Genomic DNA, 54,993 nt, shown 5'->3' with positions numbered 1-54,993 from the left:
TTCGACAAGGCCGGCATCAAGACGACGACGGTCACGGTTCCCGCCGGCGAAAGCAGCAAGGAATTTTCGAGCTTTGGCCGGCTGATGAACGAGCTGCTCGACCAGCGACCGGACCGCAAGACGACGCTGGTCGCGCTGGGCGGTGGCGTGGTCGGCGACCTCACGGGCTTTGCCGCCTCGGTGCTGCTGCGCGGCGTCGACTTCATCCAGGTACCGACCACCCTGCTTGCGCAGGTCGACTCCTCGGTCGGCGGCAAGACCGGCATCAACACACGTCATGGCAAGAATCTGGTCGGTTCCTTCTATCAGCCGCGCCTCGTCCTGGCAGACACGACCGCGCTCGACAGCCTGCCGCGTCGCGAGCTGCTGGCAGGGTATGCCGAAGTGGCGAAATACGGACTGATCGACGATCCGGCGTTCTGGGACTGGTGCGAGACCAATGGCGCGGCCGTACTTTCCGGCGACGCCGCGGCACGCACCTACGCCATCGAACAGAGCTGCCTCTCCAAGGCACGCATCGTCGCCGCGGACGAACGCGAGACGACCGATCTACGCGCTCTTCTCAATCTCGGTCACACCTTTGGTCATGCGCTGGAAGCGGAAACCGGCTTCGGATCGGAGCTGCTGCATGGCGAAGCGGTCGGCGCCGGCATGGCGATGGCCTTCGACCTTTCCGCGCGGCTGGGCCTCTGCCCCGCGGCCGATGCCGACCGGGTGCGCCACCATCTCGGCGCCGTCGGACTGCCGGTGCGTTTACGCTCGATCGGGGGCGACAACCGGCGTCGCTGGGATGCCGCGCGGCTGGTCGAGCATATGCGCGGGGACAAGAAGGCTGAAGGCGGCAAGCTCACCTTCGTGCTGGCTCGCGGAATCGGCAAAGCCTTCGTGACGCGCGAGGTCGACGAGGCAGGATTGCGCGGCCTGCTCGACGACGCCATCGCGGCCTAGGGCCCGGCGATGGACGCGGAGCTTCATTTCGATCTGCCGCTGTCGATCGCGGTGCCGCTGGTCGTTTTCTGTCTGCTCCTGGCTGCCTATCTCTCGGCGGCGGAGACGGCAATCACCGGCGCTTCGCGGCCACGCATGCATCGCCTCGCCCAGCAGGGCAACAAGCGGGCGACCATGGTCAATCAACTGCTCGACCGCAAAGACGAGACCGTGAGTGCCGTTCTGCTCGGCAACAATGTAGTCAATATCTTCTCGGCCTCGCTCACGACGGCAGTACTGACCGCTCTCTTCGGGGCGGCCGGCATCGTCTACGCGACCCTGGCGATCGGCGTAATGGTCGTGATCTTTGCCGAAGTTATGCCCAAGACCTGGGCGCTGATGCGGGCCGACAGGGTGGCGCTGACTCTCGCACCGTCCATTCTGTTCACCGTTGCAATCCTGGGGCCGCTGGCGCGCGGCGTGGCGTGGATCTCGCGCTTCTTCCTTGGCCTGATGAACGTGCGCACCGATCGCTCGCACGACGCCGCGGAACATAGCGACCTGTTGCGCGGCGCCATCGAGCTGCATGGCGCCGACCTCACCGATGACGCAGCGCCTGCCGAGAAAGCGATGCTGCGCTCCGTGCTCGACCTCGGTGACCGAACCGTAGGCGACGTCATGACCCACCGCGGCAACGTCGCTCTGATCGATGCCGACCAGCCGGTCGAAGCGATCGTGACACAAATCCTGGCGGCGCCTTATACGCGCATTCCGCTCTATCGCGGCGAGGCGGACAATGTCGTAGGTGTGATGCATGCCAAGGACCTGTTCCGCGCCATCAAGGCAGCACAGGGCGCCACCGACTCGGTCAAGATCGATACGGTAATGACGCCTCCCTGGTTCATTCCGGAATCGACGATATTGTTCGACCAGCTCGAGGCGTTTCGCGCACGCCACGAGCATTTCGCCATCGTCGTCGACGAGTACGGCGCCCTCCGGGGCATCGTCACCCTCGAGGACATCATCGAGGAGATCGTCGGCGACATCGAGGACGAGCATGACGCCATCCGCCGCGGCGTCCTGCGGCGCGACGACGGCAGCCTGCTCTGCCAGGGCGACGTGCCGATCCGCGATCTCAATCGCGAGTTCGGCTGGGGCCTGCCGGAGGGCGTGGCCACGACCATTGCCGGCCTGGTGCTGCACGAGGCGCGCCGCATCCCGGAAGTGGGCCAAACCTATGCCTTTTACGGATTTCGCTTCGAGATATTGAAGCGCGAGGGCACCCGCATCGCCGAGTTGCGCATCGTGCCGCCCGCCGCCATACAAGCGGCCAACTGACCCCATTTACCAAGGGAACGACCATGCCGCTTCCGCCGCCGGTCGGCCGACAGCACCTTCATACGCGTCGCGTCACCTGCCAGGGCTTCTTCCGCGAGGACGGGCTTTGGGATATCGAAGGCCGTATCACCGACGAGAAGACCTACGAGCACGCCAACGAATGGCGCGGCCCGCTCCAGCCCGGCGACTTCGTGCACGATATGTCGATCCGTCTGACGCTCGACCATAAGTTCACGATCGTCGATGTCGAGACCGTGACCGACAAGTCGCCCTACAGCATGTGCGGCGACATCACGCCCGACTTCAAGAAGCTGATCGGGCTGCGCATCGGCGGCGGCTTCCATCGCGAAGTACGCGCGCGGTTGGGCGGCACCCACGGCTGCACGCATATCGTCGAGCTGCTGGGGCCGGTCGCGACGACGGCCTTCCAGACCGTATCATCGAAGAAGGCCGCCGAACTCAACCGCGCCCATCGAGAGAAGGCAGGTACGCTTCCCGCCGCCGATCCGGATGCGCCCAAGAAGCCGCGGCGCAAGCCGTACATGCTCGACACGTGCCACACTTGGGCATCGGACAGCGAAGTCACCAAGCGATGGGTGCCTGACTTCTACACTGGTCCCGATGCCGAGGCCGTGCGCGCGGCGAACGCTGGCAAAGTCGTGGAAATGGAAGGCTAGCCCCGCTTCGCATCCTCGGCCGGTGTCAGTGTCGTCAACGCGAGCGCGTGCAAGCCGGCGTCGAGTTCCTGCTTGAGCGCCGCATAGACCAAACGCTGCCGCGCCACGCGGCTCTGGCCTTCGAAGGCCGCTGACACGATCTCGACCCGGAAATGCGTCTCGCCACCTTCGCGCCAACCAGCATGGCCGTGGTGCTGCGACGATTCATCTTCGATGGCAAGACGCGCCGGCGCCAGTGCCGTTCGGAGCTTGCTGTCAATCGCCATCGCAACCTTGCCCATCACTCGCCTCTCTTGCCCGCTGCAATCCCGGAACACATATTAGCCTAATGTCTCGACGGCGAGCCAAACCACTGACTGCGACCGACGGCCCGCTCCCGCATCAACGGGTCTGCGAAGCGCCGGGCTGCCAGCTGCAGGGCGAGTACCGAGCGCCGCGTGCGCGCGACCGTCTCGACGAGTATCGCTGGTTCTGCCTCCAGCACGTCCGCGACTACAACAAGAAGTGGGATTATTTCGCGGGCCTTGGCGCTGACCAGATCGAGGCGCATATCCGCGCGGATACGACCTGGCGCCGGCCAGTATGGCCACTCGGCGCCCGGCGCAACGGCAATTCCTACGCCAATCTGAAGGACCCGCTGGGCCTCGCAGACGATGCCGGCCTCGGCGAGCGGCCGCCACCAAAACTCGATGGCAGTGAGCAACTGACACCAGCCGAGCGTAACGCCCTGGATGTCCTTGAACTTTCATGGCCCCTTACTCGGGCCGTCGTGAAATCTCGTTACAAGGAGCTGGTCAAATTGCACCACCCGGATGCCAATGGCGGGGCCCGGGACGCAGAAGAAAAGCTCAAGGAAATCAACGCCGCCTATTCCACTCTGCGGGCCTCAGAGCACCTTCCCGTGGAGTGATTAGCCCTGCTCAGGGCAGACCCGTTAATTGGCCGCTTGCGGCGCACAATTTGGCCTGCGACTATTGTTTGCCCGCAATTTGGCGGGCTTTGTTTTGTAGGAATCCGTGTGATGGCTTCGACGACGACCGCGGCCCGCCAGAATGTGTCGGGCATGCCGGATATCAAGGTTTCCGCCCGCCAGCTATTCGGCATCGACACCGACATGGAGGTGCCTGCTTTCAGTGCGGCGACCGAGCATGTCCCCGAGGTCGATGACGCCTACCTGTTCGACCAAGACACGACGATGGCGATCCTCGCGGGCTTCGCTCACAACCGCCGCGTCATGGTCCAGGGCTATCACGGCACCGGCAAGTCGACCCATATCGAGCAGGTCGCGGCGCGCCTCAACTGGCCTTGCGTCCGCGTCAACCTCGACAGCCATATCAGCCGTATCGACCTGATCGGCAAGGACGCGATCGTGCTGCGCGATGGCAAGCAGATCACCGAGTTCCGCGAAGGCATCCTGCCCTGGGCGCTGCAGAATCCGACAGCATTGGTGTTCGACGAGTACGACGCCGGCCGCGCCGACGTGATGTTCGTGATCCAGCGCGTGCTCGAAGTCGAAGGCAAGCTCACTCTGCTCGACCAGAACAAGGTAATCCGCCCTCACCCGGCCTTCCGCCTGTTCTCGACCGCCAACACAGTCGGCCTCGGCGACACGACCGGCCTCTATCACGGCACGCAGCAGATCAACCAGGGCCAGATGGACCGTTGGTCGATCGTGACGACGCTGAACTACCTGCCGCATGACCAGGAAGTGAACATCGTCTCGGCCAAGACGCCGTTCTACGACAACGACGAAGGTCGCAAGACGATCTCCGCCATGGTGGCGCTCGCCGACCTGACGCGCGCCGGCTTCATCGCCGGCGATATCTCGACCGTGATGTCGCCGCGTACGGTGATCACCTGGGCCGAGAACGCGCGCATCTTCGGCGGTGACGTCGGCTTCGCGTTCCGTCTCACCTTCCTCAACAAGTGCGACGAAGTCGAGCGCAGCACGCTCGCCGAATACTATCAGCGCTGCTTCGGCAAGGAATTGCCGGCCGGCAGCGGCAAGGGCGGCAAGCTGCACTAGTAAGAGAGCGCCTCCATGGCCAAGGACACGACTCCCCTCGAGGAGTTCCGCCGCGTCACCGCCACCACCATGCGGGCGGTTTCGCGCAAGGAAGTGAACGTCTCGTTCGTTCCCGATGGTGGCTCGCTGCTCGGCAGCGAAGCCCGCATCACCGTGCCGGCGCGCGATCTGCCGGTCGAGGATGTCAGCCGTGTCCGCGGCGAGGCCGATTCGATGGCGCTGAAACTGCGCCATCACGACCGCAAGACTCATCTACGCCGCGTACCGCGCGGTGAGACCGCCCGAGCGATCTTCGAGGCCGTCGAGCAGGTGCGCGTCGAAGCGCTGGGCGCCCGCAAGATGGCCGGCGTCGCCGACAATCTCTCGGCCCTCTGGCGCCAGCGCTCCGATCAGCGCGGCCATGCCCGCATCAAGACCAAGGAAGACGCACCACTCGCCGACGTGATCGGGCTGATCGCGCGTGAACAATTGCTCGGTGCCGCACCGCCGGAGTCGGCAAAGGCGATGGTCGACATGTGGCGCGCCGACGTGGAGAGCGCGGCCGGCCGCGACTTCCAGAAGCTGCGCGATTCACTCGGCAACCAGGAAACCTTCGCGCGCGCCGCGCGCCAGCTCATCCGCGACCTCAAGCTCGGCGATGAATCAGCCGACCTGCAGGACGACGACACCGAGGAGAGCCAGGACCAGGAGAACGCCGACGGTCAGTCCAACGAGACCGGCGACGATCAGAGCGATTCGAGCGAGACCCAGGGCTACGGCGCCCAAGGCGAAGAGACCGAGGATGCTTCCGAGCAGGACGATGCTTCGGAGACTGTCGCCGACCAGGCCCAGACCGAGATGCAGATGGGTTCGGGCGACGAAGAAGAGCCGGGCCGCGCCGAGCGTCCCTGGCTGCCGCCAGGCGCGCTCAGCAACGAGCCGCTGGGCCAGCAGTATCACGCCTATACGGTGAAGTTCGACGAGATCGTCGAGGCCGATCAGCTGTGCGACGCCGAGGAGCTCGGCCGCCTGCGCAATCACCTGGACCAGCAGCTCTCTCATCTGCAGGGCGTGATCGGCAAGCTCGCCAACCGCCTGCAGCGCCGCCTCATGGCGCAGCAGAACCGTTCCTGGGACTTCGACCTCGACGAAGGCACGCTCGACGCAGCGCGTCTGGCGCGCATCGTCGCCAATCCCATGCACGCCCTCTCCTTCAAGAAGGAGAAGGACACCAACTTCCGCGACACCGTGGTGTCGCTGCTGATCGACAATTCCGGTTCCATGCGCGGCCGGCCGATCACGGTCGCGGCCATGAGCGCCGACATCCTCGCACGCACGCTCGAGCGCTGTGGCGTGAAGGTCGAGATCCTGGGCTTCACGACACGCGCCTGGAAGGGTGGCCAGAGCCGCGAGCAGTGGCTTGCCGCCGGCAAGCCGGCCAATCCAGGCCGCCTCAACGATCTGCGCCACATCATCTACAAGCCGGCCGATGCCCCGTGGCGCCGCGCCCGCAAGAATCTCGGCCTGATGCTGCGCGAGGGCATCCTCAAGGAGAACATCGACGGCGAGGCGCTGCTCTGGGCGCACAACCGCCTGCTGCCGCGTCCTGAAGAGCGCAAGATCATGATGGTGATCTCGGACGGCGCGCCGGTCGACGATTCGACCCTGTCGGTCAACCCGGGCAACTACCTCGAGCGTCATCTGCGCGATGTCATCGACTGGATCGAGACGCGCTCGCCGGTCGAGCTGATCGCCATCGGCATCGGCCACGACGTCACGCGCTACTATCGCCGCGCCGTCACCATCGTCGACGCCGACCAGCTCGGCGGCACGATGATGGAGCAGCTCGCCTCGCTATTCGACGAGGAAGATGCCAAGGACGTTCGCGCGGCGCGCGGCGGCGGCCAGCGTGGCCGTGGCGGCGCCAAGGCGACGCCCGGCAAGACCAGCGGCAAATCTGGCAAGCGCGCCGCCTAACTCCGGTGGCGAGCCGCTTCTTTCTGACGCTCTGCCTGCTGGTAGCGGCGTGTACCAGCGTCTCGCCGCCCCCGGCCGAGGCGCAGGCAAAGCCGTTCGCGATCCAGAGCTCCCAGCTCACCTTCAAGCTCGACGACCCGGCAGCAACGCGCATTGGCCGCCTGGTCTGGCGTGGCGGCATCGAGATGAAGGCCAGCTCGCCCAACTTCGGCGGCTGGTCCGACTTGCACGTCACGCCCGACGGCCGCGCGCTCACCTCGATCTCCGATGAAGGCGCCTGGCTCACCGCCACGATCGACTATGACGCCAAGGGTAATCTCGTGGGCCTCGGCAGCGCGAAAATCGGCCAACTGCGCGGCCTCGAGGGCAAGTCGATCCAGAAGAAGGCGGAAGCCGATGCCGAGGCAATGGCGCGCCTGCCTGATGGGTCGTGGCTGGTAGCGTTCGAACGCCGGCACCGGCTGTGGCACTACCGCACGCTCGACGCGACACCACTACCGATCGAAGGGCCGGCTGATATTGGCCGCCAGCCGGGTAACGGTGGCATCGAAGCCCTGACGGCGCTGGCCGATGGCACCGTGATCGCCATCAGCGAGGAATACAGCCTCAAGCCGGACACGGTGGTGGGCTGGATCGGACGGCCTGCAGGCAGCGGCCGTTACACCTGGAGCGCCTTCAGCTACGCCACCGTCCCCGACTTCCGGCCGACCGCCATTACCCTCCTGCCAGACGGATCGTTCGTGACCCTCGAACGGGCTTTCGACGTGATACGCGGCGTGCGCGTGCGCGTGATGCACGTCGAGGCCGCGCAGCTCAAGGCAGGCGCGACGGTGAAGGCGGAAGAACTCGCGTTCCTCGCCTCGCCCTATCCTGTCGACAATCTCGAAGGTCTGTCATCGAGCCGCGGCGCACGCGGCGAGACGTTGCTGTGGCTGATCTCGGATGACAATTTCAATCCGCTTCAGCGCAATATCTTGATGCTGTTCGAGCTGGCGCCGTAGCACCGTCCTCCCCATTCGAATGGGGAGGAGAGAAGAGGAAGGCCTTAGGCCGCTGCTGCGACCTTGGCGTCCTTCTTGGTCTTGGCCGACACGACGCGACGCTTCAGCACCTTCATCTCCGGGCTGAGCTTGCTGTCGTTGGTGCCGAGCAGGTAGGCGTCGATGCCGCCATTGTGCTCGATCGTCTTGATGCCGCGCGGCGTCAGGCGCAGGCGCACAGAGTGGCCCAGCGCATCGGACAGGACCGAAGCGACCTGCAGGTTGGACATGAAGCGACGCCGCGACTTGTTGTTCGCGTGGCTCACATTGTTGCCGTACTGAACGGCCTTGCCCGAAAGGGCGCAACGACGAGGCATGGCGATATCCGCTAAAAAACGATCCCGCCGAAGGGCGGGAAGGCGGGCTTTTTACGGGCCGAAGCGGGTCCCGTCAAGCAAACCAGTCCACTACTCTTTCGCTGATATCCTCGACCTGATCCTCGGGAATCACCCGGCCACGGGCCGAGATTCCCGCCTCGTGCACAGTGTTCGGGTCGCCTGAGATCAAGGGGTGCCACCAGTAGAGGTCCTGGCCAAGGTGGACCAACCGATACCCACAGGTCTTGGGGAGCCAATCCATCTTGGCCACAACCTTTGGGGTGAGCTGGATGCAGTCCGGCACAATCTTCTTGCGGTTCTTGTAGTCCCGGCAGCGGGCTGTCTTGGGGTCCAGGAGCTTGCAGCAGGTATCGGTTTGGGCGAGTTCGCCGGTCCCCTCGTATTCCAGCTTGTTGACGCAGCACATGCCGCAGCCGTCGCAGAGAGATTCCCACTCCTGCTTGGTCATCTGCGCCAGGGTCTTGCGCTTCCAGAAGGGTTCCTTCTGGGCCTCGGCGGCGCGTCGAGCGCGCTTCAGGAACGACTTAGCGGCCATGGAAGGCAGCTAGCATACGCCGGGCGGCCGCTGCAGGGGTAGCCCGGCCAGCTTCAACTTCGCGTTCCAGGCCGCCCACCAGCTTGCGGACCTCGGGATGCCGGCGCAGCTCGGCCAGGAGCGTCTCCCCGACCTCGTTCCACATCCAGGCGCGGGCCTGCTCGGCCCGGCGTCGGGCGATGCCCTTCTCCCCCACGGCCTTGTTGAAACGCTCGACGACCTGCCAGATCTCGGCCACGCCCTCGCCAGTCTGGGCCGAGGAGGTCATGACTTCCGGCGTCCAGCCGACCGTCGGCGAACGCAACATGCGCAGCGCATGCTGATAATCGGAAGCCGACCGCTTTGCCGTGGCCTTCAGGTCACCGTCGGCCTTGTTGACCACAATCAGGTCGGCGAGCTCGATCACGCCGCGCTTGATGCCCTGCAGATCGTCGCCACCCGCCGGCAACAGCAGGACAATGAACATATCGACCATGTCGGCGACGGCCGTCTCGGACTGGCCGACGCCCACCGTCTCGACGATCACGGTATCGAAGCCCGCTGCCTCGACGAGCAGCATGGCCTCGCGCGTGCGCCGGGCCACACCGCCCAGGGTGATGCCCGCCGGCGACGGTCGGATGAAAGCCGCATGCTTGCGCGAAAGCTCTTCCATGCGCGTCTTGTCGCCCAAGATCGAACCGCCACCGCGCTTCGACGAAGGATCGATCGCCAGTACCGCGAGTGAGCGCCCCTGCTCCAGCAGCGACAGACCAAAGCGTTCGATCAGCGTCGATTTGCCGACACCGGGCACACCTGTGATGCCGAGCCGCACCGACTTGCCGCTGTGCGGCAGTACCGCTGCGAGCAGCGCATCCGCGCGTTCGCGATGATCGATGCGCGTCGATTCGATCAGAGTGATGGCTTGCGCCAGCGCTCGCCGGTCGCCCGCGAGCAGCGGCGCAAGCAGCGGATCGGCGGAACTATCCGATGTGGCGACAGACGCGCTCATGCGGCGGCAGGTTTATCAGCCGCGACGGCGCATTGCCAGCAAGGCAGCCACGCCTGCCAGCGCGTAGAAGAACATCACCGTGAAGGTCATGCCGGAGCGGCCCATCACGTCCATGGCGCCGCCAGCAATCGGCCGGCCGACCAGCCCTGCCACTGTGTACATGATCGTGAAAGCAGCATTGGCACGGGCAATATCACCGCCGCTGAAATGCTGTCCCAGCAGCGCCAGGCCGACGGTGTAGATGCCAAAGGAAATGCCGCCCCACAGGACCAGCACGCCCAGGATGCCGTACGACTGCGGATCGATGAAACCGATCGACGCCACCAGCACGGCACTCGCCAATGCGCAGGCAGCCAGCACGGAACGGCGATCGAGCTCGTCGGCGGCCCAGCCGATCGGCCACTGCAGCGCGATGTTTCCGATGACGAACGCCGACAACCACAGCGCACCGGTTTCGGCCGACACATTCGCCTCGACAGCGAAGATCGGGAGGAAGCTGAAGGCGACCTGCTCGCCCAGCCCGCAGGCGAAGGCCGCTAGCATGGCAACCGGCGCGGCCCGTATGACCCGCCACATGCCACTATTCTCGTCCAGGTGCACGGGTGGCGCGGACTTCCACGCCGGCAGCAGCGGCAGAATGACGACGAGCATGATGCCGGCAGCCACGAGGAAGGGCCGCGGTCCGTAAAGTCCGACGAACTGCAGGATCAGCGGGCCGAGCGCCATACCGACGGCGATCAGGGTCGCGTAGACCGCCATGGCGCGACCACGGCGTTTCTCGTCGACCACGAGATTGATCCAGATCTCGCTCACGACCCAGGGAACGCCACCGACCACACCCTGCAGGAGGGTGAGTGTGAACCATAACGGCACACCCTCGGTGAACGCGAAAGCCACCGACAGCGTGGCGCTGATGACCGCCGATCCGCAGATCAGTGGCACTGCCCCTAGCCTTGCAACAAGGGACGGCACGAACGGCGTGGTAGCAATCATGCCGACGCCCCAGGCGGCGCCGACGACGCCAATCACCCACTTGTCGACACCCTGCTGGTCCAGCGCCAGCGGCACCAGTGGCATGGATGTGCCAACCTGGATACCGAAGGCGAGGCAAGCCAGATAGATCGGCAGCAGCGGCCGCCAAGGGCTGGCTGCGCTCGTGGTCGCTACGTTACTCCGCGACACGCAAATGACCTTCCGAACGGAGCGATGGCGGTTCCTCGACCTGACGTTCGGCCTCGGCCGCGGCTTCCTGCTGACGGCGCCACATCTCGGCATAGGCGCCGTTCAAGGCCAGCAGATCGGCATGATGTCCACGTTCGACGACCCGGCCGCGATCGAGCACGATGATCTCGTCGGCATTGATGATGGTCGAGAGCCGGTGTGCGATGACCACCGTCGTACGGCCGCGGCTCACCTCCTCCAGCGAGCGCTGGATTTCCTGCTCGGTGCGCGTATCAAGGGCGCTGGTCGCCTCGTCGAACAGCAGGATCGCCGGGTTCTTCAGAATCGTGCGGGCAATCGCCACGCGCTGCTTTTCACCGCCCGAAAGCTTCAGGCCGCGCTCGCCGACCGTTGCCTCATAGCCCTGGGGCAACGCCATGATGAAATCGTGAATGCGGGCCAGGCGCGCGGCCTGTTCAACCTCCTCGCGCGTCGCACCGGGCCGACCGTAGGCGATGTTGTAGTAGATCGTGTCGTTGAACAGGACGGTATCCTGCGGCACCACGCCGATGGCCGCGCGCAGGCTCGACTGGGTCACCGCACGAATATCCTGGCCGTCGATGCGCACGCTGCCTGAGGCCACATCGTAGAAGCGGAACAGGATACGCGACACGGTCGACTTGCCGGCGCCACTCGAGCCCACGATCGCCACCGTATTGCCTGCCGGCACGCGGAAGCTGACGTCGTGCAGGATCGGCCGCGCTGGCTCGTAATGGAAATCGACGTGATCGAACACGATTTCGCCGCCACCCACCTTGAGTGCCGGTGCGCCCGGCCGGTCGGCGATCTCGGCCGGCACCTCAAGCAGGCCGAACATCTTCTCCATGTTGACCAGCGCATTTCGGATTTCGCGGTAGGCGAAACCCAGCATGTTGAGCGGCATATAGAGCTGGATGAGGAACGTGTTCACGGCAACGAAGTCACCGATCGTCATCGTTCCCTGCACGACGCCTGAGCCTGCCATCACCATGACGGCGACCAGACCAATCGAGATGATGGTGCCCTGGCCGATGTTGAGCAGCGACAGGGTTCGGCTGGAGTGGATGGCCGCGACCTCGTAGCGGCGACGGCCGACATCGAAACGGCGCGCCTCATGCGCTTCGTTGCCGAAATACTTCACCGTCTCGTAGTTCAGCAAGCTGTCGATCGCCTTGGCGTTGGCCTCGGTATCGGCATCGTTCATGCGCCGCACGAACTTGATGCGCCATTCCGAGAGCATGATCGAGAACACGATGTAGCCGCCGATGACTACAAGCGTGATGACCGAGAAGCGCCAGTCGTAGAGGCTCCACAGAATGCCGCCGACCAGCGCAATCTCGAGCAGCGTCGGCAGGATGTTGAAGGTCGTGAAGCGGATCAGGAATTCCATGCCCTGGGTGCCGCGCTCGATGACGCGACTCAACCCGCCGGTCTGTCGCTCCAGGTGATAGCGCAGCGACAGGGCATGCAGATGGTCGAAGACCTCCAGCGCGAGATTGCGGATCGCGCGCTGCGAGACGGGCGCAAACACCGCGTCGCGGATTTCGCCGAAGGCCTGCGAGAGCACGCGCGCCCCGCCATAGGCCAGGATAAGCACAACCGGCACAGCGACAGCCTGCGCCGCCGTCGACCCCAGCGCGTCGACCGCCTGCTTGTAGAGAAGCGGGACGTAGACCGCGACGACCTTGGCGAGGACCAGCATCGCCAGGGCGATGACCACACGCAGTCGCAGGGTCTTTTCACCCTTCGGCCACAAATGGCGACCAAGAATGGCCATGACCCCCCAGGTATGCGAGGCGCTCACCTTGGGAACACTTTCGTTATCGGACGGCGACATGACCAAATTTGCCTTATTGGACGTACAGTCTTTGTGGCGCAGGGGTCGCCGGCCTTCTATCGTGCTGGGACACCTGAAGTAAGCCCCCTTTGGAAAGGGATTTCATGAGATTTCGTAAGGCCTTGCTGACGGTTGCTTTGAGCATGGGTGTCACGGGCGGTCTCACCCTAGGCACACCGGGAGCGGCACAGGAAGCCCGCCAGGTCGATATCTCCTATGAAATCACCTTTGCCGGCCTCTCCGGGTTTCGCATCGATCTGACGGCGCGCTTCAACGGCGCGAACTACGATGTCGAGACCCGCACCTTCAAGGAAGGGCTGCTGCGGGCAGTCACCATCCATTATGACGGCCGCAACCGCGCCTGGGGTGGCTTCACGGCCGCCGGAGCCCGACCCAGTGCCGGCTCACTCTCGATCATCGTCGGCGACAAGCCGCGAACCTGGATTGCGCAGTATGCCGGCAACACAATGTCGGAGTCCCACAATCCGGAGTGGAAGCCCACACCGCAGCAATCGATCTCCGACGAGCAGAAGCGCGGCTCGCTCGATCCCCTGTCAGCAGCGCTGAGCGTCGGCTTCGCCGGCGACGGCGCCTGCGACCGCACGATACCGAGCAACGACGGCAAGCGGCGCATCGACGTCATTCTCAAGAAGGTCGGCACCGAGTCCGGCGCCACCTCGGACGTTCCGGGCGTGCAGGGTGACCTGCTGGTCTGCGAGATCTACACGAAGCGCGTTGCCGGCGAATTCTACGACGCCCCGAAGGAAGCGGAGACTGAGCGCGAGCGGCCGATCAAGATCTGGCTGGCGCGTATGGACCAGACCCAGATTCGCTACCCGGTCAAAATGGAGGCCCACACTGGCTTCGGCACCCTGCGCGGCAGGACGCTCTCCTTCCGCGAACGGCCGCTGACACCCGAAGAAAGCCAGGCGATGCGGCGCTAGGATGACGCAGTCAGCCAACTTGGTCACAAAAACGGTGTCACCCCTCGCTTCGCTTGGGATGACACCTTCAATTTACGACGATCAGATACTCACCAAGAAAAGTGCACCTTAGGCCGCGCGCCTCTGGTCGCGTTTGCGGAGGATCGACAGGATTTCGGCGGCAGCGGCGGGAATGTTGGTACCCGGCCCGTAGATCGCCGCGACACCCGCCTTCTTCAGGAAGTCGTAGTCCTGCGCAGGAATGACGCCGCCCACCACAACCATCACGTCCTGGCCGCCCTGCTTGGCGAGCTCCTCGATGAGCTGCGGTACCAGGGTCTTGTGGCCGGCCGCCTGGCTCGACACGCCGATCACATGCACGTCGTTCTCGATGGCGGCCCGCGCCGCTTCTTCCGGCGTCTGGAACAGCGGGCCGATATCGACGTCGAAACCGAGATCGGCAAAAGCCGTGGCGATCACCTTGGCGCCGCGATCGTGGCCGTCCTGGCCCATCTTCACGACCATCAGGCGGGGACGCCGGCCCTCCTCCTCGGCGAAGGCAGAGATATCCGTGCGGATGCGCTCCAGGCCCACATCGCCTTCCCACTCGCCGGCATAGACGCCGGAAATGGAGCGGATGGTGGCCTGATAGCGGCCATAGACACCTTCGAGCGCGGACGAAATCTCGCCCACCGTAGCGCGTGCCCGCGTCGCCTCGATCGAAAGCGTCAGCAGGTTGCCCGTGCCATTGCGTGCGGCATCACCCAGCGCCTTCAACGCGGCGACGCACTTCGCTTCGTCGCGGGTTTCGCGAATCTTGTTCAGGCGGCTCACCTGCGACTCACGCACGACGTCATTGTCGACGTCGAGGATCTCGATGGCCGGCTCTTCCTTGAGCTGGAACTTGTTGACGCCGACCACGATCTCCTCGCCGCGGTCGATGCGCGCCTGCTTGCGGGCAGCTGCTTCCTCGATGCGCATCTTGGGCATACCGGCTTCGACCGCCTTGGTCATGCCGCCCAGCGCCTCGACTTCGGCAATCAGCTTGCGCGCCTCGGCGATCAGGCTGGCGGTCAGGGACTCGACGTAATAGCTGCCAGCCAGCGGATCGACGACCTTGGTGACGCCAGTCTCGTGCTGGAGGATGAGCTGGGTGTTGCGCGCGATGCGCGCCGAGGTCGGAGTCGGCAGCGCGATCGCTTCATCGAAGGAATTGGTGTGCAGCGACTGCGTGCCACCGAAGACTGCAGCCATCGCCTCGTAGGCAGTGCGGATCACGTTGTTGTACGGATCCTTCTCGGTCAGCGACACGCCCGAGGTCTGGCAGTGGGTGCGCAGCGACAGCGAATCGGCCTTCTTGGGCTCGAACGGCTTGACCAGTTCGGCCCACAGGAAGCGCGCGGCGCGCAGCTTCGCCACTTCCATGAAGAAGTTCATGCCGATGCAGAAGAAGAAAGACAGGCGAGGCGCGAAGGCGTCGATGTCGAGCCCCTTGGCCTTGGCGGCACGCACATACTCGAGGCCGTCGGCCAGAGTGAAGGCGAGTTCCTGGACCAGCGTCGAGCCCGCTTCCTGCATGTGATAGCCGGAGATCGAGATCGAGTTGAACTTGGGCATGTGCTTCGCGGTGTGCTCGATGATATCGGCCACGATGCGCATGGAGGGTCCGGGCGGATAGATATAGGTGTTCCGGACCATGAACTCTTTGAGGATGTCGTTCTGGATCGTGCCCGCGAGCTTGTCCTGCGGCACACCCTGCTCCTCGGCCGCCACGATGTAGCCTGCCAGCACCGGCAGGACGGCGCCGTTCATGGTCATCGATACACTCATCTTGTCGAGCGGGATGCCGTCGAACAGGATCTTCATGTCCTCGACGGAGTCGATCGCGACGCCAGCCTTGCCGACATCACCCACGACCCTCGGATGATCCGAATCATAGCCACGGTGGGTGGCGAGATCGAAGGCCACCGACAGGCCCATCTGACCTGCTGCCAGGTTGGCGCGGTAGAACTTGTTGCTCTCCTCGGCCGTCGAGAAACCGGCGTACTGGCGGACCGTCCACGGACGACCGGCATACATCGTCGCCTTGGGCCCGCGGGTGAAGGGCGGGAAACCCGGCAGCGTGCCTAGAGTCTCAAGCTGCTCCAGGTCGGCCGCCGTGTAGAGCGGCTTTACCGCGATACCTTCGGGAGTCATCCAGGTCAGGTCGTCGAGCGGGCGGTCGCGCAGCTCCTTGGCGGCGAGCTTTTCCCAGTCGGCGGTAGTCTTCTTCGGAAAGTCGGTCATACCCCCAATGTACTGCGGATTTCTGGCCAGAAAAGACCGCTATTCGTTAGCCAAAATCGTGTTTCGCACCAAGGGGTAGATCTGACCGGCCCAGCGGCGGCCGCTGAACACGCCATAGTGGCCCACGCCGGCCTGCATGTAGTGCTTCTTGCGGTAGGGCCGCAGACTGGAACAGAGGTCGTGTGCCGCGACCGTCTGGCCGATGGCACAGATATCGTCGCGCTCGCCCTCGACCGTAAAGAGCGCGGTGCGACGGATCGCCTTGGGATCGACCCGGCGGCCGTTCCACTCCAGCAGGCCGCGTGCAAGCAGATGCTCCTGAAACACACGCTGTACAGTTTCGAGATAAAACTCGGCCGTCAGATCGAGCACCGCGAAATACTCGTCGTAGAATGCCTTGATGGTGGCGGCCTGCTCATGCTCGCCGTTCGCCATCGCCTTGTAGAGATCGACCTGAGCTTTGACGTGCCGCTCGGGGTTCATGCTCATGAAGGCGGTGAGTTGCACGAACCCGGGGTAAACGCGCCGCGCTGCGCCGGGATAACGCAACGGCACCCTGGCAATTAGGTTCTGCTCGAACCAGGCAATCGACCGTCCTGTGGCCAGCTCGTTGACCTTGGTGGGATTCACCCGCGTATCCACCGGCCCTGCCATCAGGGTCAGGCTGGCCGGCTGCGCAGGATTGTCGTCCTCCGCCATGATCGCGGCGGCGGCCAGCGCCTGCACACAGGGCTGGCAGACGGCAACGACATGTGCCCCAGGCCCCATCGCCTCCAGGAAGGTGATCAGATGCTCGATATATTCATCGAAGCCGAAAGGGCCATGCCAGATGCCGACATCGCGGGCATTTGCCCAATCGGTGATGTGCACGTCGTGTTCCGGCAAGAGCACGCGCACCGTGTCGCGCAGCAGGGTCGCGAAATGGCCGGACAGCGGCGCGACGACCAGCACCTTAGGCTGCGGCGGCACGCCTTCCTTGGCGAAACGCAGCAGAGTCCCGAAGGGTGTCGCCAGAACTTCTTCCTCGCAGACCGGGACCATCTGCTGGCCGACCTTGACCTCCGGTATGCCGAATGACGGCCGGCGATGGCTGAGGCCGGCCCGGCTCAGCATCTCGTAGAATGCTCCGGTCGAGCGCCAGGTTACCGGATTGATATTACCCGCCGCGGCTGACCAGGCTCGGAGCGGCATCATCATATCGGCAGCGGTCTGATACATCGCATAGAGCATGAGGGGGCGACCGGCTCGGAATTTGCATCTTTGCTAGGCACCTAAGACACAGACGACCCATCGAATGGGAGGGATAGCGTCCATGGCAGAGGCCTCGCTCACCGTCAGTAGCAAGAACTATTCCTCTTGGTCGCTGCGCGGCTTTCTTCTTTGCCGCATGGCCGGCTTGGATTTCGACGAGCGCGTGGCGCCCCTCGACGACCCTGCGACCCGAGCCGAGTTGCTGTTGCTCTCCCCTTCCTTCCTCGTGCCTTGCCTCGATCACGGGCCGGTCAAGGTCTGGGACACGCTGGCGATCGGCGAGTATCTGGCCGAGATCAAGCCGCAGGCTGGCCTACTGCCGAAGGATCCCGTGGCGCGGGCACATTGCCGGGCCATTTGCGGCGAGATGCATTCGGGCTTCGCCAACCTGCGCTCGGCACTGCCGATGAACCTCAAGGTTCGCCATCAGGGCTTCAAGGTCTGGGCCGGCGCCCAGGCCGATATCGAGCGCGTGACGACGATCTGGCGCGACTGCCTGCAGCGCTATGGCGGGCCCTATCTCTTCGGCAAGACGCCGACCATGGCCGATGCCATGTACGCACCGGTGTGCACGCGGTTCGCCACCTACGACGTGAAGCTTGACCCTGCGTCGGCAGGATATCGCGACCTGATGCTGAAATTTCCGGCGATGCTCGAATGGACGGCGGCCGCGAAGGCCGAGCCCGAGGAGGTCGAGGAACTCGACGTCGAGTTCTAGGATGCCAGTCCTCCGCGCGCCGTAAAGGCATTGCAGAATCTGCAAGGCTAGGCGCAGACTTCGGTCAACGAAGGTGGAGGAAACGATGACCATCACCCGCCGCGGCATTGTCGCGGGGCTTGCGGCGTTTCCGGCGTTGGGGGCGGCCGCGCAACAGCCCTTTCCCAGCAAACCACTCACTCTCGTCGTGCCCTTTCCGGCCGGCGGACCCGCCGACACGTTCGGCCGGCCTCTGGCACAGGGTATGAGCCAGCGCTTGGGCCAATCGGTCGTGGTCGAGAACAAGAGCGGCGCGGCAGGTGTCACCGGCATCGATTTCGTGGCCAAGGCCGTCACCGATCCGCACGTGCTCGGCCTGATGAGCGCGAGCGCCGGTGCCATCATGCAGAGCCTGATGCCCAAGATGCCCTACGACCCGATGAAGGACATCGCGCCGGTCACCCTGGTGGTGCGCGTGCAGGAAGTGCTGGTGGTGAGCACCAAGCTCGGCATCACTGATTTCAAAGGCTTCGTCGCCCGCGCCAAGGCCAATCCCGGCAAGCTGACCTATGGATCTGCCGGCACCGGCGGCATCACCCATCTCGCCACCGAGCTTCTGAAACGCGAGGCCGGCATCGACCTGTTGCACGTGCCCTATCGTGGGGCGGCACCCGCCACCAATGACCTGATCGCCGGCACCGTCGACTGCGCCCTGCTCGACGTGCCGGTGCTGCTGCCGCATATCCGTTCCGGCGCGGTGAAGCCGTTGGCCGTCAGCTCCGATACCCGTGCTGCCCTGCTGCCCGACGTACCGACCATGCGCGAACTCGGCCTGCCGAGGGTCAACTCCGACAACTGGTACGCTCTGGTTGCTCCGGGCGAATCGAGCCTGGCCGCGCGACAGAAGATCCATGATGCGGCGGTCGCCACCTTGCGCAGCAAGGAAGTGGCCGATGCGTATGCCGCGGTCGGCGGCGTTGCTGTCGGCGGGACGCCCGCCGAGCTTGCTGCCTATCTCAGGGCCGAGACGGCCAAATGGGCCGAGGTGATCAAGCTCGCCAACGTGAAACTCGAGTAGAGCGCGACCATTCTTCCATGACATTGCCAATTGAACGCGGCCTGGCGAAGACCTTCGCCGGCCATATCCATTGGCGGGCCTGCGGCAGCGGTCCCGTCGTCATGGTGAGCCACATCAATCAGCAAAGCTCGGCGCTGATGATCGAGCTGTTGCAGGCGCTGGGCCAACACTTCCGTGCGGTGGCCATCGACTATCCCAGCCACGGCCACTCCGACCATATCGACTGGCAACCGCGCATCGAGGACTATGCGCGTGCCGTCATCGAAACGATGGACTCGCTCGGCATCGAGCGTGCCTTTGCTCTGGGCGAGGCCGTGGGGGCCGCCGTCTCGATTGCGCTGGGCGCCGGCTGGCCGCGGCGCATCGACAAGGTCGCGCTGGTGAACACACCCTATTTCACGGATGCCGACACCGCGACACGGGACATCGCCGACATCGCCAAGGTCCGGCCCACCGATGCCACTGGCTTCCCAGCACCGCGCAGCATCGAGTTCCTGCTGCAGAACGACCCCGAGCATGCACCGATGCAGCCCTCGCAATCCTGGATGGACCGCATCAACACCGCCCAGTTCGAGATCGGGCGCGACCGCTGGCAGGCGATGCAGGCCCTGGCGAAGTTCGACACGCTCAACGGGATGGCGGCCCTCCGCTGTCCGACCCTGATGCTCTACGGCGAGCACTTCATCTATGGCCGTCATCGCGCCCTCCTGCAGGCGAAATGCCCGCATGCACGGATCGAGATCGTTTCCGCTGGTCGCTTCTGCATGAGCTGGGAGCGCGCTAAAGAGGTCGCCGGACACGCGCATGCTTTCTTCCATTGAACGCCTGACTAACCGGCTGGCCTGCTTTCCGCGGCTCGGCCTCGCGCATCTGCCGACGCCGCTCGAGCCGATGAAGCAGCTCACGGCGCATCTCGCAAAGGATGGATCGTGCCCGCGGCTCTGGGTGAAGCGCGAGGATTGCACCGGCGTTGGGCTCGGCGGCAACAAGCTGCGCAAGCTCGACTATGTCCTGAGCGAAGCGATCGAAGCCGGCGCCGATACGCTAGTGTCAGGTGGCGTCGTGCAATCGAACAGCCAGCGGCAGGTCGCGGCGGCCGCGGCACGTCTCGGTCTCGACTGCCATCTCACGGTCTATCACGGCCGGCTCGCGCCGCCCTCGTCCGACTACGGCAAGACCGGCAATGCGCTGCTCAACAAACTGTTCGGCGCCACTTTGCACGACGTGCCCTGGAACGGCGATCGCAACGGCGCGATTGGCGATCTCGCGGAAAGGCTCCGCGCTCAGGGCCGCAAGCCCTATGTCGTGCCCTACGGAGTCTCCAGCCCGCTGGGTGCTGTCGCCTACGCCTCGACGGTAGCGGAGATCGCTGCCCAAGCCGCCGCACTTGGCTTCACGCCGCATGCCATCGTTCATTGCTCGGGCAGCGCTGCGACCCAGGCCGGACTGGTCGTTGGCGCGCGCGCCTGTCTGCCCGACACGAAGGTGGTCGGCATCGACATCGACGCGGAGCCCGAGCGCGTTCGCGCTGACGTGTTGCGCTTCGGCCAAGGGGCCGCTGACCTGTTGGAGCAACCCTTCATCGCCGAGGATGTCGAATTGGTCGCCGGCCTGGCCGGGCCCGCCTATGGCGTGCCGCACGCCGCGACGATCGAGGCGATCCGCCTCGGTGCCCGCCTCGAAGCGCTGGTCCTCGACCCCGTTTATTCAGGCAAGGGACTCGCCGGTTTGATCTCACTGATCCAGGCCAGCCGCTGGACTGCAGATAAGGATATCGTGTTCGTCCATACCGGCGGCGCTCCCGCCTTGTTCGCCTACCATCATCTGTTCGACTGACTTCGGAGATTCATATGCTCGACCAAGAAGCCCGCGCCCTGCTCGACCTGATGGATCAGGCCAACAAGGCTGGACGACCCAAGCTGGAGAGCTTGCCGCATGCCATCGGCCGCGCGGCCGTCGACAAAATGTCGGAGGACAGTGAAGCCGATCCGCCGGAAGTCGCTGCCACGATCGACGGCACCTTGCCGAGCCCCGGCGGCGAGATCCGGTTCCGCCGCTACCGTCCGCTCGGCGCCATGCCCGGCCCGCTGCCTACCCTGATCTACTATCACGGCGGTGGCTTCGTGATTGGCAACATCGAGACGCACGACTCGACCTGCCGGAGGCTCGCCAACAAGAGTCGCTGTCAGGTGATCTCGATCGACTACCGCCTGTCGCCCGAACACCCCTTCCCTGCACCGCTGGATGACGGTCTCGCGGCCTTCCGCCATATCAGAGACAAGGCCGCAGCCTTCGAAGCCGATCCCGCGCGCCTCGCCGTTGGCGGCGATTCGGCGGGCGGCGCGGTCGCGGCTGTGGTCTGCCAGGCGTGCCGCGACGCCGGTGAGCAAATGCCTGCCTTTCAGATGCTCATCTATCCCGCGACCGACTCCAGCAAGCAGAGTGCGTCGCGCACGGCCTTCGCCGAAGGCTACTTCCTGTCCGGCTCGCTGATGGACTGGTTCTGGAAGGCCTATGTGCCGAATGGCACCGATCTCTCCGACCTGCGGCTCTCGCCCCTCCTGGCCAAAGACTTCAAGGGCTTGCCACCGGCCTTCGTTCTGACCGCAGGCTTTGACCCGTTGCGCGACGAGGGCCGCGCCTATGCCGACCGTTTGATCGATGCCGGCGTGAAGACGACCTACGTTAACTATCCCGGCACCATCCACGGCTTCTTCTCGCTCACCCGCTTCCTGAAGCAGGGCCTGAAGGCCAACGACGAGGCGGCCGCCGTGATGGCAGCCCACTTCGGCGCGTAAGCTAGGAAGAAGGCTGCAACCGCAGGAAGCCGACGGGCTGGTCGAAGCCCTTCAGCTTCACCTCTTCGGCCTGCGTCGACACGTCGGCCAACACAGCCTGCACGGCTGGATCGTCAGCGACGGTCCGGCTCAGGACGATATCGCCGCCTCGGCTTTGGCCCTGCAGACGGGCGGCCATGTTCACGGTCGAGCCGAAGTAGTCCAGCCGGTCGTTCAAGGTCACCACGACGCTCGGACCGACATGGACGCCGACCTTGAGAATGAACTCAGTGTCGGCCGAAAGCTTTACCTGCATGGCGAGCGCTGCCCTCACCGCATCGGCAGGATCACCGAACGAGGCCATGACCGCATCACCAATGGTCTTCACCACCGCCCCGTCGTGATCGCGTACGATGGCGGCCAGCAGCGCGAAGTGCTCGCGCACCATATTGTAAGCCTGCGCATCGCCGACTCGCTCGTAGAGCGCAGTCGATCCCTGCAGATCGGTGAACAGCAGCGCCACCTGGCTGACACCTGCCTCGTCGCCGGGGCGAAGTGTTGCGGCGGCAAAGAGATCACGGAAGGCCTGCAGCGAAATCACCTCGGGTGCCGTCAACACCTCGCGTGTCCAGGTACGATCTTCGATCAACGCTGCCAGCTCGAAGCCGGCATCGTTCACGAACTCGATCTTGCCCACGTCCGGTGAGGGTAGCGCTTCCACACCCGAAGCCGTGACGCGCAGACCGGGGAAGGCTGCACCGCCTTCGTGGTCGATGTCGACACCACCACCAGGATGGAGCGTGCGCAAGCGATAGCGGCCGGCCGGCAGTGTCGCTTCGATGGTGCGTCGCTCCCCGGGCGCCAGCAGCACCTGCGCCACGACATGCGGTGTCGACATCGGGCCGCTCAGGCAGAAATCGCCGGCCATCAGCGGTCGTACTGCCGCGGCTGGCGCGAAGGAGAGCTCGACGTTCTTTTCGAAGTCGCGGTCGTAGTCGATGTTGCAGGATGGACAATGCGCGCCGCGCGGCAGCTCGGAAAGCGCCGACGCGCTGAGCTTGGGGCCGCGGCAATTGGTGCAGAGTAGATCCCACTTCATCGTCAGCAGCCCGGCACGTACCGCAGCAAGGCAAGCCTCGATCGCAACGCGTGGCGACACACCGAGTTGGCGCGCCAGCCGCTTGGGCTTGAGATGCGAGAGGTCGCTCGCCATGCCGCCCAACACCGTGGCGGCCAGCACGCGACCGAGGTTGTTGCCGTAAGGGTTGCGGTCGATCTCGACGGCCAGTGCCTCGGCCCGCTCTTGGGCGCCATGCGGCAACGAAGGCGGCGGCAGTTCGAAGGGCGTCAGCCGCTCGCCGCGCAGAAACCCGACAGCCTCGACGATACGTCTGCCCACTGCGCCGCCCGCCTGCTCGGCCAGCCGCGAACCGAACAAGCGGCCGGTCAGACTGAGCGGTTCCCATTCGAGGGAATAGCTGACCTTACTGCCGCCCTTGCCGTCCGCCTCGAGATCGAACACCGGCCCGAAGCGGCGGAACGGTCCCTTGGAGAAGATGCGCGACTGACGGAAATGCTGGTCGGCGATCCACTCATAGGGCTTCTCCTCCCATTCCAGGGTGAAGCCTGCCGCCTTGCCGCGGCCACGACGCAGGACGGTGCCGTTGGGCTGTGGCGTCTCTTCTAACGTGTAAGGCGGCAACCCCATCGCCTCGTTGAACCGGCTGGTGTCGGCCAGCACCGGCCACAGTTCGTGGGGTGGCAGGTCGAAACTCCAGGTCCAGGTGCGGCGCATGACCGTTGTACTGTAGCAGGCCCGCTCCCGGATGCCTCGCGCGGGATCACAAGCGGGTGAATTCAAGTGGTTCCGCCTTGCTCATGACGCGGTACACTTGCGTCTGAAAAAGCGCAATGATGACGGTCATGCCAGACAAACACGAACCACACGACGATCACCATCACGATCACAGCTCGGAGCTTTCCGAGATGCAGCTGCGCGTACGAGCGCTGGAGACGGTGCTGACCGAGAAGGGCTATGTCGATCCCGAAGCCCTCGACCGGATCGTCGAGGCGTACGAGACGCGGATCGGCCCGCATATCGGCGCGCGGGTCGTCGCCCGCGCCTGGGCGGATCCAGCCTTCAAGCAGGCACTGCTCGCCGACGCGAGCCGGGCGATCGAAATGCTGGGGCTGGAACAGAAGGTGGGCGATCACCTGATCGCGGTGGAGAACACATCCTCGACGCACAACATGATCGTCTGCACGCTCTGCTCCTGTTACCCGTGGGACGTGCTGGGGCTGCCACCCGCCTGGTACAAGTCGACGCCCTATCGGGCGCGCACCGTGAAAGAGCCGCGCGCCGTGCTTGCCGATTTCGGCGTGACCCTGCCCGCCGACAAGACGATCCGAGTCTGGGATTCGACGGCGGAGACGCGCTTCATCGTGCTGCCGATGCGCCCTGAGGGCACTGAGGGCTGGAGCGAGGAACGGCTCGCCTCGTTAGTCACGCGGGATTCGATGATCGGCACTGGATTGGCAAAGCCGGCGAGCGAGGTTGGCGCATGAACGGCATTCACGACCTGGGCGGCATGGATGGGTTCGGCAAGGTTAAAGCCCCGCCCTCGGAACCACCGTTTCATAATGCGTGGGAGGGCCGGGCATTGGCACTGAACCGCATCATGGGCGCGACCGGCGAATGGAATATCGATGTCGGCCGCTACTGGATCGAGACCTTGCCACCCGCGGTCTATCTTACCTCTTCCTACTATAGGAAATGGATGCTGCGGCTGGAGAGGCTCTGCCTCGCGAGGGGCCTCGTCACGGAGGACGAGCTCGCTTCAGGGCATGCGTCGGGAGCGGGACGGCCGCTCAAGAAGAAGAGCGCCACAGCCGCCGAAGTGGACGGACTGCTCGTGCGCCGGAGCTACAGCCGTCCGGCAACGGCGGCGGCTCGATTCCAGGTCGGCGCGCGCGTGCGGACGAAGAACATCCATCCGGTCTCGCACACGCGCCTGCCGCGCTTCGCGCGTGGTCACACAGGTACGATCGAGCGCATCCAGGGCTGCCATGTATTTCCCGACGCCACTGTTGCCGAAGGAGTCGAAAGGCCGGAATGGCTCTACACGGTGACGTTCGAGGGAGCGGAACTGTGGGGACCCGATGCCGATCCGACGGTGCGCGTCTCGATCGAAGCCTTCGAGCCCTATCTGGAGGCGGCGTGACGGAAGACGCGAAGGCCGACGCTATCCGCGCCGCGCTGGATATTGTTCCAGGAGTCCCTTGCGAGGGCGAGGCGCCAGTGTTCGAAGAGCCATGGCAGGCACAGGCCTTCGCGATGGCGCTCACCCTGCATCAACGTGGCGTCTTCACCTGGTCGGATTGGGCGACCTTGCTGGGCGAGGAAATCCAGAAGGCTCGCGCAGTGGGCGATCCGGACGATGGCAGCACCTATTACAGGCACTGGCTCGCGACCCTCGAGCGCGTGGTTGCGCTCAAAGGTATTGCGTCTTCCGATACGCTCGACCGGTATATCCATGCTTGGGATCACGCAGCCGATCGCACGCCGCACGGGCAGGCGATCGAACTGCGGCCCGAGGATTTTCGCTGAGGCGACCGCCTTCTAGAGTCCCTGCCCGCCAGCAACGGCAATCGTCTGGCCGGTCACCCACGAGGCATGCGGCGAAGCCAGGAACAAGGCGACGTTCGCCACCTCCTCCGGCGTGCCGAAGCGGCCGAAGGGAATCGACGCCAGGGTGCCATTGTAGAGTTTCGGATTGTCCGTCTTGCGGCGATCCCACACGCCGCCCGGAAAGTCGATCGAGCCAGGCGCGATGCAGTTCACACGGACACGGTCGGCCGCATACATCGCCGCCTGGGTGACGGTGTAGTGGATGACCGCCGCCTTGATGGCGCCGTAGGGCGGCTGGCGTCCCGCGGGATGGTGTGCGGCGATGGATGAGATGTTCAGCACGCTGCCCTGCCCCTTCTTGAGAGAGGGCAGCGCTTCCTGCGTCGCATGGACGATCGACAGCATGTCCACCGCCAGATTGCTCGTCCAGCCGTGGTCATCATCCGACGAGCCGAAGGCCGAGGCGTTGTTGACCAGGAAGTCGACGCCACCCAGAGCGGCAACGGCGTCGCGCACGTAGCCGCGTACCACATCGCCTTTCGAGAGGTCGGCGCTCGCGGCATGGGCCTTGTGGCCGTGCTTGGCGATCTCGGCGCGGGTCTCCTCCAGGGCCTTGGGATCGCGGGCGCAAATCGATACCTCGCCACCGCAAGCAGCAAAGCCCAGCGCGATCGCGCGGCCGATGCCCCGGCTGCCGCCGCAGATGATGGCCTTCTTGCCCGTAAAATCGATCTTCATTGATATCACTTCCTTCAGATGGATGCGTCGTTTCGCTAGCTAACCCGAACTCGCGGCGAGACTCACGCCATCCGTCGACGATCGCATCGCCTGGCGATGGCCGCTATGGGGCGGGAGAGGACGCTCGAACTGCCGTCGCCTATTCTTTCGTCACCTCCTTCTCCCCGAGAGCAGGAACGTTCGTGTTGGAGTGATGCGTCATGGAAAAGGGATTGGGCCTGCCGGACGGCGCCTGCGATTGTCATGTCCACGTCTACGGCCCTTTCGATCGCTTTCCGCCGGTGCGCGAGGGCAAGTTCGCGCCGGCGCGCGAAACGCCTGTCGAGACGCTCCTGGCTCTCTGGGATTCGATGGGCATCGCGAAGGGCGTCATCGTCCATGCGCTGGCGGCAGGCGCCGATAATGACGTGACGCTCGATGCGCTGAAGCGCCATCCGGATCGGCTGCGCGGCGTGGCGCTGCTGAAGCCCGACGTGACCGACCGGCGGCTCGACGAGCTGACCGATGCCGGGTTTCGCGGCGTGCGGATCAATCTTCTACGACAGGACGGCAAGGCCGTGTCGTCCGGCGGGATGAGCCTGGACGATCTGCAGCCGCTGGCGCCGCGGTTGGCAGAGCGCGGCTGGCATGTCCAGCTCTGGATCGAGACCGGCGACCTTCAAGCGCTGGCGCCGGATCTGGAGAAGTTGCCCTTCGACTTCGTGATCGACCACATGGGTCGCACGATGGCCGACAAGGGTGTCGACTATCCGGGTTTCCGCGACTTCTGCGAAAAGCTGAAGACGGGACGTTACTGGTGCAAGCTCTCGGGCGCCGATCGCAACACGCGCCAGGGCTCAGGCAAGGGAGCGTCGTTCGACGATACGGCCTCCTTCATGCAGGCGCTGGTGGCGGCCAATCCCGACCGTCTGGTCTGGGGCAGTGACTGGCCTCATGTCGGCCATTCACCGGCTGAGATCCCGCAGGAAGACGACTTGCTGCGGCTGTTCTTCCGGTGTGTGCCGGACGAAGCGGTGCGCAAGAAGATCCTGGTCGACAATCCGGCGCGACTGTACGGCTTCTGACATAGCGCAACCCATCGCTGCGTCGTGTCGTTGGTTCGGCATGCACCGGCCCTCTTCCACGACCGCTCGCCTTCTTTTCGTGAGCCTCGCTTTGCTCGTGCTGTGGCCCGACGCGGCGGCGGCCGAGAGCTGCTTAGACCAGGTGCGCCAGCTCGCCGAACGCCATGGCATCGCGACCGACCCGCCGGTCGCAACGCCAGACCGCGGTGTCCCGAACCGAGGCCCCGGCACGACCACGCAGGAACTCGGGCGTTCAGGCGGCGTGATCACGCCGCCGCAGACGGAGGATCGGTCGGTCATCGCGCCGCCACCGAGCACGGACACTCGCATGCCGACGATGCCTGATGTCACACCATCGCCTGCGCCAGGGACGTCCCCCGGCACGAAGGACGGGAACAGGGAGGGCGCGTCCGACCGGACAACCTTGCAGGCACTACTGTTCGCCGCCCGAGCCGAAGCCGAGCGCGGCCGTGAAGACAGTTGCCTCGACCGATTGGCGAAAGCGCGGGAGCTGGTGCAACGGAAGTAGACGGCAAGTCGAGGCTCTTGAAACGCCCGCGCCGGCCGCCAATCATCCGGCATGCGTCCGTCGATTGTCATCGGGGTTGCGATGGTTTTGGTTGGCACGGTGGCTGAGGCGCAGGTCCAGACACAGGAGCCGCCACCACCCTCGCAGCCAGCACCGTCACCACCACCGCCTCAGGGAGCGTGGATCGCCGACTCGGGGACGCGTTGCCGCGTGTGGAATCCCACTCCCGAGGGCAAGGAAGCGATCCGCTGGGAAGGCGCCTGCCCGGGTGGCACGGCACAGGGGCCGGGCGTGCTGCAGTGGTTCAAGGACGGCCAACCGACAGATCGCTACGAAGGCGAGTTGAAGAACGGCCGGATGGAAGGGCATGGCATTTGGATCACCGCCGACGACGATCGCTACGAAGGTATGTTCCGCAACGGCTGGGCCGAAGGCCAAGGAAGCTGGCGCTATGCGACCGGCGATACCTATACCGGCGAGATGAGGAACGGTGACTACAACGGCCGTGGCGTTGCCACCTATGCCAACGGCGATCGTTACGAGGGTACCTTCAAGGACGGCGAGTACGACGGGCCTGGCGTGATGACCTACAATAACGGCCAATTGCGCGTCGACGGTGTCTACCGCCAAGGCCAGCTCATCGCCCTCACCGTCGCCACACTCGGCGACGGCAGCCGCTACCAGGGTCAATTTCCGTTCGGCCGCGGCGTACTCACCCGACCCGACGGCACGCGCTTCGAAGGATGGTTTAACGATCTCAAATTGAACCGCAGGGGCATCGCGACCTATGCCAACGGCGAACGCTACGAGGGCGACTTCCGCGACGGCGAGGAACATGGCCGCGGCACGCTGAAACTGCCGAACGGCGCGGTCTATGACGGCGAATTTTACCGTGGCAAGCCCGAAGGCATGGGCACGCTGAAGGAATCCGACGGCAAGAGCCTCACGGGCGCATGGCACGACGGCTGTTGGAGCGACGGCACGACATGGCGGGTAGTGCGCACCAGCGCAGAGGCGTGCGGCTACAAGTGATTGATCGCGCCATCGCGGAGCGAGCCGATCGGCGTTCTCGACCGCTCAGCTACTTGGCTTGGCATTCACGATGGGTGTTACGGTCGCACCATTTGCGATGGCGACGAAGCCTTCATCGGCTAGCAGCCCCCGCACCGCTCTTGCAAAGGCCTCGCGCCACAGCTCATTGACTGGGCCGGCCATGCTACTACTGATGATCGCATAGCCCTTTTGCACGCTGGTATAGACGACGCTCTTCGTTGCGTTGGAATAGACTTGCCATTCGACCGTCAGGCTCGCCTCCCCCTTGCCGGTGGTAAAGTTGCCGAACCCGGCCATGGGGAAACAGACGTTCATCTTCAGCTTGGTTACGACACCGGCGATACGGAAATCGGCCGCAATATCCTTCTTGTCCGTGAACAGATCACCGCCGCCGACCGTCCTGGCAATCCGGTAGCCGGCTCGCGCAAACTCCTCCTGAAAGGCGTTTTCAAAAGCCTGATTCGTTGCAGCATACTGTTCCGACTGCGCGTGTCCTTGGGCGTGCGGCACACAGGCTAGGCCTCCCTGCACCGTCACCACCCCTTCACCACGCTCGCCGCGCACGATGGCTCGCTCATATACAAACGACTTTGTTTGTGCGAACGACTCGGCCATCTTCGGGTCTACTTCGGGAACCCGCTCTATCTGTTGCATTGGCGCGCAGGCGCCCATCAGTATCAATGATACTGCTACAAGTAGAACTTTCATTAGATCTCCCCCCACTTGGTTGAAGATCACCTCTTTCAAGCAACTACGTCAAGATCCTTGTGTGAAATGACGCAGTTTGCCCCGAAGAACTCATCGTTCATAAACTGCTTCTGCATTTGCGAGCGACACATACCCCCTTTGGAGGAAACGAGATCATGAGTACGTCGGACATCGCCTACGCGTCGATCCTGCCGGAAGGCTGGCCGCGGCCGCGCGGCTTCTCGCATGCTGTCGTCGCTGCTGGAACGAAGAGCGTGCGCATCGCGGGACAGATCGGCAAAGAGCCGGGACAGGCGCATATTCCGCAGGGAACCGATGCCGGCACGCAGTGGCGACTGGCGCTCGGCAATGTCGTCACCGTATTGAAGGCCGCAGGCGGTGAGCCGCGTCATCTGGTGGCGTTACGCGCTTACGTCACCGACATTGCGGAGTTCAACGCCGCCGGCAAGGCGGTTGGCGAAGCCTGGGCTGCAACGCTCGGCAAACACTTCCCGGCGATGACCCTCGTGCAGATATCGGCACTGATCGATCCGAACGCCAAGGTCGAGATCGAAGCCGACGCGATCCTGCCGTAGGAGTGGCCGAGGTCAGCGCAAGGCCGCACGCACGGCCTTGCGTAGAGGCGGCAGCACTTCCGCTTCGAACCAGGGATTGCGCGTCATCCAGATGCCGCTGCGCCATGAAGGATGCGGCAATGGAAAGACCGATGGCCCGTGCGATCTGAAATCCCTCACCGCCTCGGTGAGGTTTTGCCTGCCCTTGATCTTGGTGAGATAGCGCGCCTGGGCGTAGCTGCCGACCAACAGGACGAGCCGCTTCTCGACCAGAAGATCAAGGACGCGGTCGTGCCATTGCGGTGCGCATTCAGGGCGCGGCGGAAGATCACCGCTCTTGCCCTTGCCGGGATAGCAAAAGCCCATCGGCACGAGTGCAACCTTCTGCGGATCGTAGAATTCGGCGGCGCTGAGGCCCGTCCAGTCGCGCAACCGATCGCCGCTCGCATCCTGCCAGGGCACTCCGCTTTCGTGCACTTTTGCCCCTGGTGCCTGCCCGACAATGATCAGGCGCGAATTTTTGGCGAACTGGACGACGGGATTCGGACCATTCTCCAAAGCCTGCGCACAGATCGTGCAGGCGCGAATACTGCGCAACAAAGACGGGACAGTATCGACCATTTCAACCAGAATAGCCGATGTGGGGTACGAATGTTTCGGCGAAGGGTGACGTGGACGATCCCGCCCGGAAGTTCAAGGGTTTGATGTTGCCACGCAGGTAGCGTAGCACCAGATAAGGATCAGCCGGCAGGGTGACAGCGTTGCCCTTCCGAGCAGGAGGATAGACCATGGACACAGTGTCGGAGCGGGTCAGCCGCGTCATGGCGGCGAAATTCCAGATCGACGCCGAAAAGATCACCGAGGCCGCCCGGATGGATGAACTGGGAGTCACCAGCATCGACGTCGTCGAGACGATCATGTCGCTGGAAGATGAGTTCGACGTCGAAATTCCCGATGCGGCTGCAGAGAAGTTCGAGACCGTCGGCGATGTCGTCGCCTTTCTCGCGACTCACAATCGAGCCGACAAGCCTAGCGGCGTGCAAAAATAACTGCTCTTACGGCGTCATCAGGGCCAGCGATCTCGCCCTGGCGCAACACGATGTTCGAGCGTCGTTCGGACGGCGACCGCCAAGCGTAGGCCGTCATCGCCTCGGGATGTCCGGAGAGATCGAACACATGGACGATCCGCTCCTCGACGATCTCTCCCTTCAGCAATTCCCAGACGACAACCGACTCGACGAATCGAGCCGCACAACCCTGTCGGGCTTCGACGGCATGCTGCAGGCTATTGATCGTAAGCGCTTCGGTGGCGAAGGCGGGTTCAGGTAGCGCACCGTGCGGACCATCTGGAGGCATGGGCTACTCTCCTAGCTGCGCAGGTCTTCGACGGAGGACGATACGACTCGGCAACGCTTCGGTCTCCTCAGATCAATCATAGGACACAATACCGTAGAGATAAATGCGGACGGCCCTCTTTGTGAATGCAGACCTGCCGGTCGCTGACGAAGACCAGATCCTTCTCCCTCACACATCCCCCATCTGGGGGATGTGCGCGCAGACCTCACAAGCAATGCATATATGCTTGCGATGCATTCTAAAAAGATAGGTGGCGACTCGATCCTCGTCAGATGATTTTCCGGGCTCGCAGATCAGCGAGTTCGGCTGCGCTGTAACCCAGCTCGCCCAGCACCGCATCGTTGTGCTCGCCCAATTCCGGCGCAATGCCAGGCTTGGCCGGCGTCTCGGAGAACTGCCACGGCGTGCCATGCACCTTGAGGCGGCCATGCTTGGGATGCACGACATGGGTGACATAACCATTGGCGACGGCGTCGGGATCGTTCGACGCCTCGAGCAGCGTGTTGATCGGTGCGGAAACGATGTCGGCACCGCGCAGCCTCGCCACCCAATCCTCACGCGTGCCAGTGGCAAAGAGATCATCGAGCAACGCAAGCAATTCGGCACGCTTGCCGACATCTTCAATGATGATGCCGAGCTTCTCGAAACCTGCGGCCTTCAGCCGATCATAGAAGCCGAGCGATGTCATTGCATCCTGCCAGTCTTCCGGACCGACGAGCTGAAAAACCAGCGGCTTGCCGTCGCGATCATTGAAGCTGGCGCTGATGCCGGGCCGCTCCACTGTCCCCGTGATACGCGCCTGGCCGGTGATGGGATCCTGATTGCGCCACATCGCGGTCGTGAGTGTCCAGCCCATCAACCGAATCTGGCCACCCAACAGCGACAGATCGATCTTCTGGCCGATGCCCGTGGTGCGCGCATAGGTGAGCGCCGCCAGCGCCCCGCCAAAGGCCAGGAAAGCACAGGTCTCGTCCGCGACCGAAACCACACCAGTGAGCATCTTCTGTCCGGGCATGGAGTAGGCCTCGGCGATGCCGCCCAGAGCCTGTGCCATCGAATCGGTGCCTGGCAGATGGGCATGCGGTCCCTTGGGGCCGTAACCCGAAATCGAGACATACACGAGCTTCGGATTGACCTTGCGCAGCTCTTCCCAGTCGAAACCGTTCTTCTCGGCGGCGCCGGGTCGGAAGTTCTGGCTGAAAATATCGGCCCGCGCGGCAAGCTTGTGCAGGATTGCGCGGCCCTCGGCGGACTTGAGATTCAACGTCACGCTCTTCACGCCGCGATTGTTGGTTTCGAAGAAGGTGCTGCCCATGCCCGGCAGCACGGTCATACGCCGCGAGGAATCACCACCGCTGGGTGTCTCGATCTTGATTACGTCGGCACCAAGATCGGCCATCAGCATCCACGGCACAGTGCCGGCCTGCGCGGTCGAACAGGAGACGACCCGGACACCCTGCAGCGGGCCGTGCGGCGATTGAGACATGAACGAAACTCCCTTGCTCTCTTCCCCGTATGGCCGGGGTTGAGAGAAGGAACCACTGGAATTTTCCATGGGAGGTGATTGTCGGGAACGCGTCTCTCTCGCGCGTGCCGCAATTCGATTGAACGTTTCATTTAATGCAACGGGCGGCCCTGCCACCTTCGGACAGGTCCTCAACCGACAGGTTTTCCATGCCCGCGCCCGCTTCCGCTTTTACTCGCCGCCGCTTCGCCACGCTGCTTTCGGGCGTTGCAGCGATGTCTCCGTTCGTGGTTCGCGCCCAGGACGCGGGGCGGCCGCTGCGAATCATCGTGCCCTGGCCGGCGGGCGGTGGCGTCGACACGTTCGCGCGCGTCATCCAGGCGCCACTCAGCGCGCAGCTCGGCCAGACCATCCTGATCGACAATATCGGCGGCGGCTCAGGCCGGGTCGGCACGCAGACAGCATCTCGCGCCCAGCCAGACGGCAATACGGTTCTTCTGGCCAACGACACGCTCGCCGCCACCGAGGCATTGCCGATTCCTGGTACGGCCTCGGTGCGTTCGGCCTTTACGCCGGTCACGTTGGCAGCCTCCGCCCCTCAGGGCGTGTTCACTCATCCGCGTTCCGGCCTCAAGACGCTCGCGGACTATGTGGCGGCAGCCAAAGCGCGGCCAGGAGCGCTCAATGTCGGCATCCCGGGCATCGCGAGCTCTCAGCATCTTACAAGTGAGTTGCTGCTGCGCGCCGCAGGCAACGCCACGGTGGCGCATGTGCCCTATCGCGGTGGTGGACCGCTGATCCAGGACCTGATTGCCGGCAACATCGATGCCGGTGTCGTCACCTTCGCCGCGGCGGCCCAACAGGCGGCAGCCGGACAGTTGATCGCACTCGGCGTCACGACGGCTGCGCGAGCGGTTGCGTTTCCTACGGTGCCGACAGCCGCGGAGACGGTCGCGCCGGGTTTCGTGCAGACAACTTGGATGGGTGTGCTGGCGCCCAAAGGCACACCGGACACCACGCGTGCTCGTTTCCATACGGCTCTACTGGCCGTCCTGAAGGATCCCGCCGTGATCAATCGCCTTCAGACTCTGGGTTTCGATGCGGTCGGTCTCGATGGACCTGATTTTGCGAAGCTTTTCGAGCAAACAATTACGACCTTCGCCGGCATCGCGGCCGAACGTGGAATCAACGCTGAGAGCTGATGTTCAGCCCTCAGCGTTCTCCCAGATCAGCTAGTAGCCTCGATAATAGTAGTCATTGCGCGGGGTCGTCGCCGCGCCGATCGCAGCACCGCCCAAGCCGCCGACCACGGCACCGGCAATCGGCGCGCCCATCGTGGAGCCCACCACCGCACCCGTACCGGCGCCGATTGCGCCGCCCGTTAGAGCGCGATCCGTTGGATTGTTACCGCACGCAGCCAAGGTTCCCGCAAACGCAGCAAGAACAGCAAATTTCGCAACATGCACCATTGAAGCCTCCGTTCGTCGGTTAAAGAACGGCCTACTAGGTGCCGGGTTGCTATCGTTCTGCGCCGGATCGTGACCATATGGAGGCGCCTTCTCGGGACATCTCTCGTTACAGGACGGCCAACTCGAGTTCTGCCAGCCGCAGCGGATCGGCAATGGCTTCGACTTCGACGATAAGTCCGTCGACGATTCTGGCGCGCAGCACGAGCAGGAGCTTGCCGTTCGGGGCGACAACGACCCCCGGCGCACCATCGACCAGCGCCACTTGCGCGTTGCGGGCACGGCCCTTGAAGGAGCGGGCGACGGCATCCGCACCGCGCATCTCCGGCGCCGTGCCGAGCTTCACGGCAGCGCCATCGGCACGCACCACCACATCGGGATCCAGCACCGCGAGCAACCCTTCGAGATCGCCGCCGCGCGATGCTGCGAGGAAGGCCTCAACGACGCTGCGCTGACGGCCAAGATCGTCCTCGGGCAAACTGGGTTGGCCTTGCACACGGCGGCGGGCGCGGCTCGCGAGCTGGCGCGTGGCAACCGGCGTGCGGCCGACCACTTCTGCGATCTCATCGAAGGAGAGGTCGAACATGTCGTGCAGCACGAAGGCGACACGCTCGGCGGGTGCGAGGGTCTGCAGGACGACCAACAATGCCAGCCCGACCGAGTCGGCAAGCAGTGCTTCCTGTTCAGGGTCGATCGCGCCATGGACGGCGGCTGCCGCCACAGGCTTCTCTTCACCACCTTTTTCGTCGGGCACTTCCAGCGGCTCTTCGCGCCGCGCTTTCCGGGAGCGCAGCATGTCCAGGCAGACGCGGGCCACCACCGTGGTTAGCCAGCCCGAGAGGTTGTCGACATCATCGGCACCGGCACGGCTCAGCCGAAGCCAGGCTTCCTGCACAGCATCCTCGGCCTCGGCCGGCGAACCCAGCATGCGGTAGGCAACACGGTAGAGATGCTTGCGATTGGCTTCGAAGCGGTCGCCGAGAATTTTCTGCTCGTCCATGGTCACACTTTCCTCTGCCGGTCCGTCAAAGCCCTGACGAACGAAACCCGGCCGATGTGACACGTGATGTGTCGACGGCCGGGCGACGGAAACGTTGAGACCGCATCAGGAGATTCATCATGCAAGCACGAATGAAGCACCCCGCCATGGTCGTTCCCGGCGCCATGCAGGCGCTGATGGCGTTGAACGAGAGCTCGATCAAGGCCGGCCTGCCCAAGCAGATCATCGACATGGTCCATTTGCGGGCCAGCCAGATCAACGGCTGCAGCCTGTGCGTGGCCATGCACGCCAACGACCTGAAGAAGGGCGGCGAAACGGACGAACGGCTGTACACCGTGGCGGCCTGGCGGGAGGCGCCATGGTTCAGCGGACCGGAGCGGGCGGCGCTGGCGCTCACCGAGTCGGTAACGCGGCTCAGCGATCGGACCGACGCGGTGCCGGACGATGTCTGGAGGGAAGCGACCCGGCACTATGATGAACGAGCTCTGTCGGCCCTCTTGCTTGCTATTTCCACTATAAATATGTGGAATAGGCTAAATGCGGCAACCCACCAGGTGGCCGGCTCGATCAAGGCTTAACTCCTTCGGCCCTCTTGCCTGGCACGCTTCCTGCTGTCTTAACTTGTATAGACAAGCAGAAGGGGGATGCGTGGGCGGGGAGCGAGCATTTTCTGAGCAGGGCGGCGCCACGGCTGCCTACCAGGCCGATGGCGCCATTGTGCTGCGCGGGGTCTTCAAGGATTGGGTCGAGCCCCTACGGGCCGGTATCGACGCCCTCATGGCCAATCCCAGCCCGCTGGAACGGACGGTCCGGCCGGCAGACGGCTCCGCCCCCTTCTTCCAGGACCTGTGCAACTGGCAGCGCATCCGTGAATTCGAAGCCTTCGTAATGAAGTCGCCGGCAGCGGAAATCGCGGCCGGATTGATGGGCTCCAGGACCGCACGCTTCTTCCACGACCATGTGCTCGTAAAGCAGCCAGGCGGTAGCACCGTGACGCCGTGGCATCAGGACCAGCCCTACTACTGCGTCGAGGGCCAGCAGAGCGTGAGCTTCTGGATTCCGCTCGATCCCGTGCCGCGCGACGTGGTGATGGAATGCGTGCGCGGCTCTCATCGCTGGGGCAAGGGCTTCCGCCCGATGCGCTTCGACGGCACCCGCCTCTACGCCAACGACGATTTCGAGGTCATGCCGGATATCGAGGCCAAGCGTGGCGAACTCGATATCGTCGGCTGGGACATGGAGCCGGGTGACGCCATCGCCTTCAGCTTCCGCACGGTGCACGGCGCGCCGGCCAATCATTCGCCGCGGATACGCCGTGTCTTCTCGGCGCGCTGGGTCGGCGACGATGCCGTCTATGCCCAACGCGCGGGCAAGGGTTCGCCGCCTTTCACCGGCCTCACCATGAAGGACGGCGATCCCTTCGATGCGCCGATCTTCCCCGTCGTCTATCGTTCGTAATCGTTCAGCCCCATCGGCCAATAAAGGGAGCCTTCCATGTCGAGATCCTTCAGGACCTTCTTCACTGCGCTCGCAGTCCTCGCCGGCAGCACGGCGCTCGCTCAGGCGCAGGAGACAAAAGTTGCCATCGGCATTTCCGGTTGGACCGGCTTTGCGCCGCTGACGCTGGCCAAGGAGGCCGGCATCTTCAAGGCGAACGGGCTCGACGTCTCCATCAAGAAGATCCCGCAGAAGGACCGCCACCTCGCCATCGCGTCGGGTGACATCCAATGCGCGGCCACCACGGTCGAGACCTGGATCGTGTGGAACGCCAACGGCATCGCCACCACACAGCTCTTCAAGATGGACCAGGGTATGGGCTCGGACGGCATCGTCGCGCGCAACACCATCTCCAAGGTTGCCGACCTCAAGGGCAAGACGGTGGCGGCCTCCGCGCCGGGCACCAACCCGCACTTCACCCTGGCCTGGATCCTGAAGAAGAACGGGCTCACCTTGAAGGACGTCAACCTCGTCACACTCGAGCCCGCGCCCGCGGCCAATGCCTTCGTGGCCGGCACCGGCAGCCTCGATGCCGCCGTAACGTACGAGCCCTACCTCAGCCTGGTCCGCGACAAGCCCGAGTCGGGCAAGCTGATCGCCGATTCGCTGCAGTACCCGATGGTGTTCGACACGTTCGGCTGCACGCCGAAGTTCATCAAGGAAAACCCCAAGGCCGCCAAGGCGCTGACCGAGAGCTACTTCCAGGCTCTCGAGATGATCAACAAGGATCCGAAGAAGGCCTTCACGATCATGGGCGCCGACGTCAAGCAGACGGCAGAGCAGTTCGAGAAGTCGCAGTCCAAGATCAAGTGGGCCGACCGCGAAGCCAACAAGAAGTTCTTCAACGGCGAGATCCAGGCTTTCAACAAGGAAGCCGCCGAACTGCTCCTCGAGATCGGCGTTATCAAGGCCAAGCCGGCCAATCTCGACACGCTGTTCGACACGACGTTCCTGAACTGACGCCTTCCCCGGGAGCGCGCCTCCGAAAGGCACGCTCCCGGCCTCAAGCCAAGAAAAGCGACCTATGAAACTGCTTGTTCCTGTCAGCCGGGAGAAAAGAACTCTCCTCGGCGTGGCCTTCTTCGTCGGCTTCGTGGGCCTGTGGGCGCTCATCACCTGGAGCGGCGCGGTCCCGAAGCACTTCCTCGCTTCGCCTTGGCAGACGCTGCTGTCCGGCTGGGATCTCTTTGCAACACAGGGATTCAGCTTCGACGTCGGCATGACGATCTGGCGCGTGGTTGGCGGCTTCCTATTCGCCGCCGTCATTGCCGTGCCGCTGGGCATCGCCATGGGCACCTACAAGCCGATCGAAGCCTTCTTCGAGCCTTTCGTTTCCTTTGCCCGCTACCTGCCGGCCTCGGCCTTCATCCCGCTCCTGATCCTGTGGGTCGGCATCGGCGAGGCACAAAAGCTCACCGTCATCTTCATCGGCTGCTTCTTCCAGCTCACCCTGATGATCACCATGATCGTGAGCGCCACGCGCCGCGACCTGATCGAGGCGGCCTATACACTGGGCTGCAAGGACACCGCCGCCATCCGCCGCGTCGTGCTGCCGGGCGCGGCCCCCGAGATCGCCGAAGCGCTGCGCCAGGTGCTGGGACTCGGCTGGACCTACATCATCGTCGCCGAGCTGATCGGCGCCTCTTCCGGCATCGGCCACATGATCACCGACAGCCAGGCGCTGATGGCGACGGACCACATCATCGCCGGCATTGTCGTCATCGGCCTCGTCGGCCTGGTTTCCGACCTGATGTTCAAGTGGGTCAACCAGCGCCTCTTCGCCTGGAGCTTCCAGCGATGAGCCGGCTGTCGATCCGCGGCGTCGGCAAGACCTTCGCCAGCAACCGTCGTGGCGTGCCGCCGACCCAGGCCCTGCAGCCGGTCTCGCTCGAAGTCGGCGACAACGACTTCATCACCGTGCTGGGCCCTTCGGGCTGCGGGAAGTCCACCCTGCTCCGCCTCGTCGCCGGCCTGGAGACGCCGACAACCGGCGAGATCCTGCTCGACGGCGTGCCGATCGCCGGGCCGGGCGCCGACCGTGGCGTGGTGTTCCAGAGTTACACGCTGTTTCCCTGGCTGACGGTGCAGGAAAACATCTGCTTCGGCCTGCGCGAGAAGAACATGCCGGCGGCGGAACAGCGTGAGATCAGCGAGCGCTTCATCGCGCAGGTCGGCTTGCGCGGCTTCGAGAAGCATTATCCCAAGCAGCTCTCCGGCGGCATGCAGCAGCGCGTGGCGATCGCCCGGGCGCTGGCCAACGATCCCAAGATCCTGCTGCTCGACGAGCCGTTCGGCGCGCTCGACAACCAGACGCGCGTACTGATGCAGGAGCTGCTGCTCGGCATCTGGGAACAGGCGCAGAAGACGGTGATGTTCGTCACCCACGATATCGACGAGGCGATCTTCATGGCGAGCCGCGTCGTGGTGATGAGCGCACGGCCCGGCCGTATCAAGGCCGAGGTGGAAGCCGACTTCCCGCATCCGCGGCATTACACGATCAAGACTTCCTCAGAGTTCATGGCGTTGAAGGCGCGGCTCACCGAAGAGATTCGCGTCGAAGCCATGGCGGCCGACCACTAGGGGAGCGCATGGAACCGACGGCGCGCTATCAGCAGGTCGAGGACTATATCGTCCGGCGCATCCAGGACGGCTCCTGGCCGCCTGGCCATCGCCTGCCGTCGGAACACGAGCTGGTACAGCAGTTCGGCATGTCGCGCATGACCGTCAACCGGGCGCTGCGCGACCTCATGCAGAAGGGCCGCATCGTGCGTGTCGCCGGTGTCGGCAGTTTCGTCGCCCAGGACAAACCGCAATTGACACTGCTGCAGATCGCCAGCATCGGCCGTGAAGTCCGCCAGCGCGGCCATGACTATCGCTGCGCCCCGCTCGCAGCCGATCGGGTCGCCGCACCTCCCGATGTTGCCGCCTGGCTCGGCCTCCGGTCTGGCGCATCGGTCTTTCATTCAGTGTGCCTTCACCTCGAAAACGAGGTTCCGGTGCAGCTCGAGGATCGCTACGTCAACCCGAGCGTCGTGCCGAACTTCCTGGATCAGGATTTCAGCACCATGCCGCCGGGCGACTATCTGGTGCAGAACGTGCCATTCGACGAGATCGAGCATGTCGTCGATGCTGTTCTGCCGACCGACGAACAGGCAACGCATCTGCAGATCACAGTGCCTGAGCCTTGCCTGCTGCTGACGCGTCGCACGTGGACCCGCACTACGCCGGTCACGATGGTGCGCTGCCTGCACCCATCGTCCCGCTATCGCCTCGGCAGCCGCTTCGACGCCATCGGCAATCAGCGTTTCGGCTGATCCGGCCGGCGACCCACCTTCCCGACCGCACACCTCTCCGATAACGTTCTACTCCTAGCCATTGGAGGGGGAACGCGTGATCACCATCAAGTCCTGGCTCAGAAGCAGCTGCCTCGTCCTTGTCGCGACACTGGGGATGACGGCCTCGGCGGGCGCAGTCGATATCGCCGGCCAGCGCGCCGCGATCACCCGCAGCCTCGACACGCAGTATTCCCGCCTCGATGCCCTCTACAAGGACATCCATGCTCACCCCGAACTCGGCTTCCAGGAAACCCGGACGGCGGCCAAGCTCGCCGCTGAGATGAGGGCGCTGGGCTACGAGGTCACCGAGAAGGTCGGCAGGACCGGCCTCGTCGCGATCTACAAGAACGGTCCGGGTCCCACGATCATGGTCCGCACCGACCTCGACGCCCTGCCGATGCCGGAGAAGACCGGCCTGCCCTATGCGAGCAAGGCTACGCAGATCTGGCGCGGCAAGGAGACGCCGGTGATGCATGCCTGCGGCCACGACATCCACATGGCGGTGTGGGTGGCCGTCGCCAAAATCATGCTCGACATGAAGGACCAGTGGAGCGGCACCCTGGTGTTCGTCGGCCAGCCGGCCGAGGAAGGCGGCGGCGGCGCCAAGGCGATGGTCGCCGATGGACTGTTCACCCGCTTTCCCAAGCCGGACTACGGCTTCGCGCTGCATGTCGGGCCAGGCCCCTACGGCTATGTGAGCTACAAGCCGGGTGTCTGGAACTCGACCTCCGACGGCTTGGAGATCAACTTCATCGGCAAGGGCGGCCACGGTTCTCGCCCGCATGTCACCGTCGACCCGATCATGATGGCTGGCCGTTTCATCGTCGACGTGCAGAGTGTGATCAGCCGCGAGAAGGATGCCGCCAGATTCGGCGTGGTGACGATCGGTGCCGTGCAGGCAGGCAGCGCCGGCAACATCATTCCCGATACCGCTTTGCTGCGCGGCACGATTCGTTCGCACGACGATGCCACGCGCACCAGGATGATCGACGGTATCGAGAGGACCGCCAAGGCAGTCGCGATGATGGCCGGCGCGCCGCCACCGGAGATCAAGATCACAGCCGGCGCGAAGGCAGTGATCAACGACGCAACGCTCGCCGCGCGCAGCGGCGCAGTGCTGAAGGCAGCGTTCGGCGACAAAGCGCGGCTCATGTCGGAGCCAGGCTCGGCAAGCGAGGACTATTCCGAGTTCGTCATCGCGGGCGTGCCGTCCTTCTACTTCGGCATCGGTGGGCTCGACCCCAAGGATCTCGCCCAGGCGATGAAAGACAACAAGCCGGTGCCTGGCAATCACTCGCCAGAGTTCGCGCCGGTGCCTGAGCCGACCATCCGGACCGGCGCCGAGGCGATGAGTCTGGTGCTGCTGGACGTGCTGGAGAAGAAGTAGCGGCCGCCGCCGCGTGCGCCTAGCGGGCCATGTTGGGAGGCGATGACGCCTGCTCGGGGTCGACGGCGCGCGTCACGTAGGCATCGGCCTCGACCTGATATATCGACCAAAGGCGCGAAAGCTCCGCGATCGGCTTGGGGTGATCGTCGACACGAAGGTCGACGTAGGGAAATGGCTCCTTGTCGACCACGATCAGCGCCGCCGACATTACCGGCTGCCTCTCGCCGCCAGCCGCTTCGCCGGCGGCCAGCGCATCGACAAGGCGGCGTGCCAGCGGCAGATCCGGCGACCGTTCGAAGCTCTCGACCATGGCTCGCGGAATCGTCTCGGACCGCACGATGTTGGCAATGGCGGCGCAATCCCGGCCTTCGGCCTCGCCACGCTCGCCGCGGACCTGGGCGCCGGAATAGACGGCAGTACGACCCGCAGCGTCGATCACGGCGAGCTGACGCCAATCGCGATGAGGCGTTGCCGCAACGATGGCCTTCAGAGCTTCCTCGGCGGTAAAGCCGCGCGCCAGCAAATCGAGCGCAAGAGGCCCCAACCGTGGATCGGTGCGATGCTGGGTCAAGGACGCGCCGATGCCCGCCCGCGCGTACTGGCACCGCGAACCGACCGCGATCGACGAGGTCGTGACGGCGGCGCCCAGCATTCCAGTCCGGGCGCAGCGCCCGACGAGGGAAAAGGTCATGACGATCCTAGATGTGAAGCGCTTCGCCGAGCGCCCGCAGGCTGGCTTCGTGGAAAGCCTCGCCCAGAGTCGGATGCGCATGGATGGTGCCACCGATGTCTTCCAGACGTGCGCCCATTTCAAGCGCGAGGGCAAAGCTGCTGGCGAGTTCCGACACGCCGGCGCCGACGGCCGCGATGCCGAGGACCAGGTGATTGTCGGCACGCGCCGTGACACGCACGAAGCCATCGTCGGCCCCCAAGGTCAGGGCGCGACCGTTGGCCTGGAACGGGAAACTGGCGACACGCACCTCCCGGCCAGCCTGACGTGCCGCCTCCGGTGAAAGGCCGACGGTGACGATTTCAGGATCGGTGAAGCAGACAGCGGGAATCACGGCGCCGTCGAAAACGCGACGATGCCCCGCGATGACCTCGGCGACCACGGCCCCTTGCGCCATGGCACGATGCGCCAACATCGGCTCGCCGGTGATATCGCCCACCGCCCAGACGTTGCGCATCGACGTGGCGCAGCGTTCGTCGATGGCCACGAAAGGACCGTTCATCGTGAGGTCGAGCCGCTCCAGGCCGAAGCCCTCCAGCCGGGCACGCCGGCCGGTGGCGACAAGGATGCGATCGGCCGGCAAGCTGCGTTTCGATCCGCTCCCTTCTTCGATCAGCACCGCGTCGCCACCCTCGGCGAGGCCCGAAGCGCGTGCGCGCAACAGGATGTCGACACCCAACGCCTGGAGACGCTTGGCAACCGGCCTCACCAGTTCGGTATCATAGGCTGGCAGGATGCGGTCTTCGGCCTCGACGATTGTCACCTTGGCGCCGAGCTTGGCGAAGGCCGTTCCGAGTTCCAGGCCGATATAGCCAGCACCGACCACGACAAGACGCCCGGGAATGGCTTGCAACGACAGCGCTTCGGTTGAAGAGATTACTTTCCCACCGAACGGCAGGGGCGGCAGCGGCGCTGCTACCGAGCCTGTGGCCAGGATCACATGCTCGGCACGGATGGTTTGCGGACCGGTGTCGGTTTCGACCTTGCAGGTCTTGCCATCCACCAGCTCGGCATGGCCCTGCACGATCTTGACCTTGTGACGCTTCAGCAGGGCACCGATGCCGCTGGTGAGACGGCCGACAATGCCGTCCTTCCAGTCGACTGTGCGCGCGAAGTCGATCGTCGGGCGTTCGACGCGCAGGCCGAAGGGCGCGACGGTCGCCTGCTCGACGGCGTGATGATAGGCGTCGGCGGCATGAATGACGGCCTTGGAGGGGATGCAGCCGACATTGAGGCAGGTCCCGCCCAGCCCGCCTTCGGTGCCGCCCTGCTCGGCCAGCACGGTATCAAGGCCGAGCTGGCCTGCGCGAATCGCGGCGACGTAGCCTCCGGGTCCACCACCGACGACCAGTACCTTGGCTGTTATTTCGGCCATCTCACGCCTCTAGGAAAAGCGTCGCCGGCGTCTCGATCAGGCTCTTGATGCGCTGCACGAAACGGGCGGCGACATAGCCGTCGATGACGCGGTGATCGAACGACGACGACAGGTTCATCATGGTCCGCGGCACAAACTGCGTGCCTTGCCACACCGGCCGTACGGCTTGCCGGTTGATGCCGATGATCGCCACCTCCGGCCGGTTGATCACCGGCGTGGTGACGATACCACCCAGTGCGCCGAGACTCGTGATCGTGATCGTCGACCCAGTCAGCTCGGCTCGGGTCGCGCGACCTTCACGCGCGGCCTCGGCAAGCCGCAGCACTTCGGCCGCACACTCCCACAAGTCGAGCGACTCGCAGTGGCGAACGACCGGCACCATCAAACCGGACGGCGTTTGCGTTGCGATGCCGATATGCACACCACCGTGCCGTTCGATGGTCTCCGCCTCGTCGTCATAGAGCGCATTCATCTCGGGAAAATCGGCGACGGCCTTGACCAATGCTTGCATGAGGAACGGCATCAGCGTGAGCCGTGGACGGTCCTGGCGACGTTCGGCATTCAACGAGGAGCGCAGCTCCTCGAGCGCCGTAACGTCGACTTCCTCGACATAGGAGAAGTGCGCGATCCGGCGTTTGGCCTCCGCCATCTTCTGGGCGATGCGCCGGCGCAAGCCGATGACCTTGACGGTCGTGACCTCGGTGTTTGCCGCACGCGCCGCCTTTGCCGATGTCGTACCGACGCGCAGAAAGGCGTCGAGATCGTCATGGCTGATCCGACCCGCCGGACCCGTGCCACGCACCTGACGCAGATCGACACCGGCATCACGTGCACGGCGGCGTATTGCTGGCGAAGCGATCGGCTTCTCCCCCGGTGGCCGAGGCGGCCCCATCGGCGCGCGGCTCGTCGGTATGGGAGACGCGGCCGATTCGGCAGGCAGTGATGCTGGAGGCGGTACCGGGAGCTTCGGTGCCGGCGCTGCCGCAAGTGGTTGGGCAGGCGGCGGCACGGCCGCAGCCTCGCGGGGCGCCGCGGCGACTTCAGCATCGCCCTCGCCCGTCACTTCGAGGCGAATCAACTCGGCCCCGACAGCCAGCACGCCGCCGACCTCGGCGCCTAGCGCGACCACGGTGCCCGCGACCGGTGACGGGATCTCGACGGTTGCCTTGTCGGTCATGACGGCGGCGAGGATCTGATCCTCCAGCACCGACTGGCCGACCGTGACATGCCATTCGACGACCTCGGCCTCGGCCACGCCCTCGCCGACATCAGGAAGCTTGACGATGCGGATTCCCATCTCAGGCCTCCATCACGGCCTTGAGGGCGCGCCCGACCCGCGCCGGCCCCGGGAAATAGTCCCACTCCTGCGCATGCGGGTAGGGCGTATCCCATCCGGCAACACGCGTGACGGGCGCTTCGAGGTGGTAGAAGCAATTCTCCTGCACCAGCGCGCTCAACTCGGCGCCGAAGCCCGAGGTCAGGGTTGCTTCGTGCACGATCACGCAGCGCCCAGTCTTGTTCACCGAGGCGACAATCGTCTCGAGGTCATACGGCACGAGCGTGCGCAGATCGATGACTTCGGCATCGATGCCGGTTTCGGTGGCGGCCGCTTCCGCGACGAAGACCATGGTGCCATAGGCGAGCACCGTCACCGCGCTGCCTTCGCGACGGATCGCGGCCTTGCCCAGAGGCACAGTGTAATGGCCGTCAGGCACCTCGCCTTGGGGATGGCGTGCCCATGGTGTCACGGGCCGGTCGTGATGACCGTCGAACGGGCCGTTATAGAGCCGCTTGGGTTCGAGGAAGATCACCGGGTCGTTGTCCTCAATCGCGGCAATCAGCAACCCCTTCGCATCATAGGGATTGGACGGCACGACAGTCTTGAGGCCGGCAACGTGGGTGAACAGCGCCTCCGGGCTCTGGCTATGCGTCTGGCCACCGAAGATGCCACCGCCGGTCGGCATGCGCACGACCAGCGGCGCGGTAAACTGACCGTTGGAGCGATAGCGCAGCCGCGCGGCCTCCGACACAATCTGGTCGTAGGCGGGATACATATAGTCGGCGAACTGGATCTCGACACAGGGCCGCAACCCATAGGCTGCCATGCCGACAGCAGCGCCAACGATGCCGGACTCACTGATCGGCGCATCGAAGCACCGGCTGGAGCCGAACTTCTGCTGAAGGCCCTGCGTACATCGGAACACGCCGCCGAAGTAACCGACGTCCTCGCCGAAGACGATGACATTGTCGTCGCGCTGCATAGAGACATCCATTGCATCGCGAATTGCCTCGACCATTGTCTTGCGCGGCATGGGCTAGACTCCGCCCTGCTGGCGCTGCCGCCGCAGGTGCGGTGGCATCTGTTCATAGACACCCTCGAACATGTCGCGGGCCGAGGGATGCGGCCCTGTATGCAGCGTGCCGTGCGTTTCCGCTTCCTTCTGGGCGGCAATGACGGCCGCCATGACTTCGGCTTCGGCCTGCTTGTGGCGATCCTCCGACCAGAAACCGCGGTGGATCAGATGGTTCTTCAATCGCAGCACAGGGTCGCCGAGCGGCCAGGCATCGGACTCGGTCTTGGGCCGGTAGGCCGAGGGATCGTCCGAACTCGAATGCGCACCGACGCGATAGGTCACATATTCGATGACCGTCGGACCGAGGTTGCGGCGCGCCCGCTCGACGGCCCACCTGGCCACGGCATGCACCGCCGGATAGTCGTTGCCATCAACCCGCAACGCCGGAATGCCGAAGCCCAGGCCGCGCGCAGCAAAGGTACCGGCGCCGCCACGGGCGATGCCCTGGAAGGTCGAGATCGCCCACTGATTGTTGACGATGTTGAGCACGACTGGCGCCTTGTAGGTCGAGGCGAAGACCAGTGCGGCATGGAAATCCGATTCGGCGGTCGACCCGTCGCCGATCCAACCTGCGGCGATCCGTGTGTCCCGCTTCATCGCCGACGCCATCGCCCAGCCCACGGCCTGGATGTACTGGGTGGCGAGGTTGCCCGAGATCGAGAAGAAGCCGTGCTCGCGCGACGAATACATCACCGGTAACTGCCGCCCCTTCATCGGGTCGAGCTCGTTGGAGTAGATCTGGTTCATCATGTCGAGCATGGGATAGCCGCCGGCAATCAACAGCCCAGCCTGCCGGTAGGTCGGGAAGTTCATGTCGCCGGGCTCGAGCGCCTTGCGGAAGGCGCAGCTCACCGCCTCCTCGCCGAGGTGCTGCATGTAGAACGAGGTCTTGCCCTGGCGCTGCGCCATCTGCATGCGGGCATCGAAGGCGCGGAGCGTCATCATGTGGCGCAGGCCGTCGAGCAGCTCCTGGTCGCTCAGCAGACCCGCCCAGGGGCCTACCGCTTCGCTGTTGCGGTCGAGCACGCGGATGATCTGGAAGGCGAGATCGCGGATCTCTTCGGGAGCGACATCGACGTCCGGCCGCCGTACTTCGCCGGCGCGCGAGATCTTCACGTCGCTGAAATCTGGCGTGCCGCCGGGCCGCACCGCTGGTGCAGGCACATGGAACGACAAAGGCCCCGGCTCGGACATGGACTCAGACATGGCGACCTCGCGCATCAACGGTCGGCTCGATCATACAGGTCCACGCGCTTATGTGTTCTTGCTTTCACACGGCCGGGTTCGGTCGTCATATTGCTGCCGGCCCCTGCATCGGAGAACATTTCCATGAGCCGCCGAGCGTCACGCCGACCCTATGTTCTGGACGAGCAGATCGGTTTCATCCTGCGCCAGGTCGTGCAGCGCCATGTCGCCCTCTTCGACGGGCTGATGGGCGGGGACCTGACGCCGACGCAATGGGCGGCGCTCTCCAAGCTCGCCGAAGTCGGCACCTGCTCGCAGAACCAACTCGGCCGACTGACCGCCATGGACGTGGCCACGATCAAGGGCGTGATCGACCGGCTGTCCGCGCGCGGTTTGACGAAGACGAGCGCCGACCCGGGCGACGGTCGCCGGCTGCTGGTTACGCTGACGCCGGCGGGACGAGAAAGGGTCGACCAGGCCGTTTCCGGCGCCTTCCAGGCGACCGAGGACACGCTGGCGCCGCTTACCGCGCCCGAGCGCCAGACACTCAAGGCCTTGCTGATGAAGCTGCGTTAGCAGGAGCGCCGCTACAACGGCACGCGATTCCCATAATCAGCCCGTGCCCGTGAAGGATCTGGGCCCTGAAAACCCGACAATTTCACCCGAAGGCAAAAGGATTGCGTCGGGCGCCCCGGCCTCGAAAGTATATCCCGTCCGGTCGGCCAAATCCGACAGCATATGCTGCGCCGTTGCCTTGATCCGGCCCGGTCGTATGCATACAAACGATTATGGCCAGTTTCACCCAGGAGCGGGTGCTCGACGTCCATCACTGGACCGACACGCTGTTCAGCTTCACCACCACGCGCGATCCCTCGTTCAGGTTTCGCAATGGCGAGTTCACCATGATGGGCCTCGCGCTCAGCGAGAAGCCGCTCCTGCGCGCCTACAGCGTGGCCAGCGCCAACTACGAGGAGAACCTCGAGTTCTTCTCGATCAAAGTGGCGGACGGCCCCCTCACCTCGCGCCTGCAGCATCTCAAGACCGGTGACAATGTCATCGTCGGCCGCAAGGCCACCGGCACCTTGGTGATCGACAATCTGAAGAACGGCCGCAATCTCTACCTGATCGGCACGGGCACCGGCCTGGCACCGTTCCTGAGCGTCATCAAGGATCCCGCGACCTACGAGCGCTTCGAGAAGGTCGTGCTGCTGCATGGCTGCCGCCGCGTCTCCGAACTCGCCTACGGCGAACTGATCACCGAGCGCCTGCCCAAGGACGAACTGATCGGTGAGATGGTGCGGAGCCAGCTCATCTATTTCCCGACGGTGACTCGCGATCCGTTCCGCAACCGCGGCCGCATCACCGACCTGATCACCTCGGGCAAGCTGTTCAGCGAGATCGCACTGCCGACGCTGCACCCGGCGCATGATCGCGTCATGATCTGCGGCAGCCCGGCTCTGCTTGCCGACACCAAGCAACTGCTCCTCGACCAGCACTTCGTCGAGGGCAATCACGGCGAGCCCGGCGACTTCGTCGTCGAGAAGGCCTTTGCCGAGCGCTAGAGGCTCGGCAAGTTGAGTCCCTTCTCACGGGCGCAGGCGATCGCGTCCTCGTAGCCCGCATCGGCATGGCGCATGACGCCGGTGGCCGGATCGTTCCACAGAACGCGCTCCACGCGCTTGGCCGCTTCCGGTGTGCCGTCGCAAACGATCACCATGCCGGCATGCTGGGAGAATCCCATGCCGACACCGCCACCATGATGCAGCGAGACCCAGGTCGCGCCCGAGGCGCAGTTGAGCAGCGCGTTCAGCAGCGGCCAGTCCGACACCGCGTCGGTGCCGTCGCGCATGCTTTCGGTCTCGCGATTGGGGCTGGCGACCGACCCTGAATCGAGGTGGTCGCGGCCGATCACGATCGGCGCCTTGAGTTCGCCCTTGGCCACCATCTCGTTGAAGGCGAGACCGAGCCGATGGCGATCGCCCAATCCCACCCAGCAGATGCGCGCCGGCAGGCCCTGGAACTTGATGCGCGTCTTGGCCATATCGAGCCAGGTGTGGAGATGCTTGTTGTCGGGCAGCAGCTCCTTGACCTTGGCGTCGGTCTTGAAGATGTCCTCAGGATCGCCCGAGAGCGCAGCCCAGCGGAACGGTCCGATGCCGCGGCAGAACAACGGACGAATATAGGCCGGCACGAAGCCCGGAAAGCTGAAGGCGTCGGCCACGCCCTCTTCCAAGGCCATCTGGCGGATGTTGTTGCCATAGTCGACCGTCGGCACGCCGAGCTTGTGGAACTCCAGCATGGCGCGCACATGGCCAGCCATCGACTGCTTGGCGGCCTTAGTGACGGCGGCAGGATCGCTGGCACGCTTGGCTTCCCACTCGTCGAGCGTCCAGCCCTTGGGCAGGTAGCCATTGACCGGGTCATGGGCGGATGTCTGGTCGGTCAGGCAGTCCGGGCGCACGCCACGGCGCAGAAGCTCCGGCAGGACTTCGGCGGCGTTTCCGAGAAGCGCGACGGAGACCGCCTTCTTCTCCGCCGTCGCCTTCGCGATGATCGCCAGTGCGTCGTCGAGGTCCTTGGCCTGCACATCGACATAACCAGTGCGGAGGCGGAACTCGATGCTGCTCGGCCGGCACTCGATGGCCAGGCAGGACGCGCCGGCCATGGTGGCCGCCAGCGTTTGCGCGCCGCCCATGCCGCCCAGGCCTGCCGTCAGAATCCAGCGGCCGGCAAGGCTGCCGTTGTAATGCTGGCGCGCCATTTCGACGAAGGTTTCGTAGGTGCCCTGAACGATGCCCTGGCTGCCGATATAGATCCAGGAACCGGCCGTCATCTGGCCGTACATCATCAGCCCCTTGCGATCGAGTTCGTTGAAGTGCTCCCAGGTCGCCCAGCGCGGCACCAGGTTGGAGTTGGCGATCAGCACGCGCGGCGCATCGGCGTGCGTGCGGAACACACCGACGGGCTTGCCAGACTGCACGAGCAACGTCTCGTCGGCGTTCAGCTTGCGCAGCGACTCGACGATACGGTCGAAGCTGCCCCAGTCGCGCGCCGCACGACCGATGCCGCCATAGACCACCAGCTCGCCGGGCTTCTCGGCCACGTCGGGATCGAGATTGTTCATCAGCATGCGCAGCGGCGCTTCGGTCAGCCAGCTCTTGGCTGAAATCTCGGTGCCGCGCGGTGCACGGACGACGCGGGCGTTATCGATGCGGGTCATGCTGTTCCCTTTCGATCCAGTGCAGGCAGGAAACCGTCACCGACGGCTTTGACCACGGCGCCTTCGGCGACCAGCGCCTTGGCTTTCTCCAGGTCGGGATGGAAATGGCGGTCGTCCTCGAGATGCGGCACGTCGCGGCGCAGCAGAGTCCGTACCGCTTCGAGCGGCGGGCTTGAGGCCAGCGGACGATGGAAGTCACAGCCCTGCGCGGCGGCCAGCAACTCGATGCCGACAATGGCGCAACCATTCTCCGCCATGTCGAGCAGGCGGCGCGCGCCGTGCGCCGCCATCGAGACATGGTCTTCCTGATTGGCGGAAGTCGGAATGGAATCGACACTGGCCGGATAGGCGCGCTGCTTGTTCTCCGAAGTGAGGGCCGCCGCCGTCACTTGCGGAATCATGAACCCGGAATTGAGGCCCGGCCGCGGTGTCAGAAACGCCGGCAGGCCCGACAGCGCCGGATCGACCAGCATGGCAATGCGGCGTTCGGCGAGCGAGCCGATCTCGCAGATCGCCATGGCGATGATGTCGGCGGCGAAAGCCACGGGCTCGGCGTGGAAGTTGCCGCCTGACAGCGCTTCGGTCGTGTCGGCGAAGATCAGCGGATTGTCGGTGACGCCGTTGGCTTCGGTTTCGAGCGTCGCCGCGGCCTGGGTGAGCAGATCAAGTACCGCGCCCATGACCTGCGGCTGGCAGCGCAGGCAATAAGGGTCCTGAATGCGCTCGTCGCCCACGAGATGCGAAGCGCGGATCGCTGACCCGGACATGAGGCGGCGCAGAGCTTCGGCGGCGTCGATTTGGCCCTTGTGACGGCGCAAGCGATGGATACGCGGATCGAAGGGCGCATCGGACCCGCGCGCGGCATCGGTGGACAACGCACCCGTTACCAGCGCCGCAGCAAACAGGTTTTCCGCCTCGAAGAGACCGGCCAGCGCATAGGCCGTCGAGAACTGCGTGCCGTTCAGCAAGGCCAGCCCCTCTTTCGGACCGAGCTGCAACGGGGCAAGGCCCGCTTCGGAAAGGGCTTGGGCGGCCGGCACGACTTTGTCGCCGACGAAAAAGGAGCCAACGCCGATCATGGCCGCGCTCATATGCGCGAGTGGCGCCAGATCGCCCGAGGCGCCGACCGAACCCTGACGTGGCACGACCGGCGTCAATCCCTTGGCAAGCAATCCCTCGAGCATGCGGATCGTGGCGCCACGAACGCCCGAGGCCCCCTGGGCAAGACTCGCGAGCTTCAGCGCCATCATGAGGCGGGCCACGGGAACCGGCATCGGTGCACCGACCCCCGCAGCATGCGAGAGCACGATATTGCGTTGCAGGGCCGCGAGGTCGGCGGTCTCGATGCGCACGCTGGCGAGCTTTCCGAAACCCGTGTTGATGCCGTAGACCGGCTGGCCTTTGGCGAGGATGGCGGAGATCGCCTGCGCCGACTTGGAAACGGCCGGCAACGCGGCGGGATCGAGCGAGACGTCGGCGCCACGATAGACATCGCGCCAAGCCGAGAGCGGGACTTCCCCCGGCGACAGGACGACAGGCTTCATCGACCCCTCCAGACTCGCGCGTGCAATGGGTTGAAGCCCATGCGGTAAACCAGCTCGGCGGGACGCTCGATGTCCCAGATCGCAAGATCGCACCACTTGCCCGGCGCCAGCGTGCCCACCGCATCGAGGCAGCCCAGCGCGCGTGCCGCCTCGCGCGTCGCGCCAGCCAGGCACTCGTCGACGGTAAGACGGAACATCGTCGCCGCCATGTTCATCGCCAGCAGCAACGACGTGAGGGGCGACGTGCCGGGGTTGCTGTCCGACGCGATGGCGAGCTTCACACCATGGCGGCGCAACAGGTCGACCGGCGGCTTGTGAGTTTCGCGCACGAAGTAGAAGGCGCCTGGCAGCAACACGGCGACGGTGCCGGCTTCGGCCAGTGCCACGACGCCTGCCTCGTCGACATGTTCCAGATGATCCGCCGACAAAGCGCCGTAGCGCGCCGCGAGCTTCGCACCACCCAGATTGGAGAGCTGCTCGGCGTGCAGCTTCACCCGAAGGCCATGCGCCTTTGCCACGTCGAAGACGCGGCCGATCTGCTCCGGCGTGAAGGCAATGCCTTCGCAGAAACCGTCGACGGCGTCGGCTAAGCCGGCGCGCGCCACGGCCGGCAGCATCTCGTCGCAAACTTTGGCGATGTAAGCGTCCTTGTCGCCATTCGCTTCAGGCGGCAGTGCATGCGCGCCAAGGAAGGTCGTCGTCACCGCCACGGGCCGCAGCTCGCCAATGCGGCGGGCGGCACGCAGCGATTTCTCCTCTGCGGCAAGATCGAGCCCATAACCCGATTTGATTTCGAGAGTGGTCACGCCCTCACGCAGGAGAGCATCAACACGGGGCAGCGCACTACGGACAAGATCCTCTTCGCTTGCCTGACGGGTGGCGCGCATCGTCGAAACGATGCCACCGCCAGCGCGCGCGATCTCCTCGTAGCTCGCTCCTGCCAACCGCAACTCGAACTCATGGGCGCGGTTGCCGCCATAGACGATGTGGGTGTGGCAATCGACCAGGCCCGGCGTGATCCAACGGCTTTCGCAATCGACGGTCTCCGCGGCCTCGAACGACGGCGCCCCTGCCGCGGGCCCGGCATAGACGATCCGGCCATCGCGCGCGGCGATCAGCCCGCCCTCGACGAGGCCGAGCCCCTCCCCTTCCAGGGTGGCAAGTCGGGCGTTCTTCCAGAGCCGGTCACATTGCATGGTGCCATTATTATGACTATACATAATCACATGTCCAGAACCCGCCTGTGGTTCCATTCACTGCTGCTGCCCGAGGGCTGGGCCGACAATGTGCGGCTCACCCTGGCCGACGGGCGTGTCGAGACCATTACACGCGATGCAGTGGCAGAGGCCGGGGACGAGCATCACGAGATCGGCTTGCCAGGCCTGCCTAACCTGCACAGCCACGCTTTCCAGCACGGCATAGCGGGTTTCACCGAGCAACGCGGCCCCAGCGAAGACAGCTTCTGGACCTGGCGCGAGGCGATGTACCGCTTCGTCGACCGCATGGAACCCGAGGATGTCGAGGCCATCGCGGCTCAGGCCTTCCTGGAGATGCTCGAAGGCGGGTTCACGCGCGTCGGCGAGTTTCACTACGTCCACCACGACACCCGGGGTGCGGCCTACGGCGATATCGCCGAGCTTGCGTCAAGGATCGCCGCGGCCGCGTCGGCAACTGGTATCGCGCTCACTCTGCTTCCGGTCTTCTACGCCCATGCCGGTTTCGGCGGACAGCCTGCCGTGCCCGGCCAGCGCCGATTCATCAACGACGTCGATCGGTATGGTCGGCTGATCGACGCCAGCCGGCGGGCCGTATCCCCCCTGCCGGACGCCATCGTCGGCATTGCGCCGCATAGTCTGCGCGCCGCCACACCGGAGGAGATCGCGGCGATCCTGCCACTGGCCGCCGATGGACCTGTGCACATCCACATCGCCGAACAGACCAAGGAGGTCGAGGACTGCCTGGCCTGGAGCGGCAAGCGCCCGGTCGAACTGCTGCTCGATCGGCTGCCCGTCGATGAGCACTGGTGCCTTGTCCACGCCACGCATGTCACGGACGCCGAGGTCGATGGCATGATCGCGCGTCGTGCCGTGGCGGGGCTTTGTCCGATCACGGAAGCCAATCTCGGTGATGGAATCTTCCCGGCTCGCCGCTTCCTCGACAAAGGCGGCCGGTTTGGCGTTGGCTCGGACTCCAATGTCCTGATCGATGCCGCCGAAGAATTGCGCCTTCTGGAATATGGACAACGGCTCGTGCTGCGCTCACGCAATGCGCTCGCCAGCACTTCGACTCCATCAACCGGACGTCGCCTGTTCGACGGCGCTCTCGCTGGGGGCGGCCAGGCTCTTGGAGTCACGAGCGGCATTGCCGTCGGCGCATCGGCCGATTTCATCAGCCTTCAAGCCGACGACAATGCCCTTGTGCATCGGCGCCACGACCAATGGCTCGATGCCTGGATCTTTTCTGGTCGCCACAATCTCGTCGATTGCGTCTGGCGTGCCGGCCGCAAGCTGGTGACGAACGGCCGACATGTGCAGCGCGAGGTGATCGGGCAGCGCTATCGGCAGACGCTCGCCCGCATGCTGCAGGACGCATGACACGCACTGCCGACAAGGCGGGTACGTCGGAGTCGCTTCACCAGAGAATCCTGGGCGACATCGAAGGCCGCATCCTGTCCGGCGCCCTGGCGCCGGGAGCCCGCATCGCCACCGAGCACGAGCTGGCAGCGGCCTACGACTGCTCGCGCATGACGGTCGCCAAGGTACTGACGCAGCTTGCCAGCGCCGGCCTCGTCGAGCGGCGACGCAAGGCCGGCACTTTCGTGCGGCAGCCGAGTTCGCAGGCGGCCATCCTGGAGATCCACGACATCAAGGCCGAGGTACTGGCGCTCGGCCAACCCTATCGCTTCGAGATGATCTCCCGAACGGTGCGGCG

Annotated in this window: 57 protein-coding genes (2 of these 57 only partly in view); 33 read left to right on the top strand and 24 right to left on the bottom strand. The window is 64.6% G+C overall.

Annotation, left to right across the window (positions count from 1 at the left end; translation table 11 throughout):
- The 3 genes in view from aroB to EPO50_RS22260 are tightly spaced (at most 23 nt apart) and all read left to right on the top strand, a layout consistent with a single transcriptional unit that may run on beyond the window.
- On the top strand, positions 1–948 hold the 3' portion of the coding sequence (gene aroB / locus EPO50_RS22270; RefSeq protein WP_296347611.1) for a 3-dehydroquinate synthase. 180 nt of this gene lie to the left of the window's left edge; only the last 948 of its 1,128 coding nucleotides appear in the window; its start codon lies off the left edge, out of view; its stop codon occupies positions 946–948.
- A 9-nt stretch (positions 949–957) separates the two neighbouring features.
- The gene (locus tag EPO50_RS22265) at positions 958–2,265 is read left to right on the top strand and encodes an HlyC/CorC family transporter (protein ID WP_296347609.1); all 1,308 of its coding nucleotides are present in this window, start codon (positions 958–960) and stop codon (positions 2,263–2,265) included.
- A 23-nt stretch (positions 2,266–2,288) separates the two neighbouring features.
- Positions 2,289–2,942 carry a DUF2889 domain-containing protein gene (locus EPO50_RS22260; protein WP_296347607.1) on the top strand — a complete coding sequence of 218 codons (654 nt, stop codon included), beginning with the start codon at positions 2,289–2,291 and terminating at the stop codon, positions 2,940–2,942.
- Here the strand turns inward: EPO50_RS22260 and EPO50_RS22255 are convergent.
- On the bottom strand, positions 2,939–3,223 hold the full coding sequence (locus EPO50_RS22255) for a BolA family transcriptional regulator (RefSeq protein WP_296347605.1): 285 nt from the start codon (positions 3,221–3,223) through the stop codon (positions 2,939–2,941). The genes EPO50_RS22260 and EPO50_RS22255 overlap by 4 nt on opposite strands.
- 47 nt (positions 3,224–3,270) lie before the next feature.
- Between EPO50_RS22255 and EPO50_RS22250 the strand changes: the two genes are divergently transcribed.
- From EPO50_RS22250 to EPO50_RS22235, 4 genes are all read left to right on the top strand, one after another.
- Complete coding sequence (locus tag EPO50_RS22250) at positions 3,271–3,852, top strand: J domain-containing protein (protein ID WP_296347603.1); 582 nt, start codon at positions 3,271–3,273, stop codon at positions 3,850–3,852.
- Between the two features lie 111 nt (positions 3,853–3,963).
- Positions 3,964–4,968: a cobaltochelatase subunit CobS gene (cobS, locus tag EPO50_RS22245; RefSeq protein WP_296347601.1), complete on the top strand. Its 1,005-nt coding sequence runs from the start codon at positions 3,964–3,966 to the stop codon at positions 4,966–4,968.
- A 15-nt stretch (positions 4,969–4,983) separates the two neighbouring features.
- Positions 4,984–6,924 carry a cobaltochelatase subunit CobT gene (gene cobT / locus EPO50_RS22240; RefSeq protein WP_296347599.1) on the top strand — a complete coding sequence of 647 codons (1,941 nt, stop codon included), beginning with the start codon at positions 4,984–4,986 and terminating at the stop codon, positions 6,922–6,924.
- Between the two features lie 5 nt (positions 6,925–6,929).
- Positions 6,930–7,925 carry an esterase-like activity of phytase family protein gene (locus EPO50_RS22235; RefSeq protein ID WP_296347597.1) on the top strand — a complete coding sequence of 332 codons (996 nt, stop codon included), beginning with the start codon at positions 6,930–6,932 and terminating at the stop codon, positions 7,923–7,925.
- A 44-nt stretch (positions 7,926–7,969) separates the two neighbouring features.
- On the opposite strand, the gene rpmB is transcribed toward EPO50_RS22235, so the two are convergent.
- From rpmB to EPO50_RS22210, 5 genes are all read right to left on the bottom strand, one after another.
- Positions 7,970–8,281 (bottom strand): 50S ribosomal protein L28, encoded by a 312-nt coding sequence (rpmB, locus tag EPO50_RS22230; RefSeq protein ID WP_020694167.1) that lies wholly within the window; start codon positions 8,279–8,281, stop codon positions 7,970–7,972.
- Positions 8,282–8,354: 73 nt separating this feature from the next.
- Positions 8,355–8,837: a YcgN family cysteine cluster protein gene (locus EPO50_RS22225; RefSeq protein WP_296347595.1), complete on the bottom strand. Its 483-nt coding sequence runs from the start codon at positions 8,835–8,837 to the stop codon at positions 8,355–8,357.
- A complete protein-coding gene (gene meaB / locus EPO50_RS22220) occupies positions 8,827–9,825 on the bottom strand; it encodes a methylmalonyl Co-A mutase-associated GTPase MeaB (RefSeq protein WP_296347593.1) in 999 nt (332 codons plus the stop codon). Before meaB ends, EPO50_RS22225 begins: the two co-directional genes overlap by 11 nt.
- 15 nt (positions 9,826–9,840) lie before the next feature.
- Complete coding sequence (locus EPO50_RS22215) at positions 9,841–11,007, bottom strand: MFS transporter (protein WP_296347591.1); 1,167 nt, start codon at positions 11,005–11,007, stop codon at positions 9,841–9,843.
- Entirely contained in the window at positions 10,994–12,862 is a 1,869-nt protein-coding gene (locus EPO50_RS22210; RefSeq protein ID WP_296347589.1) for an ABC transporter ATP-binding protein/permease, read from the bottom strand. The genes EPO50_RS22215 and EPO50_RS22210 overlap by 14 nt, the downstream gene beginning before the upstream one ends.
- A 104-nt stretch (positions 12,863–12,966) precedes the next feature.
- Between EPO50_RS22210 and EPO50_RS22205 the strand changes: the two genes are divergently transcribed.
- Positions 12,967–13,806: a DUF3108 domain-containing protein gene (locus tag EPO50_RS22205; RefSeq protein WP_296347587.1), complete on the top strand. Its 840-nt coding sequence runs from the start codon at positions 12,967–12,969 to the stop codon at positions 13,804–13,806.
- 108 nt (positions 13,807–13,914) lie between these two features.
- Here the strand turns inward: EPO50_RS22205 and scpA are convergent, their stop codons facing one another.
- Positions 13,915–16,071, bottom strand: coding sequence for a methylmalonyl-CoA mutase (gene scpA, locus EPO50_RS22200; RefSeq protein WP_296347585.1), 2,157 nt, complete (start codon positions 16,069–16,071; stop codon positions 13,915–13,917).
- A gap of 39 nt (positions 16,072–16,110) precedes the next feature.
- Entirely contained in the window at positions 16,111–17,301 is a 1,191-nt protein-coding gene (locus tag EPO50_RS22195) for a polyhydroxyalkanoate depolymerase (protein WP_296347583.1), read from the bottom strand.
- 82 nt (positions 17,302–17,383) lie between these two features.
- On the opposite strand from EPO50_RS22195, the gene EPO50_RS22190 reads away from it, so the two are divergent.
- The 5 genes from EPO50_RS22190 to EPO50_RS22170 all read left to right on the top strand — a co-directional run bounded on the left by EPO50_RS22190 (position 17,384) and on the right by EPO50_RS22170 (position 21,895).
- Positions 17,384–18,040 (top strand): glutathione S-transferase family protein, encoded by a 657-nt coding sequence (locus EPO50_RS22190; protein ID WP_296347581.1) that lies wholly within the window; start codon positions 17,384–17,386, stop codon positions 18,038–18,040.
- A gap of 85 nt (positions 18,041–18,125) precedes the next feature.
- On the top strand, positions 18,126–19,097 hold the full coding sequence (locus EPO50_RS22185) for a tripartite tricarboxylate transporter substrate binding protein (RefSeq protein WP_296347579.1): 972 nt from the start codon (positions 18,126–18,128) through the stop codon (positions 19,095–19,097).
- Positions 19,098–19,114: 17 nt separating this feature from the next.
- Positions 19,115–19,918: an alpha/beta hydrolase gene (locus EPO50_RS22180; protein ID WP_296347577.1), complete on the top strand. Its 804-nt coding sequence runs from the start codon at positions 19,115–19,117 to the stop codon at positions 19,916–19,918.
- A complete protein-coding gene (locus EPO50_RS22175; RefSeq protein WP_296347575.1) occupies positions 19,902–20,933 on the top strand; it encodes a D-cysteine desulfhydrase family protein in 1,032 nt (343 codons plus the stop codon). The genes EPO50_RS22180 and EPO50_RS22175 overlap by 17 nt, the downstream gene beginning before the upstream one ends.
- 14 nt (positions 20,934–20,947) lie before the next feature.
- Positions 20,948–21,895: an alpha/beta hydrolase gene (locus EPO50_RS22170; RefSeq protein WP_296347573.1), complete on the top strand. Its 948-nt coding sequence runs from the start codon at positions 20,948–20,950 to the stop codon at positions 21,893–21,895.
- Between the two features lies 1 nt (position 21,896).
- Here the strand turns inward: EPO50_RS22170 and EPO50_RS22165 are convergent, their stop codons facing one another.
- Complete coding sequence (locus EPO50_RS22165) at positions 21,897–23,669, bottom strand: adenylate/guanylate cyclase domain-containing protein (protein WP_296347571.1); 1,773 nt, start codon at positions 23,667–23,669, stop codon at positions 21,897–21,899.
- Positions 23,670–23,797: 128 nt separating this feature from the next.
- Here EPO50_RS22165 and nthA point away from each other — a divergent pair, with 128 nt between their 5' ends.
- From nthA to EPO50_RS22150, 3 genes are read left to right on the top strand one after another with little or no spacing between them, the layout of a single operon-like run.
- Positions 23,798–24,439, top strand: coding sequence for a nitrile hydratase subunit alpha (gene nthA / locus EPO50_RS22160; protein WP_296347568.1), 642 nt, complete (start codon positions 23,798–23,800; stop codon positions 24,437–24,439).
- Complete coding sequence (nthB, locus tag EPO50_RS22155; protein ID WP_296347566.1) at positions 24,436–25,095, top strand: nitrile hydratase subunit beta; 660 nt, start codon at positions 24,436–24,438, stop codon at positions 25,093–25,095. Before nthA ends, nthB begins: the two co-directional genes overlap by 4 nt.
- Positions 25,092–25,481 (top strand): nitrile hydratase accessory protein, encoded by a 390-nt coding sequence (locus EPO50_RS22150; RefSeq protein ID WP_296347564.1) that lies wholly within the window; start codon positions 25,092–25,094, stop codon positions 25,479–25,481. Before nthB ends, EPO50_RS22150 begins: the two co-directional genes overlap by 4 nt.
- Positions 25,482–25,493: 12 nt before the next feature.
- Here the strand turns inward: EPO50_RS22150 and EPO50_RS22145 are convergent, their stop codons facing one another.
- Positions 25,494–26,240, bottom strand: coding sequence for an SDR family oxidoreductase (locus EPO50_RS22145; protein ID WP_296347562.1), 747 nt, complete (start codon positions 26,238–26,240; stop codon positions 25,494–25,496).
- Between the two features lie 200 nt (positions 26,241–26,440).
- On the opposite strand from EPO50_RS22145, the gene EPO50_RS22140 reads away from it, so the two are divergent.
- The 3 genes from EPO50_RS22140 (at position 26,441) to EPO50_RS22130 (ending at position 28,865) form a co-directional block, all read left to right on the top strand.
- Positions 26,441–27,304 carry an amidohydrolase gene (locus tag EPO50_RS22140; RefSeq protein WP_296347560.1) on the top strand — a complete coding sequence of 288 codons (864 nt, stop codon included), beginning with the start codon at positions 26,441–26,443 and terminating at the stop codon, positions 27,302–27,304.
- 79 nt (positions 27,305–27,383) lie between these two features.
- Positions 27,384–27,833, top strand: a complete 450-nt coding sequence (locus tag EPO50_RS22135; protein WP_296347559.1) for a hypothetical protein — start codon at positions 27,384–27,386, stop codon at positions 27,831–27,833.
- 51 nt (positions 27,834–27,884) lie between these two features.
- A complete protein-coding gene (locus tag EPO50_RS22130) occupies positions 27,885–28,865 on the top strand; it encodes a hypothetical protein (RefSeq protein ID WP_296347557.1) in 981 nt (326 codons plus the stop codon).
- Positions 28,866–28,910: 45 nt separating this feature from the next.
- On the opposite strand, the gene EPO50_RS22125 is transcribed toward EPO50_RS22130, so the two are convergent.
- Entirely contained in the window at positions 28,911–29,594 is a 684-nt protein-coding gene (locus tag EPO50_RS22125; protein WP_296347555.1) for a hypothetical protein, read from the bottom strand.
- A 155-nt stretch (positions 29,595–29,749) separates the two neighbouring features.
- Between EPO50_RS22125 and EPO50_RS22120 the strand changes: the two genes are divergently transcribed.
- Complete coding sequence (locus EPO50_RS22120; RefSeq protein WP_296347553.1) at positions 29,750–30,169, top strand: RidA family protein; 420 nt, start codon at positions 29,750–29,752, stop codon at positions 30,167–30,169.
- Positions 30,170–30,181: 12 nt separating this feature from the next.
- Here EPO50_RS22120 and EPO50_RS22115 read toward each other — a convergent pair whose 3' ends face one another.
- On the bottom strand, positions 30,182–30,769 hold the full coding sequence (locus EPO50_RS22115) for a uracil-DNA glycosylase family protein (RefSeq protein ID WP_296347552.1): 588 nt from the start codon (positions 30,767–30,769) through the stop codon (positions 30,182–30,184).
- A gap of 167 nt (positions 30,770–30,936) precedes the next feature.
- Here EPO50_RS22115 and acpP point away from each other — a divergent pair, with 167 nt between their 5' ends.
- Entirely contained in the window at positions 30,937–31,197 is a 261-nt protein-coding gene (gene acpP / locus EPO50_RS22110; RefSeq protein ID WP_296347549.1) for an acyl carrier protein, read from the top strand.
- Here the strand turns inward: acpP and EPO50_RS22105 are convergent.
- Together EPO50_RS22105 and EPO50_RS22100 are read right to left on the bottom strand one after the other, a co-directional pair.
- The gene (locus EPO50_RS22105; RefSeq protein ID WP_296347547.1) at positions 31,178–31,504 is read right to left on the bottom strand and encodes a hypothetical protein; all 327 of its coding nucleotides are present in this window, start codon (positions 31,502–31,504) and stop codon (positions 31,178–31,180) included. The genes acpP and EPO50_RS22105 overlap by 20 nt on opposite strands.
- Positions 31,505–31,772: 268 nt before the next feature.
- Positions 31,773–32,990 carry a CaiB/BaiF CoA-transferase family protein gene (locus EPO50_RS22100; protein WP_296347545.1) on the bottom strand — a complete coding sequence of 406 codons (1,218 nt, stop codon included), beginning with the start codon at positions 32,988–32,990 and terminating at the stop codon, positions 31,773–31,775.
- A gap of 254 nt (positions 32,991–33,244) precedes the next feature.
- Between EPO50_RS22100 and EPO50_RS22095 the strand changes: the two genes are divergently transcribed.
- A complete protein-coding gene (locus tag EPO50_RS22095; RefSeq protein ID WP_296347543.1) occupies positions 33,245–34,171 on the top strand; it encodes a tripartite tricarboxylate transporter substrate binding protein in 927 nt (308 codons plus the stop codon).
- 30 nt (positions 34,172–34,201) lie between these two features.
- Here EPO50_RS22095 and EPO50_RS22090 read toward each other — a convergent pair whose 3' ends face one another.
- Together EPO50_RS22090 and EPO50_RS22085 are read right to left on the bottom strand one after the other, a co-directional pair.
- Positions 34,202–34,438 (bottom strand): bacteriocin, encoded by a 237-nt coding sequence (locus tag EPO50_RS22090; RefSeq protein ID WP_296347541.1) that lies wholly within the window; start codon positions 34,436–34,438, stop codon positions 34,202–34,204.
- 106 nt (positions 34,439–34,544) lie between these two features.
- Positions 34,545–35,435, bottom strand: coding sequence for a sigma-70 family RNA polymerase sigma factor (locus EPO50_RS22085; RefSeq protein ID WP_296347540.1), 891 nt, complete (start codon positions 35,433–35,435; stop codon positions 34,545–34,547).
- A gap of 119 nt (positions 35,436–35,554) precedes the next feature.
- On the opposite strand from EPO50_RS22085, the gene EPO50_RS22080 reads away from it, so the two are divergent.
- From EPO50_RS22080 to EPO50_RS22050, 7 genes are all read left to right on the top strand, one after another.
- Positions 35,555–36,013: a carboxymuconolactone decarboxylase family protein gene (locus tag EPO50_RS22080; protein WP_296347537.1), complete on the top strand. Its 459-nt coding sequence runs from the start codon at positions 35,555–35,557 to the stop codon at positions 36,011–36,013.
- 70 nt (positions 36,014–36,083) lie between these two features.
- Positions 36,084–36,893, top strand: a complete 810-nt coding sequence (locus EPO50_RS22075; RefSeq protein WP_296347535.1) for a phytanoyl-CoA dioxygenase family protein — start codon at positions 36,084–36,086, stop codon at positions 36,891–36,893.
- 36 nt (positions 36,894–36,929) lie between these two features.
- On the top strand, positions 36,930–37,892 hold the full coding sequence (locus tag EPO50_RS22070; RefSeq protein ID WP_296347533.1) for an ABC transporter substrate-binding protein: 963 nt from the start codon (positions 36,930–36,932) through the stop codon (positions 37,890–37,892).
- 64 nt (positions 37,893–37,956) lie between these two features.
- Positions 37,957–38,733: an ABC transporter permease gene (locus EPO50_RS22065; protein ID WP_043283530.1), complete on the top strand. Its 777-nt coding sequence runs from the start codon at positions 37,957–37,959 to the stop codon at positions 38,731–38,733.
- Positions 38,730–39,512 (top strand): ABC transporter ATP-binding protein, encoded by a 783-nt coding sequence (locus tag EPO50_RS22060; RefSeq protein ID WP_296347529.1) that lies wholly within the window; start codon positions 38,730–38,732, stop codon positions 39,510–39,512. Before EPO50_RS22065 ends, EPO50_RS22060 begins: the two co-directional genes overlap by 4 nt.
- Before the next feature lie 8 nt (positions 39,513–39,520).
- Entirely contained in the window at positions 39,521–40,246 is a 726-nt protein-coding gene (gene hutC / locus EPO50_RS22055; RefSeq protein ID WP_296347527.1) for a histidine utilization repressor, read from the top strand.
- A 76-nt stretch (positions 40,247–40,322) separates the two neighbouring features.
- Positions 40,323–41,654 carry an amidohydrolase gene (locus EPO50_RS22050; protein WP_296347525.1) on the top strand — a complete coding sequence of 444 codons (1,332 nt, stop codon included), beginning with the start codon at positions 40,323–40,325 and terminating at the stop codon, positions 41,652–41,654.
- A 19-nt stretch (positions 41,655–41,673) separates the two neighbouring features.
- On the opposite strand, the gene EPO50_RS22045 is transcribed toward EPO50_RS22050, so the two are convergent.
- From EPO50_RS22045 to EPO50_RS22025, 5 genes are read right to left on the bottom strand one after another with little or no spacing between them, the layout of a single operon-like run.
- A complete protein-coding gene (locus EPO50_RS22045) occupies positions 41,674–42,345 on the bottom strand; it encodes a DUF1028 domain-containing protein (protein ID WP_296347523.1) in 672 nt (223 codons plus the stop codon).
- Positions 42,346–42,352: 7 nt separating this feature from the next.
- Entirely contained in the window at positions 42,353–43,759 is a 1,407-nt protein-coding gene (gene lpdA, locus EPO50_RS22040; protein WP_296347522.1) for a dihydrolipoyl dehydrogenase, read from the bottom strand.
- A 1-nt stretch (position 43,760) separates the two neighbouring features.
- On the bottom strand, positions 43,761–45,056 hold the full coding sequence (locus tag EPO50_RS22035; protein ID WP_296347520.1) for a dihydrolipoamide acetyltransferase family protein: 1,296 nt from the start codon (positions 45,054–45,056) through the stop codon (positions 43,761–43,763).
- Between the two features lies 1 nt (position 45,057).
- Positions 45,058–46,071 (bottom strand): alpha-ketoacid dehydrogenase subunit beta, encoded by a 1,014-nt coding sequence (locus EPO50_RS22030; protein ID WP_296347518.1) that lies wholly within the window; start codon positions 46,069–46,071, stop codon positions 45,058–45,060.
- A 3-nt stretch (positions 46,072–46,074) separates the two neighbouring features.
- The gene (locus EPO50_RS22025; protein WP_296347652.1) at positions 46,075–47,307 is read right to left on the bottom strand and encodes a 3-methyl-2-oxobutanoate dehydrogenase (2-methylpropanoyl-transferring) subunit alpha; all 1,233 of its coding nucleotides are present in this window, start codon (positions 47,305–47,307) and stop codon (positions 46,075–46,077) included.
- A gap of 135 nt (positions 47,308–47,442) precedes the next feature.
- Between EPO50_RS22025 and EPO50_RS22020 the strand changes: the two genes are divergently transcribed.
- Positions 47,443–47,874 (top strand): MarR family winged helix-turn-helix transcriptional regulator, encoded by a 432-nt coding sequence (locus EPO50_RS22020; protein ID WP_296347516.1) that lies wholly within the window; start codon positions 47,443–47,445, stop codon positions 47,872–47,874.
- Positions 47,875–48,086: 212 nt separating this feature from the next.
- Positions 48,087–48,860, top strand: coding sequence for a ferredoxin--NADP reductase (locus tag EPO50_RS22015; protein WP_296347514.1), 774 nt, complete (start codon positions 48,087–48,089; stop codon positions 48,858–48,860).
- On the opposite strand, the gene hutU is transcribed toward EPO50_RS22015, so the two are convergent.
- Genes hutU through hutI form a run of 3 tightly spaced genes read right to left on the bottom strand, consistent with a single transcriptional unit; the run spans position 48,857 to position 53,258 of the window.
- Complete coding sequence (hutU, locus tag EPO50_RS22010) at positions 48,857–50,518, bottom strand: urocanate hydratase (RefSeq protein ID WP_296347513.1); 1,662 nt, start codon at positions 50,516–50,518, stop codon at positions 48,857–48,859. The genes EPO50_RS22015 and hutU overlap by 4 nt on opposite strands.
- Positions 50,515–52,062, bottom strand: coding sequence for a histidine ammonia-lyase (gene hutH / locus EPO50_RS22005; protein WP_296347511.1), 1,548 nt, complete (start codon positions 52,060–52,062; stop codon positions 50,515–50,517). Before hutH ends, hutU begins: the two co-directional genes overlap by 4 nt.
- Positions 52,059–53,258, bottom strand: a complete 1,200-nt coding sequence (gene hutI / locus EPO50_RS22000) for an imidazolonepropionase (protein WP_296347509.1) — start codon at positions 53,256–53,258, stop codon at positions 52,059–52,061. Before hutI ends, hutH begins: the two co-directional genes overlap by 4 nt.
- A gap of 30 nt (positions 53,259–53,288) precedes the next feature.
- On the opposite strand from hutI, the gene EPO50_RS21995 reads away from it, so the two are divergent.
- Together EPO50_RS21995 and hutC (EPO50_RS21990) are read left to right on the top strand one after the other, a co-directional pair.
- Positions 53,289–54,656, top strand: a complete 1,368-nt coding sequence (locus EPO50_RS21995) for a formimidoylglutamate deiminase (RefSeq protein WP_296347508.1) — start codon at positions 53,289–53,291, stop codon at positions 54,654–54,656.
- A protein-coding gene (gene hutC / locus EPO50_RS21990; RefSeq protein WP_296347507.1) for a histidine utilization repressor crosses the window boundary here: on the top strand, positions 54,653–54,993 show its beginning. The gene runs 397 nt beyond the window's last position; 341 of the gene's 738 nt are visible here — the first part of the coding sequence; the start codon lies at positions 54,653–54,655; the stop codon falls past the right edge of the window. The genes EPO50_RS21995 and hutC (EPO50_RS21990) overlap by 4 nt, the downstream gene beginning before the upstream one ends.

It is taken from the genome of Reyranella sp., assembly GCF_004297405.1.
GTDB lineage: Bacteria > Pseudomonadota > Alphaproteobacteria > Reyranellales > Reyranellaceae > Reyranella.
The sequence above is the reverse complement of the archived record's forward strand: the minus strand, read 5'-3'. Positions and strand labels throughout refer to the sequence as shown.

Coding starts and splice junctions, on each gene's coding strand:
- EPO50_RS22265 (WP_296347609.1), top strand. CDS start 958: ATGGACGCGGAGCTTCATTTCGATCTGCCGCTGTCGATCGCGGTGCCG.
- EPO50_RS22260 (WP_296347607.1), top strand. CDS start 2,289: ATGCCGCTTCCGCCGCCGGTCGGCCGACAGCACCTTCATACGCGTCGC.
- EPO50_RS22255 (WP_296347605.1), bottom strand. CDS start 3,223: ATGGGCAAGGTTGCGATGGCGATTGACAGCAAGCTCCGAACGGCACTG.
- EPO50_RS22250 (WP_296347603.1), top strand. CDS start 3,271: ATGTCTCGACGGCGAGCCAAACCACTGACTGCGACCGACGGCCCGCTC.
- cobS (WP_296347601.1), top strand. CDS start 3,964: ATGGCTTCGACGACGACCGCGGCCCGCCAGAATGTGTCGGGCATGCCG.
- cobT (WP_296347599.1), top strand. CDS start 4,984: ATGGCCAAGGACACGACTCCCCTCGAGGAGTTCCGCCGCGTCACCGCC.
- rpmB (WP_020694167.1), bottom strand. CDS start 8,281: ATGCCTCGTCGTTGCGCCCTTTCGGGCAAGGCCGTTCAGTACGGCAAC.
- EPO50_RS22225 (WP_296347595.1), bottom strand. CDS start 8,837: ATGGCCGCTAAGTCGTTCCTGAAGCGCGCTCGACGCGCCGCCGAGGCC.
- meaB (WP_296347593.1), bottom strand. CDS start 9,825: ATGAGCGCGTCTGTCGCCACATCGGATAGTTCCGCCGATCCGCTGCTT.
- EPO50_RS22210 (WP_296347589.1), bottom strand. CDS start 12,862: ATGTCGCCGTCCGATAACGAAAGTGTTCCCAAGGTGAGCGCCTCGCAT.
- EPO50_RS22205 (WP_296347587.1), top strand. CDS start 12,967: ATGAGATTTCGTAAGGCCTTGCTGACGGTTGCTTTGAGCATGGGTGTC.
- scpA (WP_296347585.1), bottom strand. CDS start 16,071: ATGACCGACTTTCCGAAGAAGACTACCGCCGACTGGGAAAAGCTCGCC.
- EPO50_RS22195 (WP_296347583.1), bottom strand. CDS start 17,301: ATGCTCTATGCGATGTATCAGACCGCTGCCGATATGATGATGCCGCTC.
- EPO50_RS22190 (WP_296347581.1), top strand. CDS start 17,384: ATGGCAGAGGCCTCGCTCACCGTCAGTAGCAAGAACTATTCCTCTTGG.
- EPO50_RS22185 (WP_296347579.1), top strand. CDS start 18,126: ATGACCATCACCCGCCGCGGCATTGTCGCGGGGCTTGCGGCGTTTCCG.
- EPO50_RS22180 (WP_296347577.1), top strand. CDS start 19,115: ATGACATTGCCAATTGAACGCGGCCTGGCGAAGACCTTCGCCGGCCAT.
- EPO50_RS22175 (WP_296347575.1), top strand. CDS start 19,902: ATGCTTTCTTCCATTGAACGCCTGACTAACCGGCTGGCCTGCTTTCCG.
- EPO50_RS22170 (WP_296347573.1), top strand. CDS start 20,948: ATGCTCGACCAAGAAGCCCGCGCCCTGCTCGACCTGATGGATCAGGCC.
- EPO50_RS22165 (WP_296347571.1), bottom strand. CDS start 23,669: ATGCGCCGCACCTGGACCTGGAGTTTCGACCTGCCACCCCACGAACTG.
- nthA (WP_296347568.1), top strand. CDS start 23,798: ATGCCAGACAAACACGAACCACACGACGATCACCATCACGATCACAGC.
- nthB (WP_296347566.1), top strand. CDS start 24,436: ATGAACGGCATTCACGACCTGGGCGGCATGGATGGGTTCGGCAAGGTT.
- EPO50_RS22145 (WP_296347562.1), bottom strand. CDS start 26,240: ATGAAGATCGATTTTACGGGCAAGAAGGCCATCATCTGCGGCGGCAGC.
- EPO50_RS22140 (WP_296347560.1), top strand. CDS start 26,441: ATGGAAAAGGGATTGGGCCTGCCGGACGGCGCCTGCGATTGTCATGTC.
- EPO50_RS22130 (WP_296347557.1), top strand. CDS start 27,885: ATGCGTCCGTCGATTGTCATCGGGGTTGCGATGGTTTTGGTTGGCACG.
- EPO50_RS22125 (WP_296347555.1), bottom strand. CDS start 29,594: ATGAAAGTTCTACTTGTAGCAGTATCATTGATACTGATGGGCGCCTGC.
- EPO50_RS22120 (WP_296347553.1), top strand. CDS start 29,750: ATGAGTACGTCGGACATCGCCTACGCGTCGATCCTGCCGGAAGGCTGG.
- EPO50_RS22115 (WP_296347552.1), bottom strand. CDS start 30,769: ATGGTCGATACTGTCCCGTCTTTGTTGCGCAGTATTCGCGCCTGCACG.
- acpP (WP_296347549.1), top strand. CDS start 30,937: ATGGACACAGTGTCGGAGCGGGTCAGCCGCGTCATGGCGGCGAAATTC.
- EPO50_RS22105 (WP_296347547.1), bottom strand. CDS start 31,504: ATGCCTCCAGATGGTCCGCACGGTGCGCTACCTGAACCCGCCTTCGCC.
- EPO50_RS22100 (WP_296347545.1), bottom strand. CDS start 32,990: ATGTCTCAATCGCCGCACGGCCCGCTGCAGGGTGTCCGGGTCGTCTCC.
- EPO50_RS22095 (WP_296347543.1), top strand. CDS start 33,245: ATGTCTCCGTTCGTGGTTCGCGCCCAGGACGCGGGGCGGCCGCTGCGA.
- EPO50_RS22090 (WP_296347541.1), bottom strand. CDS start 34,438: ATGGTGCATGTTGCGAAATTTGCTGTTCTTGCTGCGTTTGCGGGAACC.
- EPO50_RS22085 (WP_296347540.1), bottom strand. CDS start 35,435: ATGGACGAGCAGAAAATTCTCGGCGACCGCTTCGAAGCCAATCGCAAG.
- EPO50_RS22080 (WP_296347537.1), top strand. CDS start 35,555: ATGCAAGCACGAATGAAGCACCCCGCCATGGTCGTTCCCGGCGCCATG.
- EPO50_RS22070 (WP_296347533.1), top strand. CDS start 36,930: ATGTCGAGATCCTTCAGGACCTTCTTCACTGCGCTCGCAGTCCTCGCC.
- EPO50_RS22065 (WP_043283530.1), top strand. CDS start 37,957: ATGAAACTGCTTGTTCCTGTCAGCCGGGAGAAAAGAACTCTCCTCGGC.
- EPO50_RS22060 (WP_296347529.1), top strand. CDS start 38,730: ATGAGCCGGCTGTCGATCCGCGGCGTCGGCAAGACCTTCGCCAGCAAC.
- hutC (WP_296347527.1), top strand. CDS start 39,521: ATGGAACCGACGGCGCGCTATCAGCAGGTCGAGGACTATATCGTCCGG.
- EPO50_RS22045 (WP_296347523.1), bottom strand. CDS start 42,345: ATGACCTTTTCCCTCGTCGGGCGCTGCGCCCGGACTGGAATGCTGGGC.
- lpdA (WP_296347522.1), bottom strand. CDS start 43,759: ATGGCCGAAATAACAGCCAAGGTACTGGTCGTCGGTGGTGGACCCGGA.
- EPO50_RS22035 (WP_296347520.1), bottom strand. CDS start 45,056: ATGGGAATCCGCATCGTCAAGCTTCCTGATGTCGGCGAGGGCGTGGCC.
- EPO50_RS22030 (WP_296347518.1), bottom strand. CDS start 46,071: ATGCCGCGCAAGACAATGGTCGAGGCAATTCGCGATGCAATGGATGTC.
- EPO50_RS22025 (WP_296347652.1), bottom strand. CDS start 47,307: ATGTCCGAGCCGGGGCCTTTGTCGTTCCATGTGCCTGCACCAGCGGTG.
- EPO50_RS22020 (WP_296347516.1), top strand. CDS start 47,443: ATGAGCCGCCGAGCGTCACGCCGACCCTATGTTCTGGACGAGCAGATC.
- EPO50_RS22015 (WP_296347514.1), top strand. CDS start 48,087: ATGGCCAGTTTCACCCAGGAGCGGGTGCTCGACGTCCATCACTGGACC.
- hutU (WP_296347513.1), bottom strand. CDS start 50,518: ATGACCCGCATCGATAACGCCCGCGTCGTCCGTGCACCGCGCGGCACC.
- hutH (WP_296347511.1), bottom strand. CDS start 52,062: ATGAAGCCTGTCGTCCTGTCGCCGGGGGAAGTCCCGCTCTCGGCTTGG.
- hutI (WP_296347509.1), bottom strand. CDS start 53,258: ATGCAATGTGACCGGCTCTGGAAGAACGCCCGACTTGCCACCCTGGAA.
- EPO50_RS21995 (WP_296347508.1), top strand. CDS start 53,289: ATGTCCAGAACCCGCCTGTGGTTCCATTCACTGCTGCTGCCCGAGGGC.